This is a genomic window from Haladaptatus sp. W1 (genome assembly GCF_001723155.1).
Lineage (GTDB): Archaea > Halobacteriota > Halobacteria > Halobacteriales > Haladaptataceae > Haladaptatus > Haladaptatus paucihalophilus.
Genome location: NZ_MEIH01000293.1, coordinates 1 through 56116, shown reverse-complemented (window position 1 = coordinate 56116; position 56116 = coordinate 1). Strand labels below are relative to the sequence as shown.

General features: G+C 64.1%; 54 protein-coding genes and 1 pseudogene (1 of these 55 cut by a window edge). 25 read left to right on the top strand and 30 right to left on the bottom strand.

Annotation, left to right across the window (positions count from 1 at the left end):
* On the bottom strand, positions 1-183 hold the start of the coding sequence (locus BG842_RS14360; protein WP_069451263.1) for a hypothetical protein. It extends 1152 nt beyond the left edge of the window; only the first 183 of its 1335 coding nucleotides appear in the window; its start codon is at positions 181-183; its stop codon lies beyond the left edge, outside the window.
* A gap of 135 nt (positions 184-318) precedes the next feature.
* On the opposite strand from BG842_RS14360, the gene BG842_RS14355 reads away from it, so the two are divergent.
* The gene (locus tag BG842_RS14355) at positions 319-732 is read left to right on the top strand and encodes an EamA family transporter (RefSeq protein WP_007978089.1); all 414 of its coding nucleotides are present in this window, start codon (positions 319-321) and stop codon (positions 730-732) included.
* Positions 733-860: 128 nt separating this feature from the next.
* Here BG842_RS14355 and BG842_RS14350 read toward each other — a convergent pair whose 3' ends face one another.
* A complete protein-coding gene (locus tag BG842_RS14350) occupies positions 861-2642 on the bottom strand; it encodes an alkaline phosphatase PhoX (RefSeq protein WP_069451262.1) in 1782 nt (593 codons plus the stop codon).
* 320 nt (positions 2643-2962) lie between these two features.
* On the opposite strand from BG842_RS14350, the gene BG842_RS14345 reads away from it, so the two are divergent.
* The 5 genes from BG842_RS14345 to gdhB all read left to right on the top strand — a co-directional run bounded on the left by BG842_RS14345 (position 2963) and on the right by gdhB (position 9884).
* Positions 2963-3913, top strand: coding sequence for a DedA family protein (locus BG842_RS14345; protein WP_069451261.1), 951 nt, complete (start codon positions 2963-2965; stop codon positions 3911-3913).
* A 169-nt stretch (positions 3914-4082) separates the two neighbouring features.
* Entirely contained in the window at positions 4083-5309 is a 1227-nt protein-coding gene (locus BG842_RS14340) for an FAD-dependent monooxygenase (protein WP_069451260.1), read from the top strand.
* Positions 5310-5424: 115 nt separating this feature from the next.
* On the top strand, positions 5425-8298 hold the full coding sequence (locus BG842_RS14335) for a bacterio-opsin activator domain-containing protein (protein WP_069451259.1): 2874 nt from the start codon (positions 5425-5427) through the stop codon (positions 8296-8298).
* A gap of 139 nt (positions 8299-8437) precedes the next feature.
* Positions 8438-8581 carry a rubrerythrin-like domain-containing protein gene (locus BG842_RS28915; RefSeq protein WP_139136129.1) on the top strand — a complete coding sequence of 48 codons (144 nt, stop codon included), beginning with the start codon at positions 8438-8440 and terminating at the stop codon, positions 8579-8581.
* 7 nt (positions 8582-8588) lie between these two features.
* The gene (gene gdhB / locus BG842_RS14330) at positions 8589-9884 is read left to right on the top strand and encodes a glutamate dehydrogenase GdhB (protein WP_069451258.1); all 1296 of its coding nucleotides are present in this window, start codon (positions 8589-8591) and stop codon (positions 9882-9884) included.
* A 70-nt stretch (positions 9885-9954) separates the two neighbouring features.
* Here the strand turns inward: gdhB and BG842_RS14325 are convergent, their stop codons facing one another.
* On the bottom strand, positions 9955-10962 hold the full coding sequence (locus BG842_RS14325) for an LLM class flavin-dependent oxidoreductase (RefSeq protein ID WP_069451293.1): 1008 nt from the start codon (positions 10960-10962) through the stop codon (positions 9955-9957).
* A 116-nt stretch (positions 10963-11078) separates the two neighbouring features.
* On the opposite strand from BG842_RS14325, the gene BG842_RS32555 reads away from it, so the two are divergent.
* Positions 11079-11207, top strand: a complete 129-nt coding sequence (locus BG842_RS32555) for a hypothetical protein (RefSeq protein ID WP_007978074.1) — start codon at positions 11079-11081, stop codon at positions 11205-11207.
* Between the two features lie 27 nt (positions 11208-11234).
* Here BG842_RS32555 and BG842_RS14320 read toward each other — a convergent pair whose 3' ends face one another.
* Positions 11235-14216: an FAD-binding and (Fe-S)-binding domain-containing protein gene (locus tag BG842_RS14320; protein ID WP_069451257.1), complete on the bottom strand. Its 2982-nt coding sequence runs from the start codon at positions 14214-14216 to the stop codon at positions 11235-11237.
* Positions 14217-14584: 368 nt separating this feature from the next.
* Between BG842_RS14320 and BG842_RS14315 the strand changes: the two genes are divergently transcribed.
* The gene (locus tag BG842_RS14315; protein ID WP_007978070.1) at positions 14585-14884 is read left to right on the top strand and encodes a PadR family transcriptional regulator; all 300 of its coding nucleotides are present in this window, start codon (positions 14585-14587) and stop codon (positions 14882-14884) included.
* Here BG842_RS14315 and BG842_RS14310 read toward each other — a convergent pair.
* From BG842_RS14310 to BG842_RS14295, 4 genes are read right to left on the bottom strand one after another with little or no spacing between them, the layout of a single operon-like run.
* Positions 14881-15528 (bottom strand): hypothetical protein, encoded by a 648-nt coding sequence (locus tag BG842_RS14310; RefSeq protein WP_254663177.1) that lies wholly within the window; start codon positions 15526-15528, stop codon positions 14881-14883. The genes BG842_RS14315 and BG842_RS14310 overlap by 4 nt on opposite strands.
* A 54-nt stretch (positions 15529-15582) precedes the next feature.
* The gene (locus BG842_RS14305; protein WP_069451255.1) at positions 15583-15969 is read right to left on the bottom strand and encodes a hypothetical protein; all 387 of its coding nucleotides are present in this window, start codon (positions 15967-15969) and stop codon (positions 15583-15585) included.
* 39 nt (positions 15970-16008) lie between these two features.
* Positions 16009-16704, bottom strand: a complete 696-nt coding sequence (locus BG842_RS14300) for a hypothetical protein (RefSeq protein WP_069451254.1) — start codon at positions 16702-16704, stop codon at positions 16009-16011.
* On the bottom strand, positions 16701-17579 hold the full coding sequence (locus BG842_RS14295) for an NAD(P)H-binding protein (RefSeq protein WP_069451253.1): 879 nt from the start codon (positions 17577-17579) through the stop codon (positions 16701-16703). The genes BG842_RS14300 and BG842_RS14295 overlap by 4 nt, the downstream gene beginning before the upstream one ends.
* Before the next feature lie 81 nt (positions 17580-17660).
* Here BG842_RS14295 and BG842_RS14290 point away from each other — a divergent pair, with 81 nt between their 5' ends.
* The 4 genes from BG842_RS14290 (at position 17661) to thrC (ending at position 20642) form a co-directional block, all read left to right on the top strand.
* Complete coding sequence (locus BG842_RS14290; RefSeq protein ID WP_069451252.1) at positions 17661-18140, top strand: DUF456 domain-containing protein; 480 nt, start codon at positions 17661-17663, stop codon at positions 18138-18140.
* A gap of 165 nt (positions 18141-18305) precedes the next feature.
* Entirely contained in the window at positions 18306-18587 is a 282-nt protein-coding gene (locus BG842_RS14285; RefSeq protein ID WP_069451251.1) for a hypothetical protein, read from the top strand.
* A 52-nt stretch (positions 18588-18639) separates the two neighbouring features.
* Entirely contained in the window at positions 18640-19401 is a 762-nt protein-coding gene (locus BG842_RS14280) for an HpcH/HpaI aldolase/citrate lyase family protein (RefSeq protein WP_069451250.1), read from the top strand.
* Complete coding sequence (gene thrC, locus BG842_RS14275; RefSeq protein ID WP_069451249.1) at positions 19398-20642, top strand: threonine synthase; 1245 nt, start codon at positions 19398-19400, stop codon at positions 20640-20642. Before BG842_RS14280 ends, thrC begins: the two co-directional genes overlap by 4 nt.
* A gap of 447 nt (positions 20643-21089) precedes the next feature.
* On the opposite strand, the gene BG842_RS14270 is transcribed toward thrC, so the two are convergent.
* The 5 genes from BG842_RS14270 to BG842_RS14250 form a co-directional block, all read right to left on the bottom strand.
* Positions 21090-21395 (bottom strand): CDGSH iron-sulfur domain-containing protein, encoded by a 306-nt coding sequence (locus BG842_RS14270; protein ID WP_069451248.1) that lies wholly within the window; start codon positions 21393-21395, stop codon positions 21090-21092.
* A 43-nt stretch (positions 21396-21438) separates the two neighbouring features.
* Positions 21439-23253 carry a DEAD/DEAH box helicase gene (locus tag BG842_RS14265; protein ID WP_069451247.1) on the bottom strand — a complete coding sequence of 605 codons (1815 nt, stop codon included), beginning with the start codon at positions 23251-23253 and terminating at the stop codon, positions 21439-21441.
* Between the two features lie 33 nt (positions 23254-23286).
* Entirely contained in the window at positions 23287-24621 is a 1335-nt protein-coding gene (locus BG842_RS14260; protein ID WP_069451292.1) for a tRNA-dihydrouridine synthase, read from the bottom strand.
* Between the two features lie 136 nt (positions 24622-24757).
* The gene (locus BG842_RS14255; RefSeq protein WP_007982101.1) at positions 24758-25177 is read right to left on the bottom strand and encodes a DoxX family protein; all 420 of its coding nucleotides are present in this window, start codon (positions 25175-25177) and stop codon (positions 24758-24760) included.
* A 104-nt stretch (positions 25178-25281) separates the two neighbouring features.
* Entirely contained in the window at positions 25282-25839 is a 558-nt protein-coding gene (locus BG842_RS14250) for a thioredoxin family protein (protein ID WP_069451246.1), read from the bottom strand.
* A 188-nt stretch (positions 25840-26027) separates the two neighbouring features.
* Here BG842_RS14250 and BG842_RS14245 point away from each other — a divergent pair, with 188 nt between their 5' ends.
* The gene (locus BG842_RS14245) at positions 26028-27641 is read left to right on the top strand and encodes a right-handed parallel beta-helix repeat-containing protein (RefSeq protein ID WP_069451245.1); all 1614 of its coding nucleotides are present in this window, start codon (positions 26028-26030) and stop codon (positions 27639-27641) included.
* Here the strand turns inward: BG842_RS14245 and BG842_RS14240 are convergent.
* Both BG842_RS14240 and BG842_RS14235 read right to left on the bottom strand, forming a co-directional pair.
* Complete coding sequence (locus BG842_RS14240) at positions 27596-30841, bottom strand: glucodextranase DOMON-like domain-containing protein (RefSeq protein WP_254663176.1); 3246 nt, start codon at positions 30839-30841, stop codon at positions 27596-27598. The two genes, BG842_RS14245 and BG842_RS14240, sit on opposite strands and share 46 nt — an antisense overlap.
* Positions 30842-30909: 68 nt before the next feature.
* Positions 30910-31902 (bottom strand): glutathione S-transferase family protein, encoded by a 993-nt coding sequence (locus BG842_RS14235; RefSeq protein ID WP_069451243.1) that lies wholly within the window; start codon positions 31900-31902, stop codon positions 30910-30912.
* A 163-nt stretch (positions 31903-32065) separates the two neighbouring features.
* Between BG842_RS14235 and BG842_RS32550 the strand changes: the two genes are divergently transcribed.
* On the top strand, positions 32066-32188 hold the full coding sequence (locus BG842_RS32550) for a hypothetical protein (protein ID WP_256388533.1): 123 nt from the start codon (positions 32066-32068) through the stop codon (positions 32186-32188).
* Positions 32189-32285: 97 nt separating this feature from the next.
* Complete coding sequence (locus BG842_RS14230) at positions 32286-33419, top strand: citrate synthase (protein WP_069451242.1); 1134 nt, start codon at positions 32286-32288, stop codon at positions 33417-33419.
* Positions 33420-33469: 50 nt separating this feature from the next.
* Here the strand turns inward: BG842_RS14230 and BG842_RS14225 are convergent, their stop codons facing one another.
* Positions 33470-34330, bottom strand: coding sequence for a Rieske 2Fe-2S domain-containing protein (locus tag BG842_RS14225; protein ID WP_069451241.1), 861 nt, complete (start codon positions 34328-34330; stop codon positions 33470-33472).
* Positions 34331-34659: 329 nt separating this feature from the next.
* Between BG842_RS14225 and BG842_RS14220 the strand changes: the two genes are divergently transcribed.
* The 3 genes from BG842_RS14220 to BG842_RS14210 all read left to right on the top strand — a co-directional run bounded on the left by BG842_RS14220 (position 34660) and on the right by BG842_RS14210 (position 37334).
* Positions 34660-36135 (top strand): ATPase domain-containing protein, encoded by a 1476-nt coding sequence (locus tag BG842_RS14220; RefSeq protein ID WP_069451240.1) that lies wholly within the window; start codon positions 34660-34662, stop codon positions 36133-36135.
* Positions 36132-36500 (top strand): response regulator, encoded by a 369-nt coding sequence (locus BG842_RS14215; RefSeq protein ID WP_069451239.1) that lies wholly within the window; start codon positions 36132-36134, stop codon positions 36498-36500. Before BG842_RS14220 ends, BG842_RS14215 begins: the two co-directional genes overlap by 4 nt.
* Positions 36501-36587: 87 nt before the next feature.
* Positions 36588-37334 carry a ribonuclease H-like domain-containing protein gene (locus BG842_RS14210; protein ID WP_069451238.1) on the top strand — a complete coding sequence of 249 codons (747 nt, stop codon included), beginning with the start codon at positions 36588-36590 and terminating at the stop codon, positions 37332-37334.
* Positions 37335-37930: 596 nt separating this feature from the next.
* Here BG842_RS14210 and BG842_RS14205 read toward each other — a convergent pair.
* Positions 37931-38866: an MBL fold metallo-hydrolase gene (locus BG842_RS14205; RefSeq protein ID WP_069451237.1), complete on the bottom strand. Its 936-nt coding sequence runs from the start codon at positions 38864-38866 to the stop codon at positions 37931-37933.
* 104 nt (positions 38867-38970) lie between these two features.
* Positions 38971-39570, bottom strand: a complete 600-nt coding sequence (locus BG842_RS14200) for a hypothetical protein (protein ID WP_069451236.1) — start codon at positions 39568-39570, stop codon at positions 38971-38973.
* 300 nt (positions 39571-39870) lie between these two features.
* On the opposite strand from BG842_RS14200, the gene BG842_RS14195 reads away from it, so the two are divergent.
* The 3 genes from BG842_RS14195 (at position 39871) to BG842_RS14185 (ending at position 40734) form a co-directional block, all read left to right on the top strand.
* Positions 39871-40242 carry a hypothetical protein gene (locus BG842_RS14195; protein WP_069451235.1) on the top strand — a complete coding sequence of 124 codons (372 nt, stop codon included), beginning with the start codon at positions 39871-39873 and terminating at the stop codon, positions 40240-40242.
* Positions 40243-40279: 37 nt separating this feature from the next.
* On the top strand, positions 40280-40468 hold the full coding sequence (locus BG842_RS14190) for a hypothetical protein (protein ID WP_069451234.1): 189 nt from the start codon (positions 40280-40282) through the stop codon (positions 40466-40468).
* A 77-nt stretch (positions 40469-40545) separates the two neighbouring features.
* The gene (locus BG842_RS14185; RefSeq protein WP_007982122.1) at positions 40546-40734 is read left to right on the top strand and encodes a hypothetical protein; all 189 of its coding nucleotides are present in this window, start codon (positions 40546-40548) and stop codon (positions 40732-40734) included.
* Here the strand turns inward: BG842_RS14185 and BG842_RS14180 are convergent.
* The 4 genes and pseudogenes from BG842_RS14180 to BG842_RS14165 form a co-directional block, all read right to left on the bottom strand.
* Positions 40700-41344 carry a uracil-DNA glycosylase family protein gene (locus tag BG842_RS14180; RefSeq protein ID WP_069451291.1) on the bottom strand — a complete coding sequence of 215 codons (645 nt, stop codon included), beginning with the start codon at positions 41342-41344 and terminating at the stop codon, positions 40700-40702. The two genes, BG842_RS14185 and BG842_RS14180, sit on opposite strands and share 35 nt — an antisense overlap.
* A 380-nt stretch (positions 41345-41724) precedes the next feature.
* Positions 41725-42000, bottom strand: a complete 276-nt coding sequence (locus BG842_RS14175) for a hypothetical protein (protein WP_069451233.1) — start codon at positions 41998-42000, stop codon at positions 41725-41727.
* A gap of 33 nt (positions 42001-42033) precedes the next feature.
* A pseudogene (tuf, locus tag BG842_RS14170) lies at positions 42034-43298 on the bottom strand (translation elongation factor EF-1 subunit alpha).
* 62 nt (positions 43299-43360) lie between these two features.
* Entirely contained in the window at positions 43361-44473 is a 1113-nt protein-coding gene (locus BG842_RS14165) for a YihY/virulence factor BrkB family protein (RefSeq protein WP_254663175.1), read from the bottom strand.
* 102 nt (positions 44474-44575) lie between these two features.
* Between BG842_RS14165 and BG842_RS14160 the strand changes: the two genes are divergently transcribed.
* Both BG842_RS14160 and BG842_RS14155 read left to right on the top strand, forming a co-directional pair.
* Positions 44576-45643: a zinc-dependent alcohol dehydrogenase family protein gene (locus BG842_RS14160; RefSeq protein ID WP_069451232.1), complete on the top strand. Its 1068-nt coding sequence runs from the start codon at positions 44576-44578 to the stop codon at positions 45641-45643.
* A 48-nt stretch (positions 45644-45691) separates the two neighbouring features.
* Positions 45692-45934: a hypothetical protein gene (locus tag BG842_RS14155; RefSeq protein ID WP_069451231.1), complete on the top strand. Its 243-nt coding sequence runs from the start codon at positions 45692-45694 to the stop codon at positions 45932-45934.
* 44 nt (positions 45935-45978) lie between these two features.
* Here BG842_RS14155 and BG842_RS14150 read toward each other — a convergent pair whose 3' ends face one another.
* Positions 45979-46254, bottom strand: a complete 276-nt coding sequence (locus tag BG842_RS14150) for a transcriptional regulator (protein ID WP_026177947.1) — start codon at positions 46252-46254, stop codon at positions 45979-45981.
* Between the two features lie 164 nt (positions 46255-46418).
* Between BG842_RS14150 and BG842_RS14145 the strand changes: the two genes are divergently transcribed.
* Both BG842_RS14145 and BG842_RS14140 read left to right on the top strand, forming a co-directional pair.
* Positions 46419-46616: a hypothetical protein gene (locus tag BG842_RS14145; protein ID WP_018129055.1), complete on the top strand. Its 198-nt coding sequence runs from the start codon at positions 46419-46421 to the stop codon at positions 46614-46616.
* 87 nt (positions 46617-46703) lie between these two features.
* Positions 46704-47147, top strand: a complete 444-nt coding sequence (locus BG842_RS14140; RefSeq protein ID WP_069451230.1) for a hypothetical protein — start codon at positions 46704-46706, stop codon at positions 47145-47147.
* A 10-nt stretch (positions 47148-47157) separates the two neighbouring features.
* On the opposite strand, the gene BG842_RS14135 is transcribed toward BG842_RS14140, so the two are convergent.
* From BG842_RS14135 to BG842_RS14105, 7 genes are all read right to left on the bottom strand, one after another.
* Positions 47158-48291 (bottom strand): glutamate-cysteine ligase family protein, encoded by a 1134-nt coding sequence (locus BG842_RS14135; protein WP_175424161.1) that lies wholly within the window; start codon positions 48289-48291, stop codon positions 47158-47160.
* A gap of 58 nt (positions 48292-48349) precedes the next feature.
* Positions 48350-50182 (bottom strand): SLC13 family permease, encoded by a 1833-nt coding sequence (locus tag BG842_RS14130; RefSeq protein WP_069451229.1) that lies wholly within the window; start codon positions 50180-50182, stop codon positions 48350-48352.
* A 435-nt stretch (positions 50183-50617) separates the two neighbouring features.
* A complete protein-coding gene (locus BG842_RS14125) occupies positions 50618-51628 on the bottom strand; it encodes a cation diffusion facilitator family transporter (protein WP_069451228.1) in 1011 nt (336 codons plus the stop codon).
* Between the two features lie 118 nt (positions 51629-51746).
* Entirely contained in the window at positions 51747-54170 is a 2424-nt protein-coding gene (locus BG842_RS14120) for an Eco57I restriction-modification methylase domain-containing protein (RefSeq protein WP_254663174.1), read from the bottom strand.
* Positions 54171-54219: 49 nt separating this feature from the next.
* Positions 54220-54492 (bottom strand): hypothetical protein, encoded by a 273-nt coding sequence (locus BG842_RS14115; RefSeq protein ID WP_007977093.1) that lies wholly within the window; start codon positions 54490-54492, stop codon positions 54220-54222.
* Positions 54489-54860, bottom strand: coding sequence for a transcriptional regulator (locus BG842_RS14110; RefSeq protein ID WP_069451226.1), 372 nt, complete (start codon positions 54858-54860; stop codon positions 54489-54491). The genes BG842_RS14115 and BG842_RS14110 overlap by 4 nt, the downstream gene beginning before the upstream one ends.
* Before the next feature lie 120 nt (positions 54861-54980).
* Positions 54981-56116, bottom strand: a 1136-nt coding sequence (locus tag BG842_RS14105; protein WP_139136128.1) for a heavy metal translocating P-type ATPase, incomplete at its 5' end; no start/stop codon positions are given.

The following is a 56116-nucleotide window of genomic DNA, read 5'->3' as shown; positions in this document are numbered from 1 at the left end:
GATGTAGCCGCCATCGTCCGTTCGGGCGATGTCCGCGAAGATGTCGTCGCCTGACCCGCCGTACGTTCTGTTCCACCGCTCGTTCGGTTTCGAATCCCCTTGCGGCTCGGCCGTCCCTATCGCCATCGCCCCGACCGCGGAGGCGACGACCAGGGTAAACACGAGAATCGTCGGGCGTCTCATATCCGGTTCGTCGGGAGTACGCCAGTTTGTTATGCTTCTCCTGCGTTCGAATCAAGGGCCGTCTGTTCGTCGGTTGTCGTCCCCTGTTCCGCTGGAATCCGAACACCTTCGTCGGTGGACCGTTTCCGGGACGGCATGGTTCGAACCGCGATATATTTCGCACTCGTCGGTATGTTCGCGTGGGGCGTCTGGGCGCTGTTTGCCGATTACGCCACCCGAACGCTCGCGCCCGAAGTGGCGATGGCCATCTCCTACACCGTCGGCGTCGGCGTCGCAATCGCGTACATCGCCACTCAAGCCGGTCCCGTGTCGTTCTCCGAGTCGGGCGTCGCCTTCGCCGTCGCTGGCGGTCTGTTCTCCGGCATCGGTTCCATCAGCTACTACGTCGCGCTGCAACGCGGCAATACCGCCGTTGCGACGACCGTGACCGCCCTCTACTTCGTCGTCGCCGCGGTTCTCGGCGCGGTGTTCCTCGGCGAATCGGTCGATATTCGGGACGTGGCTGGTGTCGGGTTGGCCGTCGGCGCGGTCGTCCTCTTGGCGACCTGAGCGTGCTCAACGGCAAAAATATATCCCAATTCGCTATATCCATCCATCAGTCTCGTGGTTCGTCGGCCACGCTTCGGACGTTCGTCGCCGTTCCGAGAAAAAGTCGCGTTTGCGGCGGCTCGCTCGGCTCAGCCGTCGTCTTTCTCGTCGTCCTCGTCGCCCCGCCAGCCGTCTTTGCCCTCGTTTTCGTCCGTGTCTTCGTTCTTGTCGTCGCGTCCGTTCCAGTCGTGCTTTCCGGGGGAGAACAGCCAGAGGACGTTGTTCTCGTGGTCGCCGTCCTCGCCGACGAGCACGCGGCCGTCCTCAAGCGTAAAGATGTTGTCGGGATTTGCGAGCGTGTTCACGAGCATACCGTTCGCGTCCGTGCCGTCCGCGCCGGGGGCGACGACGTTCGCCTCCGGACCGCCGACCAGCGACGGTTCGATGCGGCGGATGTCGTAGTTCCCGGTCAGCCGCGCGGTGTAGACGGCTCCGTACCCGTCACCTTGGAGCATCATGTCGCCGTCCACGTCGCTCATCGTGTCGCGGATGTTCGAACAGGCGATGTTGATGAAGTCGCCCGGCGTGGCGTCGCTCGGAGCGCTGACGCCTTCGAGCTTCTGCCACTCGTTCGTCGCGCCGACCGCGGCGGCGGCCTTTCGGGTTTCGAGGAACGCTACCCGGTCGTCCTCGGCATTGCCGTTCGCCCACTCTCGAATCTCGTGGTCGGTGATGTAGTTCGCCTCGTACCCGTCCGCGGCTGGGTCTTGGCCATCGTACTCGCTGATCCACGACTCGATTTCGTCCTCCGTCGCGTGCGCCAGTTCGACCCACTCCACGTCGAACCCGGCTTCGGTCACGTCGTCCGTCGCGTCCTGCTCCAGTTTCGCGGCGAAGAGCGTCCCGGCGGTCAAGTCGCCCGCCTCGTCGGCGACGAACTTGTAGAAGACGCCGCCTCCGTAGTCGTCGGTGAGGTAGACGGTGCGCTCGTCGGCCATCACTTCGCCGACCTCGTGGGACGCGCGGCCCAGCGCGAACCGTTTCGTCGGCGTCGCGTCACCGGCCGGATCCTCTACTTCCACGATGTAGCCGTAGCGGTAGGCGTTGCCGAAGTAGCCGAGGTACTCCTCGAACGTCTTCTCGGCGTTGCCGTACGTTTTCTCGTCGGTTTCGAACCACGCCTTCGCGTCCGGTTCGTACTCCTCGCTGGACAGCGGCGTGTTCCACGGGCTGAGCGACCCGTTGCAGTTGTTCCACGTTCCTTCCATCTGGCGTACGTCGAGGTTTTCGATGCTGTCCGAATCGACGCTCCACTCCGCGGCATCGTCCTCGCGGCTGATGAACAGCCGCGAAATCATGCCGGGTTGGGCTTCCCAGTTCGTGAAGAGGTAGCCCTCGTCCTCGCCAGTCGGCACGAACGCGTTCATGTCGGATTCGGCTTCGTCCGAGATGGGGTTCCCGTCGGCGTCGTTCGGCACGCCGAGCAGGTCGCCGTTTCCGAGCTTTTGTGCGCCCGTCGCCAGCACTTGGTGCTCGCCGACGGCCGTCCGAGTCGTGCGTTTTTCGGCGTCGGTCGTCGGAACCGAGAGGTTCGGGACGTCCATCGGAACTTCCGCCCCGTCGATTCCGACGACGGCACCGACGACGCTCGCGTCGTACGGTGCCGGGTTGTCCTCGTTCGGGTGCTGGACGTTCAGGAACAGCTCTCTGCCGGGTGCGACGCGGAGACCAGTGACTTCCGCTCCGAGCGGGACGGTGGCGAACCGCGTCAGGGATGGCTCGTTCGGGTTGCTATGGTCGCCATCCGTTTTCGTCTCCTCGGTGGTCTCGTTACTATCGTCGTTTTTCTCGGCGACCGCGATGCCGGTCGTCGAGAGTGCCGTCAGACCGAGGAGGCCGAGCGTTTTCCGCCGGGAGTATGTTTCTGGCATACGGTCGCTTGATTCGACAAACCGATAATCAACGTGTATATGTTGATACTAATGGGGTACATAGCGGCTGTGTACCGAATATAGAATATATTCGCTCGAAACTATCCGAGAACTGTCTCACCCGACGCATGTCCGACTGCATTCGATTTCGGCGTCTATTTACGTCTTTTCCGTTCAGGTTGTTCTCCAGATAATTCGTCTTCGATGTGCGTTCTCTTCCCGTCGTTTGTCGTGGGACTGACACCGAGCTCGATGCCGGAACGCCGCCCCGACGGGGCCACCACTAAGTTGATAATCGCGCTCGTTCGATATGCGCTCGAATGTTCGACTGGGTGACGCATGCCGTCCTGTCGTTCGTCTCCGACTACGGCTATTTCGCCGTGTTCGTGTACATGGCGCTCGAAACGGCGTTCATCCTTCACTTCGCGCCCAGCGAACTCGTCGTCCCGTTCGCGGCCAGCCAACTCGTTCACGACCCGCTCTCGTTCGGCATCTTCGTCCTCGACGCGACGGTCGGTGCCACCGTCGGGAGCGTCCTCGCGTACTTCGTTCTCGGAAAGAACAGCGAATACGTTCTGGGTCGGTACGGACACCTCGTTCACGTCACCGAGGACGACATCCATCGGGGCCGCCGGTGGTTCCAGCGCTGGGGCGAGAGTTCGGTTCTCTGGGGACGGATGGTGCCGCTGATGCGCGCCGTCATCTCGATTCCCGCCGGAATCGCGGAGATGGACCTCCGGAAGTTCGTCACGTATTCCGCGAGCGGCGCGTTCGCCTTCAATCTCCTGCTCACGTTTCTGGTCTACAGCGGCGCGGGCGAAACCTCGCCGCTCGGCATATTGCTCGGCGCGCTGTCTGCCGAGGTCACGGAGACGCTCACCTACGCACAGCTACATCCTCGAGTCGTCGTCGTTCTCGGCGGTCTCGCTGGCGTCGCGCTCGGTTCGCTCTGGCTTTCCCGGAATTACATCCGTCAGAACCCGGCCGTCTCCCAGCGCATCATCCTCCGCGTTCTGTGGGCCGGTGGTACCCTCGTCGGGTCGCTGTTCCTGCTCGGCGCGGTGGTGACGCCGCTCCAGTCGTTCCGCACCGCCACGAACATCTGGGACGACCCGCTCTTTTTCACTCGATTCGGGTTGTCGCCGCAGCTCGCACTCTTGCTTACCGGCGTGGCGTTCTGCGCCGGCGCACTCGCCGTGTTCGAACTCGGAAAACGAGTTCCCGTCGCCGAACTCGCCCGACGTTTTAGGGCCGAGCGGCTCTCGTGGTGACGTCTCACCGCACGGCGTCGCCGACGATATAATCGAATTCGGATTATACCGTCTCGAAAACTTTTCGACCTCTTCGCCGCAACCGTCGTTTATTGACACGAAATCGTAGCCACCCGCCGCTTCGTCCGGCCCGTGCTTTCGCCCATCCGACCGCGGAGGTATCCCACCGATGACCGCACGGTCGGCCGACGTAATCGTCGTCGGTGCCGGACCCGCGGGGTGCGTCGTCAGCTACCTGCTCGCCAGAAGCGGTGTAGAGACGGTTCTCATCGAACGCCAGCGCACGCTGGACCGCGAGTTCCGCGGCTACGGTTTTCGCCCGCCGATTCCGCGACTCTTCGACGAGATGGACCTCCTCGCGGACGTCGAAGACCTCCCCCACGAAACCATCTCTCGCGGGACGGTCGTCGCCTACGGCAAGTCGTACCCGGTGTTCGATTTCGACGACCGGCGCGTCCTCCTGCTCAAGCAACCGCCGTTGCTCCGACTCCTCATCGAGCGCGCTCGCGAGTTCGAGACATTCACGTTCCACGCCGGGACCTCGTTCGACGGATTCCGCCGCGAGGACGGCGCTGTCGCGGGCATCACGGCCACGTCCCGCCCGGACGGCGAGACGCACGACTTCCGTAGCCGACTCGTCATCGGGGCCGACGGCCGGTTTTCGACGACTCGACGGGCCGCCGGAATAGACGCGGGGATGGACGAGTCCGGGACGGAAGTCGTCTGGTTCAGGCTCCCCCGCGCGGCGGCGGATTTCACGACGCACATTCGCATCGAGGATGACGGGGTGTTGGTGTACTCCCCGCTCTCCGAACGCGAATCCCAGTACGGACTGCTCGTGCCCGAGGGTCGCTATCCCGCGATACGCGACCGCGGCATCGCCCGCTTTCGGGAGACTGTCGCGGGAATCGAACCCGCCATCGCGGACAGTGTGGAATCGCACTTGACGTCCTTCGACCGGTGTTCGTTGCTGTCGGTCTGTTCCGGACTCGCGGAGCGGTGGACCGACGACGGTCTGCTCCTCATCGGCGACGCTGCACACGTCGCATCGCCCATCGGTGCCGAGGGGAACAACCTCGCCATTCAGGACGCCGTGGAGGCACACCGCCTACTGACGCCCGTGCTGGCTCGCGGCGACGGTCCGATTTCGAACGCCACCCTCCGGCGGGTCGAGGGGAACCGCCGCCCCGCCGTCGAGCGGACGATACGAGGACAGCGGTCGCGCGGACGCGGCCTGTCCTCGCTCCTCTCGTCGCGCGACCGTCTCCCGGACCCGCTCGAACCGCACCTGTTGCGGGGCGGTGCGGCCCTGATGAGCCTGTTGGCGCGGCTTCCGAACCGATCGGGGATGGACGACCCGGAACCGTCGGTTGACCGGTCACTGTTCGCGGACTGATCAGGTACCGGCGTGACACCTCGACCTCTCCCGCGCCGGTTCGTGCGCCGACCTCTGTCGTCCCCCGATTCGGAGACCGACGCGATTTAACCGCTGCTCGCCTCACCTCCCGACGATGGAACCGACACCACGTTCCGCCGACCCGCCCGCGGGACCGATTTCGGTGCTCGTGGTCGGCGACCCGAACTGGCGAACGCCGCTCGTCGCTGACCTCTCTGCGGCCGACGAAACCCTCGTCACGACCGCCGCTCGGGGCCACGACGGATACGAGTGGCTGACGGCACAGCCCGGCGAAGTCGATTGTATCGTCTGTTCGCTCGACTTGGCGGACATGTCCGGCGTTCGTTTTCTGGAGGTCGTTCGCGCCGCCTACCCCGACCTTCCGGTGGTCCTCCTCGCCTCCGACGGCGACGAGGCGACGGCCAGCAGGGCCGTCGCCGCCGACGTCACGGAGTACGTCCCCGTAGACGACCGGCCGTCGCTCACCGACGACCTCCTCCGGCGCGTTCGGCGGGCGGCCGTCCGATACCGGACGGCCCGCGCTCGCCGCCGCCGGGCGCGGCAGTTCGACGCGCTGTTCGACGACCCGCGGACGTTCATGTGGGTCCTCGACCCGAGCGGGGCGATTCGACGGACGAACCGCACCGCCCTCGACTTCCTCGACGCTCCGGCGACGTCGGTCGTCGATGCGTCGTTCGCCGACTCGCCGTGGTGGGAGCGGTCGGAGACGACGTCGGACGAGATACGGGACGCCCTCCGAACCGCTAGGAACGGCTCCGTGACGCGGTTCGAGACGGCGTTCAGCGCCCCCGACGGCCGCGTCGAACTCGACGTTTCGTTCCGCCCGGTAACCGACCGGGACGGAGCCATCGTCAGCGTCGTCGTCGAGGCGCTCGACGTGAGCGAACGCGCCCACCTCGAACGGGAACTCCGCGAGTCGGAGGAACTTCACCGCGTCACCCTCAACAACATGACCGATACCGTCCTCGTCACGGACGATTCGGGCGAGTTCACCTACATCTGCCCGAACGTCCACTACATCTTCGGCTACTCGGTCGAGGAGATTCGGGACCTCGGACGCATCGACGCGCTCCTCGGCGACGACCTGTTCGACCGGGAAACGCTCGATTCCCAGGGGCTCCTCACGAACATCGAGTGCACCGCGACCGACAGGGCGGGGCGGGAACACACGCTCCTCGTCAACGTAAAGCGGGTTTCCATTCAAGGCGGAACGACGCTCTACAGTTGCCGCGACATCACCAAACGGAAGGACCGCGAGCGGGCGCTGACCGCGCTACACCGCACGAGCCGCGACCTCCTCTACGCGGAGACGACGCCGGAGATCTCTTCGCTCGTCATCGACGACGTGACCGACATCTTCGACGTGGACGAGTGTGCCGTGTACCTCTTCGACACCGACGCGAACGAACTGTGGCCCGCCGCGGCCACGGACGCCATCGAGTCGCTCTCGGGGCCGCTCCCGACGGTTCGGCTCGACGAGTCGAGCGCGCTCGGTCGGGCGTTCGTGGACCGGACGACGCTCACGTTCGACGACGTGACCGAATCCGACGCGTTCCCCGTGACGGCCGTCGAACGGCGGAGCGGGCTGTTCATCCCGCTCTCGGACCACGGCGTCTTCGTCGCGGCCGACGAACGCGGCACGCTGGACGAGGTGACGAGGGAGATAATCGACCTCCTCGCGGCGACCGTCGAGGCGGCGCTCGACCGCATCGAGCGCGAGGACGAACTCCGCGAACGCGACCGCGAACTCCAGCGGCGCAATCGCCAGCTCTCCCGGTTGAACCGGACGAACGAGATAATCCGCGAAATCGACCGCGCCCTCGTTCGGGCCGATTCGCGCGAGGAAATCGAAGCCGAGGTCTGTGAACTGCTGACCGCGAGCGACCGGTTCGAGTTCGCGTGGGTCGGCGATACTGACCCCGGGTCGGGTGACCTCGAACCCCGGTCGTGGGCGGGCGACGACCGAGGCTATCTCGACGCCGCCGATTTCACCGCCCGGGGCGACCCCGCGGGTCGAACGGCGGCCGCCGATTCCGTCACCGTCGTCCCGAACGTGGCGGACGATTTGCAGGATTCGTCGTGGCGTCGGGAGGCCATCTCCCGCGGGTTCCAGTCGATACTTTCCGTTCCGCTGACCCACGGCGACGTCGCCTACGGGACGCTCTCCGTGTACGCCGGTCGTCCGAACGCGTTCGACGACCGGGCGCGGACGGTGCTGTCCGAACTCGGCGAGACCATCGCCTCGGCCATCCAATCCGTCGAGCGAAAACGCGCGCTCGTGAGCGATACCGTCGTTGAACTCGACTACCGCATCACCGACGAAAACTGCGTCCTTCACGCGCTCTCGCGGCGGACGGACTGCGCCCTCGAACTGCGGGGTGGCGTCCGCGAACTCGATTCCGGTGCCCGAATTCTCGTCGCCGTGTCGGGCGGGTCGCCGAGCGAAGTCGCCGCCGCCGCAAACGCCATCGTCTCGGTCGAGTCCGTTCGCGTCGTTTCGAGCGACGACGAGGGCGGATTGGTCCAGTTGACGCTCACCGCGCCGTTCATCGCCACCAGATTGGCCGAGTCCGGGGCGACGCTCGAACGCCTCCGCTCCGACGGCGGCGACACGACGGCGACGGTTTTCGTCCCCTCCCCGGTCGCGGTTCGTACCATCGACGACGTGCTCTCGAACGCGTACCCCTCGTCCGAACTCGTCGCACGGCGGGAGCGAGAGCGGCCGACGGACGCCGGGAGCAGGTTCCGCGACGGGTTCCTATCCGACATCACCCATCGACAACTCGAAGTCGTCCAGACGGCCTACTACAGCGGCTACTTCGAATCCCCCCGTGCGAACGACGGCGCGGCCGTCGCCGCCATGCTGGACATCTCCTCCGCCGCGTTCTACGAACACATGCGGAAAGTGCAGCGGAAACTCCTCGCCGCGGTCTTCGACCGAATCCCGTCCGTCCCGGATGGGGGTTGACTATCTAGGCACCCTCTTCCCCAATTGCTTCTCTATCCAACATCCAATTACTTGCACGCGTCGCAAAAATTGCGGTACGTGGCGGCGACCGGTCGGTGCCAACCGAGCAGCGCGTCGTCGCCGATTGGAGGAATTTCCGATGCGAGATATAACCCCTGACCCGACGACGGAATCGCAGTACGAGTGTCCGCGGTGTGGTACCATCGTGACCGCGACCCACCACCCCGGAGCGTGTGACGAGTGCGACGTTCACCTCCGCAATCGAGGGATGCCCCTCGAATAACCCATCGATGGCATCCAACGTAAATTCGCGCCCGGAACCGGCGGACGAACCGGGCGACGGACCCGTGGAATCGGCGCTCGACACCGCACGGCGACAGTTGAACCGAGCGGCGGCCGGGACCGACATCGACCCGAACATCGTCGAGCGCTTGCGCCATCCGACCCACGTCCACCGCGTCACCGTCCCGTTGAAGCGGGACGACGGGTCAGTCGAGGTGTTCACCGGTTACCGCGCGCAACACGACAGCGTTCGGGGGCCGTACAAGGGCGGCCTCCGGTATCACCCCGGCGTGACCGAGGAGGAGTGTATCGGCCTCTCGATGTGGATGACGTGGAAGTGCGCCGTCATGGACATCCCGTTCGGCGGCGCGAAGGGCGGCCTCGTCGTCAATCCGAAACGACTCTCGGATTCCGAGCGCGAACGCCTGACGCGGCGGTTCGCACAGGAACTCCGCGATACGGTCGGGCCGAACAGCGACATTCCGGCCCCCGATATGGGAACCGACTCCCAGACGATGGCGTGGTTCATGGACGCCTACTCGATGCAGGAGGGCGAGACCCAACCCGGCGTCGTCACGGGGAAACCGCCGGTCGTCGGCGGTTCGTTCGGCCGCGAGGAAGCGCCGGGCCGTTCGGTCGCGCTCGTCACCCGCGAGGCGTGTGACTACTACGACTTCGGACTCGACGGAACGACCGTCGCGGTACAGGGGTTCGGGAGCGTCGGCGCGAACGCCGCCCGCCTCCTCGATGAATGGGGGGCGACCGTCGTCGCCGTCTCCGACGTGAACGGCGCGGCGTACGACCCCGACGGCATCGAGACGGCGGCGGTTCCGTCCCACGAGGAGGAACCCGAAGCCGTCACCCGGTACGCCGACGACTGCATCAGCAACGAGGACCTGCTCACGCTCGACGTGGACGTGCTCGTTCCCGCCGCCGTCGGCAACGCCCTCACCGGTGCGAACGCGGACGACGTACGGGCCTCGCTCGTGGTCGAGGGTGCAAACGGTCCCACGACCGCCTCCGCTGACGCCATCCTCGCGGAGCGGGACGTCCCGGTAATCCCGGACATCCTCGCCAACGCGGGCGGCGTGACCGTCTCGTACTTCGAGTGGCTACAGGACATCAACCGTCGGCAGTGGTCGCTGGAGCGCGTGAACGACGAACTCGAAGCCGAGATGCTCGACGCGTGGAACGACGTGCGCGAGGAAGTCGAAGAACGCGACGTGACGTGGCGCGACGCCGCGTACGTCGTCGCCCTTTCGCGTATCGGCGAAGCCCATCGGGTTCGGGGTCTCTGGCCCTGACGGCCGACTCCTCCCGACCGAACGGAGAACAACGGAAACGACGGGGGTAGGCGGCCGGTTTTTCCCTCTCTTATTCCCGGACCAGCGGTGCAACCTCGTCCCCGAGTCGTTCCACGCACTCGACCATCGCGTCGGTGCCGATGCCGGGGTGGTAGGTGCGGAAGATGAAGTGAACGTCGTCGCCCAGCGCGCCGCGGTACTCGTTCAACTCCTCGGCCACCTGCTCGGGCGTGCCGAAGATGGCCTGTTCTTTCAGCTCCGCTTTCCGCTCGGCGTCCAGTTCGTCTACCGATTCGCCGGAGAAGATTTCGGCGTAACGGCGCTGGATGTAGAAGTAGCCGGGTTTCATCGCTTCCCACGCCTCTTCTTTGGAATCGGCGACGAAGCCGTGCTGGAGGACGTACACTTCGAAATCGCCCTCGATTCCTTCCTTCTCCCGAACGCGCTCGATGTCCTCCTTGCGCTTGCGGACGCCCTCGACGGAGAGGGCGGAGGGGGCACACCACGCGTCGGCGACGCGGGCCGCGCGTCGCACGGCGGGTTTGACCGACCCGCCGAACATGATCGGAATCTCCGATTCGGGTTTCGGCGTCACGCTCACGTCGGGAGACACGTCGTGGAACTCGGCGTCGTAGTCGAGCGGACCGTCGGACCACGAGGCGCGGAGGAGGTCGGTCAGGTCGGTCATGCGCTCTACGCGCTCCTCGCGGGGGACACCGAACGATTCGAACTCGCGCGGGTTCGACCCGATGGCGAGTCCCATCGTCAGTCGGCCGTCGGCGAGCAGGTCCACCGTCGCGGCGTCCTCGGCGAGCCGAACCCCGTCGTAGAGCGGGGCGAGCGCGATACAGGTACCGAGTTCGACGGTTTCGGTGCGGGCGGCCAGCGCCGCGAGCGAGGGCATGGTGGCCGAGAGGTAGCCGTCCTCGGCGAAGTGGTGTTCCGACACCCACATGCTGTCGAGGCCGGAGTCGTCGATAACCTCGCCGAGTTCGAGCATCTCGTCGTATATCTCGGTCATCGAGCGGTCATCGTCCGGTCGTCGCTGGCAGGTGAACAGCCCCGTCCCGAGTTTCATGCCGGAAAAATCGAACGCCGACACCTTAACGGTTTATAAGCACGGATTCGAACACTTCCGAATGCTCGACGTTCCTCACCACGAAACTTTTTCCCACTAGTTTGGATATCGAAACTATGGATGGTCCACTCACCAGTTCCGGCCCGAAGAAGCCGGATCGCTCGATACTGAACGCGTTCAAGCCGGTGATGGTGTTGCTCGCGTTGCTCGTCCTGTTCTTCGCCGCGATGTACTTCCTCGGCTGAAATCGATAGTGGGAGCGGAGAACCGCGTCAGTACGACGCGTTCCCTCGCGGGAGAGCCTCCGCGACCTTTTCGATGGGGTGCGGTGGGCGCGAGTCGTTGCCTTCGAGTTGCGTGCGACAGGACGCGCCGGGCGCGACGACGGTTTCCGCGTCGCTCTCTTCCACCTGCTCGAACAGGATTCGACCGATGGCTTGCGAAAGGTCGTACTGTTCTTCTCGATAGCCGAAACTCCCCGCCATGCCACAGCACCCACTCTCCAGCGGGTCCACCGCGTACCCCGCCCGGCGGAGCACGCCCACCGCGTGGTGGTCGCGCCCGAGCGCCTTCTGGTTGCAGTGGCCGTGGTAGGCGAGCGATTCCGTCACCTCGCGGAACTCGATGTCGTCGTCCAACCGCTCGCGGTCGATGAACTCGCAGACGCCGAAGGTGTTCGCGGCGACTTTCTCGACGGCGGACCCCGACACGAGGTCCCGGTATTCGTCCTGCACCATCACCGCGTCCGAGGGTTCCACGAAGACGACCGACCACCCCTCAGAAACGGCGGGTTCGAGCGCCGAGACGTTTTTCTCTGCATTCTCTTTCGCCGTATCGAGAAAGCCCTCGGAGTAGGCCGCCCGACCGCTCGGCGCGAGGTTCGAGGGGACTTGCACGTGGACGCCCGCCGCTTCGAGGACGCGAACCGCGGCCTTGCCGGGTGCCGGATAGCTGTAGTTGGTGAAGGTGTCGGGAACGAGGACGACGTGCTCCGTGGCGATGTCCTTCGGAACGCGGGGGCCGCGTGCCTCGAACCACTCTTCCAACGACTCCCTGCTGAAGGTCGGGAGGTCTCGTTCAGGCGCGATGCCGAGGAGTTTATCGGCGATGACGTCCGACCCCGGCAACCGCGTCGCCCAGTTCGACACCGGAGCGAGCGCGCTTCCGAGCGCCGAAATCGTGTCCACGTTGGCGAAAAATCGGTCTCGACGGCTCGGCCCGCGCTCCTCGTGGTGGGCGTGTTTCACCTCCGCCTTCAGCTTCGCCAAATCGACGCCCGTCGGACAGTCGCGGGCGCAGCCCTTACAGCCCAGACAGAGGTCGAGCACCTCCTCCTGAAACCGGTCGGTGTACAGTTCTTCGGTCGGAATCTCGCCGCTGATGGCGGCGCGGAGCATGTTCGCTCTCCCCCGCGTGGTGGCCATCTCGTCCTTCATGCCGCGGTACGAGGGACACATGGTCTCGCTCCCGGTCTGGCGGCAGGTGCCACAGCCGTTACACAGTTCCACGAGGTGCGAGAAGCCGCCCTCGTCGGAGAAGTCCTGCACCGTCGTCGGTTCGAGCGAGGAGTACTCGGGACCGTATCGGAGGTGCTCGCGCATGTCCGCGCCGTCCTCGTCGCGGAACACGACGGTTCCGGGGTTCAATCGCCACCCCGGGTCGAACGCCGTCTTCAGGTCCTGAAACGCCGCCCACAGTTGCGGGCCGTACATCTTCGGATTGAACTCGGTCCGAGCTAATCCGTCGCCGTGCTCGCCCGAGAAGGACCCGTGGTGGTCGAGGACGAGCGAGGTCACGTCGTCGGCGATGGAGTGCATCGTCTCGATGCCCTCGGCGTCCTTCAGGTTCAAAATTGGACGGATGTGGAGCGTCCCGCTTCCGGCGTGGGCGAAGTAGGCCGCCGAAGTGTCGTGTTTTTCGAGCACGTCCATGAACTCGCGCACGTACTCGGCGAGTTCCTCCGGCGGCACGGAGGCGTCCTCGATGAAGGGGTAGGGCTTCGGGTCGCCCTCCATGCTCATCAACAGCGGAATCGCCGCCTTCCGGAGCTTCCAGAGGTCGGCTTGCTCGTCTTCGGTGTAGGCTTCGAGGACGTCGAACGCCTCGCCCGCGTGGACGAAGTGGGCGTTCGTCTCCGCGATGGCGTCCTCGAAGTCGTCGCAAATCTCACCGTCGAACTCCAACATGAGGGCCGCGGCCGCCCGTTCCGGAATCGGTTCGGCGTAGGCGGCGAACTCCGACGAGTTGCGGGCGAGGCGGAACACCTCGTCGTCCATCAACTCGACCGCGCTCACGTCGTATTCGAGCGCCTCGGGCACCGCTTCCATCGCCGACACGAGGTCGTCGAAGCAGTAGAGCGCGAGTGCGGTTTCGTCGGGACGCGACACCAAATCCAGCGTCGCGCGGACGACGACGCCCAATGTTCCCTCCGCGCCGACGAACAGTTTCGAGAGGTTGATGTAGCGCGTCCCGTCCCGCTCGAAGACGACCTTGTGGAGGTTGTAGCCGCTGACGGAGCGCTTGAGCGTCGGATAGCGCGCTTCGATTTCGTCCTCGTTGTCCGCAACGAGTTCCCGGACGGTGCGGTACAGTTCGGCTTCGCGGTCGTCCTTCCCGACGATTTCGTCCCATTCCTCGCCGTCGAGTTCGACGTCGCGGGTGTGAATCAGCGACCCGTCCGCGAGCACGACGTCGAGTTCGGCGGTATAGGCGTCCGTGATGCCGTAGCGGACCGAGTGCGCGCCGGTGGAGTTGTTGCCGATGCCGCCGCCGACGGTCGCTCGGTTGGAGGAGGCCGGGTCGGGGGCGAACTTCAGGTCCCACTGCGCGAGGTGGTCGTCCAAATCGTCCTGCACGACGCCGGGTTCGACGACCGCCCGTCGGCCGTCGGGGTCCACGTCGAGTATCGAATCCATGTGCCGCGAGAAGTCGAGCACGACACAGCCAGGACCGACGGTTTGCCCGGCGAGCGAGGACCCGGCACCGCGCGGGAGGACGGGCATGTCGTGGTCGGCGGCGATCCGGACCGCGGCCCGGACGTCCTCGACGTCGGTCGGAAAGACGACGCCCGCCGGTTGCGCCTGATAGATGCTGCCGTCGGTCGCGTACAGCACGCGCGTGTATCGGTCGAATCTGACTTCTCCGTTGACCGCGGCGCGCAACTCGTCCGCGAGGGAGGGGTGGGCGTCCGGCGGTTCGTGTCCGAGAGCGGCACGGTACGTCTCGAAGTCGGGATGGTCGTCCCGTATTGCCATGCGTGAGACAACCAGACACGTGGGCATAAATCCGGGGTTGAATCCATCGCATCGCTGCGTGTCTAAAACCGAAACCGCCGGGACGGACGTATCGAGAAAACCGGACGGCGCGTCCCGTAACGTCCGATTTCGACCGACCGTTTCGCTTCGAGCGGTCCTTTTTTCGACGTGTCGCTCCTCGGGACGTGACGACCGGAGGAGTATCTATAGAGTTTGGGGAGAGGCCATTTACATAGATTTCCCAACAGATTTCGACACGAGAGTAGTCGATACGCCCTTTCAAAAAATCGCAAGCAAGCGTCGGGGTATGCTCGGTACGGCCATCACTCTTTTGTCTGTTGCATGATTCTGTAGGGATAGGGAGAACCATGCACGACCTGACTGGTTTCCAGCGGGACTTGCTGTACGTCATCGCTGGTCTGGACGAACCCCACGGCCTCGCCATCAAAGAAGAACTCGAAGCGTACTACGAGAAGGAGATTCATCACGGGCGACTGTATCCGAATCTCGACTCTCTCGTGGACAAAGGGTTGGTGGAGAAGGGACAGCGAGACCGTCGAACGAACTACTACACGCTCACCCGGAGGGGTGCGCGTGAAATCGAAGCGCGCCGTGAGTGGGAAGAAGACTACGTCGGGGCGGATCTCAGTCAGACACAGACCGCTTAAGGGGAGAGGGCGGTGCCGAGAACCGCGGCGTTCAGCGCTCTGATGTGAGCGAAGACAGAACTCGATTCGTTTATTTTGTAGCCGCTACCGGAGTCCGTGAGCACGCCGAGTTCCTCCAGCGGGTCAACGTGCATCCACACCGATTTTCGGGACAACCCCACGCGTTCGTGGAGGTCGTCCTGCGTGAACTCTTCCGTCTCGTCCACGGTGAGGAGCGCGTCCAATAGCAAGCGAACCGCTTCGGGCTGCGTGAGGTCGCGGAAGCCGTCGGACGCGCCCCGTTCGTCCGCTGCGCTTCGTAACTGTCCGACGGCGTTCGCGACGACGCTTTCCGAGTTCGGTCGATACGTCTCGTCGTCCTCGCGGAACACGCGAAGCGCAACGAGGTCCTCCAAACTTCGCTCGACGTCTTCGAGGTCCCGGTCGAGTTCGTGCGCGAGGTCCTCCACCTGCCACTCGCCGCCGGTCGCCGCGGCGAGCCGAACCAGCTCACGGGTCGACGGGTCACGGGTCAAAAAGAGCCAGCCGGACGGGTAGGACGCCCGTGCCGCTCGAATTCCTTCTTCGTCCGCGAGCGCCAACATCTCGTCTCGATTGTGGGTCGTACGGAGGGTCCAATCGCGGGAGTCTACATGGAGCGCCATTAGATTACGTTCACCCGCCGATGGTATATAATGGTTGTACTCCGTTTCGATTTGTCAGTTTGGGTTCGACTCGCACGAGACGCTCCACGAGCAGTCCGAACACGCCGTTAGTCGATGATAGAGCGTCTGTAACCCCGACGATCGCGTGTCAGGGAGAATGTGTAGCTCGACTGACCCGTATCGAACGACGACGCGAAACGTGGTGTCGTGTTCGCGGTCGCGCACGAGATACATCGGAACGGGGAGGTCGAACCAGTCGCCGTAGGTGTACGACTCCCCGTCGAGCACGCGCTCGACGAGGTTCACGAGGTCGCTCTCGGAGGGGTCCGAACTCGGCGAGAGGCGAAACAGCGTCTCTCCCTCGTAGCGGACGCCGCCCTGCCGCGGATACGTCCGTCGCGGCCGGTGCGGAATCGAGAACGACGGGTCACTGTCGGACATGGCTTGGGAACCTGTACCAACGGATTATGCCGTCATCCGTTAAATAGTTGAGCCACGGGTGCGGATAAAAATCGCGCTCCCCGAGACGCAGAGCACCGCGACGACGTGGCCGACCAGCGCGAACACCAGCAGGTCGTAGCCCCGGACGAACGGCACGAGGACGAGTTGCAACAGGGCGAAGCAGATGACGAAGGCGTCCACGCGGCGGAGATACCGCCGCGTCGCTCCCTCCGTCGGATGCCGGAACGCGACCCAGAAGCCGATGACGCTCGCCCACCACGCGGTGCCGATGCGATAGCACACGTCCCACAGGACGAGCAGCGTGAGGAACACCGCTGGTATCGGCGGGGCGGTTCCCAACAGCGATTCGAGGAGCGGCGCGCCTGTCCGCGGGGTGTACACCAGCAGGTACGTTATCAACGCGACGTACGCGATGACGCCGAGCACCACCTCGATGCTCGACCCGAACAGCAGCTTTCGGTACGCCGTCGGCATCGACAGATCCCGCACTCGGCGGCCGATGAGGAGCATCAGCGCGCTTCCAGCGGTGGCGACGACGATGGCCGCGGTTCCCGCCGGGACGGCGTGCCAGAGGTCGTATCGCCACGCGAGGAGCAACATGACCCCTTCGAAGAGGACGAACTGTATCGTGAGCGCGAGCCAATCGGGAAACGTGACGCCCGGAATCGCGTCCACGATGCTCTCGTACGTCCATCGATAGACGGGGCGATTCATGCGATGGCGCGCCGAACGGCGTCGTCGAACGACGTCAACTCGATGGGGACGAGCGAGCGGATTCGGTCGTCCTCCACGACGGTTCGCGTCTTCAAGCCGAGGATGAGCGGATGGGCGACTTCCTTCGGCACGTCCGTCACGAGGTCGACCCAGTAGGCCGAGAGCTTCGGGGTGAGGACCGGAACGGGAATCATGGTGGACTGCTTGCCGAGCAGGTCGCCCGTCCGAATCACCATCTCGCCGTAGGTGAGGACGTCCGGGCCACCGATTTCGAACGTCTTTCCGGCCGTCTCGGGCGCGTCGAGGACGCCGACGAGGTAGGCCACCACGTCGTCGATGGCGATGGGTTGGCAGTCGGTCCCGACCCACCGCGGCGTTATCATCAGCGGAAGGCGCTCCGACAGCTGTCGAACCATGCGAAAGCTGGCGCTGTCGCCTCCAACGACGATGGCCGCCCGGAGGACGGTCAGGTCGTAGGGACCGGTGCCGAGGATGTACTCCACCTCGCGGCGCGATTTGAGGTGGTCGGAGAGGGTGACTCGCTCCCCCCCGAGTCCGGAGAGGTAGACGACACGGGAGAGGTTCCCCTCGCGCGCCGCGGAGACGAAGTTCCGCGCGGTGACCCGGTCGTGGGCCATGAAGTCCTCGCTCTCGCCCATCGAGTGGACGAGGTAGTACGCGATGTCCACGCCCTCGAAGATACCTTGTAGGCTCTCCCGGTCGTTCAGGTCGCCTTCGACGACCGAGACGCCCTCCGGTGGGTCGTACGTCGATGCGTCCCGCGTCATCGCCACGACCTCCTCACCGCGCTCGACGAGTGCGGGGACGAGGTGGCGGCCGACGAACCCGGTTGCGCCGGCGACGAGTACCGTCATCGTTCGTATCTCCGGTCGCTAGCGTTCAAAAGCTATCGGGCAACCTGAAGGGTTATGGCTCGTAACCGCCTTCCCTTCCACATGGATTGGCCCTTCCTCCTCGCCCTCGCGCTCCTGCTGGGCGGCGTCCTCGGCAGCGTCGTCCCGCTCCTGCCGGGCGTCCCGCTCTCGCTCGCGGGCATCTATGCCTACTGGTGGGGGACGGGGTTCGGGGACCCCGGTCTTCCCTTCGTGGCCATCGCAACGGTCCTCGGGGTCGCCGCGGTCGTCGCCGAGTACGCCGGGAGCGCGATTTCCGCCCGAGCGAGCGGTGGTTCGGTCTGGTCGGCCGCCGTCGCGGGCGTCGTCGGCGTCGTCGCACTGTTCACGACGGGACCGCTGGGGATGCTCGTCGCCGTCGCCCTTGCCACGTTCGCCGTCGAACTGGCCCGAACCCGCGATGCCGGAAGAGGGGCCAAGACGGCCACCTTCGCCATCGTCGGACTGCTGGCGTCAGCGGTGTTCCAACTCGTCGTGACGGGAACGCTGCTCGTCGGATTCCTCGCCGTCACGCTGTTCTGACGGACGGCGGTTCTTCACACTGTCAAATAAATTTCCGATCCCGCGTGGCCGGATTCGATTTCGAACCCGACGCGGTTCGTGCCGTCCGATTGATGGATTGCGATATGGAGTAATTTTAAATCAGTAGGCTGATTTGTAGTTCACGAAAATCGAAGGCGACACTCCATGCAGGCTATCGAAATCACGTATATCGTACTCAGCGTCGTTCTCGCCGCGACCGGTCTCACCATGGTCGGGTTAGCGATGCGCGCATACCAACAGACGTCCCGTCGGTCGATGCTCGTCCTCTCGGTCGGGTTCTCCATTCTCGTCGCGGCGGCCATCGCCACCACGTTCAGCGCGTTTCTCACCGATTTCAACAACAGTCGGTTGCTCCTCACGGTGAACTACGGCGTCTCGACGGTCGGGTACCTCTTCGTCATCTACAGCGTGACCGGGGGGGATTGAGCGAATTTCCCCGACCCGGTGCTATTTTTCCCTCCCACCCGTCCTGCACCCCATGAGCGAACTGCCAACCGCCATCCGTGCGGGCGACGCCGCGGTCGGGTCGTGGATTTCCATCGGCCACCCGGCGGTCGCCGAGATGTGCGCCGAACTGGGCTTCGATTTCGTGGTCATCGACGCCGAACACACGGCCATGTCGTTCGAAACGGTCGAAACCCTCGCCCGCGCCGTGGACGCCGCGAGCGGGACCACCGAACCGCTCGTTCGCGTGGCGGACGACGACCCCGCGCGGCTCAAGCGCGTCCTCGATACCGGCGTCTCCGGCGTCATCGTTCCGATGGTCGAGACGGGGGCACAGGCCCGCGGAATCGCCGACGCGACGCGCTATCCGCCGGACGGAATCCGCGGCGTCGCCGGGTCGCGGGCGTCGCGGTACGGCCGCGACCTGGCCGACTACTTCGAGCGAGCGAACGACGAACGGCTCGTCGTGGCACAAATCGAGACCGAGAGCGGCGTCGAACACGCTGCCGACATCGCGGCGGTGGACGGCATCGACGCGCTCTTCGTCGGCCCGGCGGACCTCTCCGCGTCGCTCGGACGGTTCGGCGACACGGAGTCGCTGGACACCGAAATTTCCGCTGTTTTGGACGCGGCTCACGACGCCGACGTTCCGGTCGGGAGCATCGCACTCGACCCCGAGGACGTCGAACGCTGGGTGAACGCCGGATTCGACTTTCAGGTCGTCGGCATCGACGCCGACTACCTGCTCGACGGCGCGAGTCGCGCCAAACGAACCTACGAGGACGCGATTCGATGACGGGGACAAAAACGCCGCCGACGCGGGTCTGCTATCGGTGCGGCCGGGAAGCCGCGACGGGTGCGCGCTGTTCGTGCGGCGAACCGCTCTGGTTGAAAATCGACGGGAGGAATGGGGTTGACGCGACGGACCGAGCGGACCGAACGGACGCGACGGGATTTTCGTGGCCGGAAACGTCCCGCTCGTCCATCTGGCGCTACCGCGACCTGCTCCCTGTCTCCCGCCCGCCGGGTATCGGGTCTGCCGTCGGCGGAACGCCGCTGCTTCGAACGCCGCGACTCGACGACTACGCCGGGTGCGAACTCCGGGTCAAGGACGAGAGCGCGAACCCGACGGGCAGCTTCAAGGACCGCGGAAGCGCGGTCGGCGTCGCCCGAGCGCTCGACGCGGGCGACGACTGGGTGGGAACCGTTTCGCACGGCAACATGGCGATGAGCATGGCCGCGACGGCCGCCAGCGCGGGGCTGAACTGCCTCGTGCTCGTCCCCGACGACATCCCGACGGAGCGGCTGACCCACATCGCTCAGTACGACCCGACGCTGGTGCGCGTCGAGGGCGACTACGGTCGGCTGTACGACGTGAGCCTCGACCTACCGGGCGTCCGGTTCGTCAACTCCGACGCGCCGCTCCGGGTCGCGGGCCAGAAGACGACGGCGCTGGAAATCTGCGAGGCGTTCGCCGACGAGGGACGGACGCCCGACGCCATCGTCGCCCCCGTGAGTAGCGGCGGCCACGCCAGCGCCATCTGGAAGGCGGTGTGCGAACTCCGCGACGCGAACCTGCTCAATGTCGAGTCGCTCCCCCGACTCTACTTCGTCCAAGCCGCCGCGTGCGACCCGATAGCAGAAGCGTTCCGGAACGGGGCGGACCGCGTGACGCCCGTCGATGGCGGCGAAACGGTGGCGTACTCCATCGCCAATGCTTCCCCGCCGAGCGGAAACCGGGTCCTCGCCGCGGTTCGTGACACCGGCGGGGCCGTGCTCTCGGTGGCGGACGACGCCATCCTCGACGCGAAACGACAACTCGCGCGCCGCGCCGGTCTCTGCGTCGAACCGGCTTCGGCGACGACGCTGGCGGGAATCCGTCACCTTTCGACCGCGGGCAAAATCGACCCCGAAGAATCAGTCGTCGCCATCGCAACCGGCACCGGGTTCCGGGAACGCTCCGCGCTCGCCGAGACCCCCGAATCGGTGCCGATAGGAGACCTCCCGGAGCGTGTCGCGTCCTTGGTGTCCGGGTAGCACTTCGCCAGGATGGTTTCCGTTTCGACGGTCGCCCCGTTGACCATCACTTCGACGCTCGTGAACACGATGCCGTTCCCGTACGGTTCGACCGTCTTCCCGCGCATCGGGCCGACGAGCGCCTTGCCTCGCTTTCCCGTGACGGTATCCTCGTAGAAGATAACGAGGTCGTACTGCACCCACTTGGGTTCGACCGTGACTGTCACGTTCCGGCACGTGTACTCGACGTCGGCGGTCACGCCGACCGCTTGGACCGCGGGGGGCTCCGTCGCTCCCGCTTCGCTTCCTCCCGAAGCGACTCCGATTCCCCCGACAATCGCGGCGGCGACGACGACCGCAACGACCGACCCCGCCAGTATTCCCTTCATCTTCTTCCCCTTGTCTCCCCGAGACGCATACCTTCGGGACGCAGGCGATTCGGTTAGGCGTTGTTGCCGACGCGGCGCGTCAGTCGCCGTTGTCGTCCCCGTAGTCGCGGTTACCGTCCCCGCTGTCGTCGGTGCCGTCTCCATGGTCGCCGCTCCCGTCCCCTTCCCGGTAGACGATTTTCTCGATTACCCGTCGCTCGCCGTCTTCGTACCGGTACACCGTTCCCTCCTCCTCGTCCCGCGTCGTTCGGTGTGTGCCGTCACAGAACGGATACTCCGCGGACAGGCCGCACCGGCAGACGGCGATATCGCCTTTCTCCTCGTCGATGTCGTCCTCGTCGAGTTTGAGTGGACTCCTCGCGTCGTGTCGCACTTCGCGGGCCATACCCCGACGTTGTGGTCGCTGTTACTTCACTCCCGTCGTTGAGTCAGTCGTCTTCCTCTCGCTCGTCCAGCACCGTCTCTTGAATTCGAATCCCCTTCGAAGCGAGATGGCGCAACTGCTGGCGGGCGAACTCCTCCTCGCGGGTGCCGCGCGTCGCCAGCACGTACATCCGAGCGCGTCCGGCGGGGCGCATGGTCCGCCCGGCGCGCTGTGCGCCCTGCCGCCGCGACCCGCCCAACCCGGACGCGACGATGGCGATTTCGGCGTCCGGGAGGTCGATTCCCTCGTCGCCGACGCGCGAAATGACCAAGGTATCCTCCCGGCCGTCGCGGAACGCCTGCAGGTGGCGCTCGCGCTCTGCGTGGCGCATCTGGCCGCTCAGGAACGGCACGTCGAGGACCTCCGCGATTCGATCGCCCTGTTCGAGGTACTCCACGAACACCAGCGCCTTCGAGGTGGGGTGTTCGGCGAGCAGGAACCGAATCTCGTCCAGTTTCGCGGGGTTCGTCGCGGCGATTCGCCGCTTCCCGCGCCCGTCGGCGTTAGCGTACTCGCCGTGATAGGTCTCCTCGTCCCAGCCGACGTACCGGATTTCGACCTCGGGTTCCGCGACGAATCCGGCCTCGAACAGCGCGTCCCAGTCGGTGCCGATGGGCGGGCCGATGAGCGTGAAGATGTCTTTTTCCTTGTCATCTTCCCGGACGGGCGTCGCTGACAATCCCAGTCGGTGCTTCGACTGGAGGTCCGCGCTCCGGCGGAACACCCGCGACGGGATGTGTTGACATTCGTCGTACACGATGAGCCCCCACCGTCGCTGGTCGAACAGCTGGCGGTGGCGGTCCATTCCGGCGGTTTGGTAGGTCGCAATCGTCACCGGGCGGACGTTCTTCTCGCCGCCGTGGTACTCGCCGACCTGCTCCGGCGTGAGGCTGGTGCTGGCCAGCAGTTCGTCGCGCCACTGCCCGGCGAGTTCCCGTCCCGGAACCAGAATCAGGCTCTCGCCGGAGACGGCTTCGAGGACGCCCATCGCGGCCACCGTCTTCCCGCTCCCCGGCGGGCCGACGAGGACGCCGGATTTGAGGTCGACGAACTCCTCGACCCACTCGCGCTGGTAGTCGCGCAAATCGAGGGCGCAGGTGATATCGAGGTCGTCCCCGGTTTCCAAGTCGCGTTCGTCCTGCACGGGGTAGCCCGCCTCGTAGAGGATTCGCTTGACTTCGGCCACCTTATCCTCCGCGACCCAGCTTTCGTCGTCGCCGATGGGCGCGCGGAGGTGGTCCTCGCTCAACTTCTGCCGGGCGACGTTCCCCATCAGGTCGTCGCTCGCGGCTTCGAGGACGACGTAGCCGTCCTCGTGGGTGTAGAGGCGGAACTGCCGCGCGCGCTTCCACTGGGCCTCGATGAATCCCTCCAAATCCGGCGACGGCTCCGGGAGCACCTGCCGGACGGTCCGCATCAGGTTCTCCAGAGAATCGTACGGCGCGGACCAGATGTCCTCTTCCCGAACACGATAGCTGTAGCTCCCCGCCCGCGTCGTGTCGGTGAGGTGGGCGAACTGCGAGAGTTGCGCCCGCGTGAACTGCGCCGGTTGGTCGGCGACGATTTCGCGGCGCTTCGGGAACACCACGATTCGCTCGCGGTCGGCGAGTCGCTCCCACTCGGTCGGGAACCAGACCACGGGGTCGTTCTCCACGTCGAGCCGCGCTACGTCGCGCTCCTCGGCGAGTCGCTCCAGCACGCGGTTGGCGTCCTCGTGCGAACAGTCGAGTGCGCGGGCGACCTCATCGGCGGTGAGCACCGGACGCCCCACGTCCTCGATGGCGTCGTAGAAGTCAGAAATCTCGTACTCGTCGGTCACTGTTCCTCGATTGGACCCCCGACCGAATACCCGTTACGACTCCTCGCGGTCGGGGTCGCCGGAGCCGTCGTAGGCACCCGATTCCCGGAGTTCTCCGCGCTTTTCGAGCACGCTGGGCGTTCGACAGACGCCGCGCGCCCCCGTCGCTTGCGGGACGGTGCAGTTGTTGCAGTTTTCGCACGCGACGGCGGCGTTCGGGCTTTCGAGCAGTCGCGCCGGGAGCCGCGGTTCGGCGTAAAACGGCCGACCCATCCCCACGCCGTCGCACGCGCCCTCGGAGAGCAGTCGGTCGATTTGCGCGCGGGTCCGAATCCCGCCTTCGGCCAGCACGGGCACCGACACGCGCGACGAGACGCGACGGGTGAACGGACGGTTCCACGCCGGGTCGAAGTCGTATTTCAGCGACTGGAGCCAGTTGAGAAGAGCGACGAGCGCGGCGCGCGGCTTGCTCCCGAACGCCTCCCCGTACCCGTCGCGGAACCGCTCGTCGCGCCACGCGCGGGCCGGGAACGCGCCGCGGATGATACTCGCGTCCCAAAACACCGACGCCTGCACCGGAACGAGGGCGTCGAATCCCACGTCGGCCAACCGTTCACAGATGCGGATTCCGTCGGCGAGCGAGAGATGCCGCCGGACGATCGCCGGGGCGGTCGTTTCGGCGGGAACCTTGGTCACGACAGGCACGTCGGGGCCGACGCGCTCCCGAATCTCGTCGTACACGACTTCGAGGAACCTCGTCCGGGCCGTGAGCGACCCGCCAAACTCGTCGTCGCGGCGGTTGTAGAACGGCGAGAGGAACTGCTGGACGATACCCATGTTCGCCCCGGCGATGTGAATTCCGTCGTAGCCCGCTTCGACCGCGTATTCCGACGAGCGACCGAAATCGGCCGCGAGGTCGTACACCTCCGCCGTCGAGAGGATGTGCGGGTCGTAGTCGAGGAAGCCCACTCTATCCAGCAATCGGAGGACGGCGGGAGGCCGCGAGACGGCCAACTGTCGCAACTCGGGATTTTCGGCGCGGTAGCCCGCGTGCCACGTCTCCATGCTTCGCAAGCCGCCGTGTTCGAGTTGGACGAAAATCCGACTCTCGTGGTCGTGTACCGCGTCCGTGAGTCGTGAGAGGCGCGAGACGAACGCGGGGTCGTGAACCCTGGTCATTCCCGGCGCGGCACACCCTCCCTCGCCACGCACGATGGTAGCACCCTGACATATCAGCCCGACGCCCGACTCGGCGGCCGGTTCGAGTTCCCGAAGCAGGGTATCCACCGCGTCTTCGCCGTTGCCTGCGCATTCGAGTAACGGGGCGCGATAGAGTCGGTTCGGAAGTTCGACGCCCCCGATTTCGAGCGGGTCTTCGAGGCGGGCCACGATGTGGTCCGATTCGTCGGATTCGCCCGTAAAGCTTTGCGGCACTCGGGTCCGCGGTCGGTGTACTCGTTCGAAAAAAGCACCGTCGCGGCCGTCCGTCGCTCGCCGGTCAGTTCGTCGCGTGTCGCTCGGTTCGTTATTCGTCGGTCGATTTTTTCGCCTTCTCGGATTCCGCGACGCCGAGGAAGGCGAGTGCCGCACCGAGCATGGCCGCGTTTTTGAGGAAGTGGTTCTCTTCGTTCTGTCGTTCCTGTCCCTCCTGATTCCAGAAGTCGTGGGTGAACGGGGTGACGCCGACTAAGAAACTGATGGCGGCGCTGGCGGCGAGCGCCGGAAGTTTCCACAGGGTGATTCCGACGCCACCGACGAGGAGGAGCCAGTGGGATGCCACGACGGACGTTTCGGGCATCGGGACGCCCTTGGCTTCCGCGTAACCCGCCTGCGCTTCGACGTTCCGGAGCCCGGAAATCCCCATGTACGTGAGAAGACCGCCGTAAATCACTCTGGCCAACCTGAACCCCGTCGATTTCGTTACCGTATCGCTTCCTTCTGCCATGGATACCGCCACGACGAATTATAACTTATAGCTGGTTCCCAAAATATTCGGTTACACTCACGTCGGGGAGTGACACGAGTGTTACCGCCTGCTTCTAATTTTCGTCATTTCCACTTGATGGAACAACCACGAGACGGCATGAATTCCAAGTCCACATCCTCGCCCGACAGCACGCTGTCGATAGCGTCGCGGATGTAGAACTCGGTCGCCTCCGCGTCGGGGTTCAGCGCGTCGTCCAGTCGGCCGTGGTAGGCCAGCGTGAACGTGTCTCCCTCGTTGCGGAGCAAGAACGGGTCCGGTGTGCAGACCGCGCCGTAGGCCTCCGCGACCTCTTGTGACTCGTCGCGGAGGTAGGCGTCGTACCCTATCGTCCCGTCTTCCACTCGCGCTTGCATCGCCTCGAAGGAGTCGTCGGGGTACTCGTCGGCGTCGTTGGGGTTGATACCGACGACGGCCGCGTCGTCGTACTCGTTCGCGAGGTCGTTGAGCAGGTCGAACTTCGCTTGCGCGTAGGGACAGTGGTTGCAGGTGAACACCAGCAACACGGCGTCGTAGTCCGCGAAGTCGCCCAGCGTGTGATATTCTCCGTCCGTGCCGCGGAGTTCGAAGTTCGGAACGGGGTCGTCGCGTCCGATCTTCTCCTCTGACTCTTTCATCACCATATCTCATCATTTCCGCCGACCCCCAAAACACGTTCGCCCGACACGGTTCGGGTTTCCCGGGTCGGTATTCGACGATACCCGCTGCGACTGACGTACTTTCGACGATACCCGCCGCTCCCCGTCCGTTTTCGCCGTTACGACGTCGCTTCCGGCGAATAACAAAGCACCGGCCGCTCGTGCCGGGGGACATGCGACCGTCACGCCCCGCGCGTTCGTCACGACTCGTTCGGTTGTTCGTTTTGCTGCTCGCCGTTTCGCTGGTCTGTGCGTCCGTTCCGGCGTTCGGTGACGCCCCCGATGAGTCGGGTACGTCCATCGACTCCTGTACGACGATTTCGACGCCCGGCCGCTACGTCCTCGCGTCCGACGTCCGAACCGAGACGGCGGAATCCTGCATCGACATCCGCGCCGACGACGTAACGCTCGACGGTCGCGGCCACGTCATCGACGGTCGCAAAACCGACCGACGGAGCGCCGGAAACAGCGGAAATACTGGTCTGTCCGTCCGTGACGCGCGGAACGTCACCGTTCGGAACCTGACGGCGACCGACTGGGAAGTCGGCGTCGGGTTCGCGGGGACGACCGACGGAACGCTTCGGGACGTTCGCGTCGTCGATAACGACCTGTCCGGCGTGCGACTCGCCGACGCGACCGGAACCGACCTGACGAACGTCACGGCGACGACCAACGTGAATCCTCAACGTCGTCCGTTCCCGGGGCCATCGGAGTCCGCGGGAATCTTCGTCGCCGACAGCACCGACACGCGCGTCCTCGATGCGGACCTATCGCGCAACGTCGCCGGATTCGCGTCCGTCCGTTCGACCGGTTCCGTCGTCGTCGATAGCATCGGGCAGTCGAACGAAGTCGGATTCCTCCTCGGCGGGACGAACGGGATCGTCCGCGGAGGCGTGGCCGCCGGGAACAACGTCGCGTTCTTCGCCGACAACGCGAGCGCCAGCACGTTCGCCCGCTCGTTCGCCATCTCGAATCGCGTCGGGTTCGGGGTGGAAAACAGCACGAACGCGACCGTCGCCGACGTGAACGCCAGTTCGGGTCTGCTCGGCGTGAGCGTCGTCGAATCTCGACGAACCACGCTGGACAACGCCACGACGACCGACGAACTCGTCGGCGTCAACTTCCTGGATTCGACCGACGCGGCGGTGACCGACAGCACCGTCACCGGAAGCGGGTTCGTCGGCGTCGGACTGGTCGGGACTTCTCGGGCCCGGATTTCGAACACGACGGTCGCACGCTCGGCGGGCAACGCCTCCATCCCCGGCGCGACGAGTTCGGGCTTCTATCTCAACGACTCCGCCGCTCGTCTCCGCGACGTGACGGCGACGAAAAACGAGAACTGGACCGTGTTCGCCGAACGCGGTTCGTCCCTCGACGCTCAGAACGTCTCGCTCGACGGCACGCGACTGTCCTTCTCGGGGCGGAACGTCGCCCTCGACTCGACCGACCGGCCGGAAGCCCCGCCGAATCGCGCGCCCGTCGGTCGGTCGTTCGTGGTCAGCGGAACGTCGTCCGACTCGACGCTCGATCTTCGAGTGGGGTACGACCCCCGCGCCGTCGCGGCCGCTGGCGTGAACGAGACGACGCTTCGACTGTGGCGATACGACGGCAACTGGTCGAGAGTCGCGGACAGTCGCGTGGTTCGCAACGATTCCGCCGTCACCGCCTCCCTCTCCCGCACGGACCGCTCGGTTGTCACCGCGCTCGGGGAGCGAAACGCGACCGAATCGGTGTCTGGTCGTTACAGCGACAGGTACGGAATCGTCGCCAGTTCGTCGGCGGAGTAGGCGAGCGCGTTCGACTGATTCACTCCCTCGGGCGTCACGAGGTCGATGACGTTCGGGTTCATCGAATCGTCGCGGCCGCCGCCGAAGGTGTAGCCGCCCGCCGTCGCGTTGACGGGGCGAATCCGTCCCGGACTGTAACCGTCCTGTCCGAGGAGGAGCGGCACGAGTTGCATGTCGGTCAAATCGCCGCCGAGGGTGGACTTCGGCAGTTCGAGCTTGACCGCATCGACCGACTCGTAGCCCGTTATCGTCACGTCGCGCGTGAGATCGCTCCCGTCTCCCGCTTCGACGCGCGCCGGAACGAACCCTTCCGCGACGACGCGGTACTGGTACGGCGCTTCGAAGGTCGCGTTGACGCCCTCGCGGGCGTCCGTCGTCCCGCCCGAGGCGTCGGGGTCGCGGAGGTACACCTGAATCGTCTGCAAAGATAGCTCGTTGCCGCCCCACGGGTTCGTCAACTCGCCCGCGAGCCGGAGCAGGAACTGGTAGGCGTCGTCGGTTTCGTAGACGCCGAACGAGTCGATGTCGAACGCGCCGTCCACGAACTCGCCCGAGGTCGGGTAGGTGTAGGAACCCGGCCCCGCGTCGTCGCCCGCCGGGTCGTCCCACGTCGCAACCTCGTCGCCGACGTCGACGTACGCCACCGTCTTCCGGCGCACAGTCGTTCCCGTCTCCGCGAGGGAATCGCCGTCGGTCGCGGCCGCGACCGTGATGCCGCTCTCGCCGTCGCCGACCTCGACGGCGACGCTGAACGCGCCGCCGTCGCGCACGATGGTCTGGCTCGGCGTCTTCACGACGACCGTCGCGCCGTCCGTTTCGCCCGAGACCGTGACGGTCCGTCGCGTGACCGGCGACGACGGGAACTCGACCGAGAGGGCCGGTCCGTCGGGGACTTCGCCGTCCGCGTAGCGCCCCTCGACGAACGCGGGCGTCTCGACCGGCTTTCCGGCCTCGATGCCGTAGGCCAGTCGGACGAACTGCGCCATGCTCCACGACAGCGGGGTCGCGGAGCCGGTCCCTTCGCCGAACTCCCACCCGTAGGCGGTCGAATCGGGTCGGTCCCACACCTGCTCGGGAATCATCCGCCCGGAGTTGGCGAACCCGGCCATCGTCGTGAGCATCGATGCGGGGTCGTACTCGCAGTCGCATCCCGTGAGGAGTTCGTACTCGCCGCGCTCACCGGTGAAGATGGGCCAGAGGCGACCCTGCCCCTCGTTGTCGAGCGACCACGGGCCGCCCTCGCGGTAGTCGTCGCTCGCGTTTTCACCCTGCTCGCCGTAGCCGTCGTCGTTGTAGCGGTAGAACGCCGGACCGTGCGGCGTCTCGACCTCGATGGTGTCGTCCACGACGGCGAGCGAGTTCCGAATCGTCGGGTCGTCCCACGGCTTGACGCCGAGGCGGACGAGTTCGAGGAAGCCCGCGTCGATAACGTTCCGCTCGTCCAGCGTCGGCCCGCCGTTGTTGATGCTCCGCGGCGCGCCGTCGTCCGGGTCCTTGTCGTCGTTGATGCGGAAGTAGTACGGCGTCCGCGTGTGCTCATCGGTGCCTGTCGTCGTCGCCATCCACGCTTCCGTCTTCGCCTGCCAGCGGTCGGCCAGCGCGAGATAGACGAGCGCGTCGGCGTCCTCGCCCTCCTCGTCGGCGATGGCCGCGGCGCAGGCGAGTCCGGCGATTTCGGCGGCCGTCGTGCTCGGCGAGTAACCCGACTCCTCCTCCCAGCGTTCCTGTCCGGTGGCGGGTCCGTGACCGACGACGTAATCCGCCGAGAGGCGGACGTTCTCGTAGTCGTAGCCCACGTCGTCGAACCCGATGTCGTGGCGTTCGCGCAGTTGATACGCCATGATTTGGGGGAACGAGATGTTGTCCATCTGCTCGCCGCCCCAGCGCGTCCGGCCGTCGAGGAACGTGTTCTGCGGCAGGAAGCCCGCGTCGTCCTGCTGATACTCGTACAGGTACTCGACGGCGGCGACGGCGCTCTCCACGTCGCCCATGGCCGAGAGCGCGGTGAACGCCTGATAGAGGTCGCGCGACCAGACGAAGTTGTACCCGTAGTCGGACGGTTCGTTCGCAACTACGGCCTCGCCCCACGGGACGCTCGGACTGGCGACGCCCGCACCGCGGAACCGCTTCGACTCGGCGGCTTTCAGCGCCATCGCGCTGGCGTCGAACTGCCGTCGAAGCTCTTCGTTCCCTCGAACGCTTTTCGGAACGGTGACTCCCTTCAGGTACTCTCGCCACGACTTCGCGTAACGTGCGCGGACCTTCCCGAACGGCGAGGAGAGTGCCGCTTTCGCCTCCTCGTACGCGCTCGTTTCGTCCGCGTTCTCGGCGAAGCCGAACGCGATTGTCCCGTTCACGCCGTCCGTCTTCCGCCCGAGCCGTCCGACGAGCGCGACGTTTCCGGCCGCCTCGTCGTAGCTCGTCTCGGCCGTTCCATCCGTGAGCAGCGGCGAGAGGCTGTCGCCCCCCACGACGTCCACCGTCGTCCAGTCGAAGCCGCCGTCCGCGGCGAGCGCCCCGGCGACGTTGTAGGGGTTCCCGTCCGCGTCGAGGATGACCGCGTTCCCGTCGTTGTCAGTCGTGTCGTGGCCCGACAGGTAGGACTCGCCGCCATTCTCCTTGGCGTGTGCAACGTCGCCCATCCCGCTGTTCGAGAACGCCGTGTCGGCGAGGGCGTACACGTCGTACTTCGCTCCGCCCCCGTCGAACTTCACGTCGGCGAGGAACGCGTCGTGGTCGGGATGCGCCGCGTACTCCACGACGAGTTTCCAATCCCGGCCGTCGGTCGCGGTTATGGTCTGTCGGAAGGAGAGCGAACCGTCGTCCGCCATCTCGGTCGTCCGCTCGACGCCCTCCTCCTCGTCGTCCAAGCGGGAGACGTTGAACGAGCGGGCGACGTAGCCGTCCGCCGGGTCTGCCACGACGAAATCGAGCGTTCGGAGGTTGATGTAGTCGATTCGCGGGAATCGAGCCTCGGTCAGTGCGCCCTCGGTGAGGGTGAACCAGACCCGCGAAGGGTCGTCGGAACCGTGGTCGGCGACAGTGCCGACGCCGTACTTCTCGCCTGTCGTCCAGTGGGCGTCGCTGCCGCCGGTCGGTCGCTCGCCCGCCGCGACGGGGGCCGTCATCGCTCCGGCCACACCTGCTCCCAAGAGTGCCAGCGCGCTCCGCCTCGTGATGTCGAATGTATTCTCGCGCACCTCTGGAAGTAAGATGATTAGTTACTTCATACTTTTCCAACGATGGTTATCTATGTATTCTGAGCGTTTTATCGCCGAATCTCGTCCGGCGGGCCGCCCGCTAACCGCTCGCGGTCGTGGTCCGCATCGAAGTCGAGATCCGGGCCGACGGGGACGATTCCGGTCGGGTTGATGTCCGCGTGGCTTCGGTAGTAGTGTTCCTTGATGTGGTCCATTCGAACCGTCTCGGCAACGTCGGGTAGCTGTGCCAACTCCTTCAGGTAGTTCCAGAGGTTCGGGTAGTCCGTGATTCGGTGGACGTTGCACTTGAAGTGCGTCGCGTACACCGCGTCGAAGCGCACGAGCGTCGTGAACAGGCAGAGGTCGGCCTCGGTCAGTTCCGGCCCGCAGAGGTAGCGCCGGTCGGCGAGTACCTCCTCCCAGCGGTCGAGCGCGTCGAACAGGTCGGACACGGCCGCTTCGTAGGCGGTCTGGGTCTCCGCGAACCCCGCACGGTACACGCCGTTGTTGATGGGGTCGTAGATCGCCTCGATGGTCTCGTCCACTTCCTCGCGGTACGTCTCGGGGTAGAGGGTCACGTCGCGGTCCGCGATGTCGTCGAACGCGGTGTCGAACATCCGCATTATCTCCGCCGACTCGTTGTTGACGACGGTTTCGCGCTCCTCGTCCCAGAGGACGGGCACCGTCACGCGTCCGGTAAACTCGGGGTCGGCCTTCACGTACACCTCTCGGAGGTACTCCGCCCCGTTCGCGTTGTCCGCGGTGCAGCCGGGCCGGTCGGGCGAGAACTCCCAGCCGTCGTTCTGCCGGTGTGGGTCCACGACCGACACCGAGATGTGGTCTTCGAGTCCCTTCAGCGACCGCACGAGGAGCGTCCGGTGTGCCCACGGGCAGGCGTAGGAGATGTACAGGTGATAGCGACCCGACTCCGCCGGAAACTCGCTCTCCGGGTCGTCCTCGACCCACTCGCGGAACGACGTCGTTTGTCGCTCGAACTCACCCTCCTCGTTCGTGCTCTCGTACGCGTCGGTCCGCCACTCGCCGTCCACGAGCATGTTCATGCCAGTGGATTGGGTTCTCCCAGCCTTAGGACTGAGGCTCCCCCACGTTCCTTCCGGGTTCGGTCGGGATTTCGTCGAAGGGATGGGTCGGAGAGTAATCCTCCCGACCCATTCGAAGGGTATCTTCCTGTCCAATTAGAAATCTCTCTGCATTTCTGTCTAGATGTCTTTCTGTATATCTATCCAGAAATCCCTCCTCTTCGCGTTCGTCGCCGTCGAGTCGGTCCTCGTCTTCCGCTCTATTTCCGACCCGTTCGAATCGAACGCGTCCGTCGCACCCGACTGAGCGATTTCCGGACGCCCCACGATTCCTCACGAATTTATATCTGTAATAGGAAATATAGGGTGTATATATTCTCCGGCGTTCGTAGTTCATTCGAAGCATGACCGACCAGACCATCAACGAGGGATTGGAGAACGTCATCGTCGCGGAAACCCGACGCAGCTACATCGACGGCGACGCCGGTGAACTGGTCATCGCCGGGTATCCGCTCGCGGAACTCGCCGAGCACGCGACGTTCGAGGAGACTGTCTTCCTCCTGTGGAACGACCGCCTGCCGACCGCCGAGGAGTTGGCGTCCTTCCGCACCGACCTCGCCGCCTACCGCGACCTCTCGGATGCGACGCTTGACTTGCTCCGGGCGGCCGCGGCGGACGACGCCGACCCGATGGACGCGCTTCGGATGGGCGTCGCGGCCGCGACGCTCGACCACGAAACGGACGGCCCCGAGGACGAAGCCCGCCTCCTCGTCGCGCAACTGCCGACCATCGTGGCGGCCTACTGGCGACTCCGAAGCGGGAACGAACCGGTCGCCCCCGACGGCGACCTCTCGCACGCCGCGAACTACCTCTACATGCTCACCGGGGAGAAACCGACCGACGCCGAGACGCGCGGTCTCGAAACCTATCTCAACTCCGTCGTGGACCACGGCCTCAACGCCTCGACGTTCAGCGGACGAGCCATCGTCTCGACGGAAACGGACCTCGTGTCGGCAGTTACGGGCGCGGTCGGCGCGCTCAAGGGGCCGCTCCACGGGGGCGCGCCCGGCCCGGTTCTCGACATGCTCCTCGACATCCACGACTCGGGCGACGCGGCGGGCTACGTCGAGGAGAAACTCGACGAAGGAGAGCGAATAATGGGCTTCGGCCACCGAGTCTACAACGTCCGCGACCCGCGGGCCGCCGTGCTCTCGTCGGCCGCCGAATCCTTCTACGAGTCGGGCGGCGAGCGCGCGTTCTTCGAGACGGCGAAGACGGTCGAGACGACCACGACCGACCTGCTCGCGGAACGCAGGCCCGACCTCAGTCTGGCGACGAACGTCGAATTCTACACGGCCGTCCTCCTCCACGGTATCGGGATTCCGTCGGAACTGTTCACGACGACGTTCGCCATCGCCCGCGTCGGCGGATGGACCGCACACTGTCTGGAACAGCTCGACGACAACCGCATCATCCGGCCGCGTTCCGCCTACGTCGGCGGGGAAAATCGGGAGTGGCAGCCGGTCGAGGAGCGGTAGTCGGAAAGTGACAATCGGGAATTACTCTACTCTGGAACTGCTCGTTACCCCTACTCACCCGACGAATCCGTCGGCCGCGGCAGGGCAACGAACGAGAGCCGTTCGATGGCGTACGGGTCGTAGACGGACTGATGACACGGACAGTAAATGTCGTTTTGCGCGTTGAACTTCGCGCTCCCCGGGTCGGCCTTGAACAGCGGCACACAGCAGAAGTGCGTACACTTGTCGAGGATGGCGATGAACCCCTCCTGCGTGCTCGCCTGTAACCACTGGTTGTTCTTCGCTTTCTCCTCTATCGCCGCGCTCCTGATTATCTGGACGGGAATCGTCCCGCTCGCTTCCACGTCCTGTGACCGCCACGTCGCGGAGGCGGGTTTTCCGAGCCCGGATTTTCCGATGTCGTTCCCCCACGTCCTGTAGTCGTCGAAGTCGTCGATATTGACCTTATCCCCCGCGGAAACCGATTCTGATTGCCACGTGTACTGCGAGGACGTGTAGCGGAAGTAGTTGTCCTGTTCCGCGTCCGGTTGGATGCCGGGATACGTCTGGACGCCACAGTATTGGAACCACTGGGAGGAGTACGTGATTCCCCCCATCTGTTGTTCGGCGATGGTGACGGTGTTGCCGTTTCGTTCGACCTGCTTCACCTCGGGCCACACGCCTCTCAGGTCTCCGTTGCTATCGAGTTCGACCGGAATTTGGGGCATCCCCCGCGGTGCGGGTCCGGCGATGTTCTCGACGCCGTAGTATTCGACGGTCCCGCCACCCGCTCCGGAGGGCGACGTCGCGGTTTTCATCATCGCCGCCGTTCCCGTTCCGATACCGGCCAACGCCGCACTGCCGACGACTCCTTTCACGAACCGTCGGCGCGAGGACTCTTCCGGATATTTGTCGGTGTCTGCGTCGGGCATCGTATTTTCACCTGCGTGTCGCTCACCCCGTCAGGGCCGGTGGACGAGCGGCTCACGCGATGGCGTCGCTAGGTCCCTCTCTTCCTTTGTTATTTGTTGCCAATCGAACGGCTGCCGGTGCTTACCCCCTGACGGTTCCGGGTAAGTGTTCGTTTTCTGCTACATCGTCATAATCTCGAAACCATCCTTTGCCATACACGTTCTCAGACTGCTCACGTCACGGTCCGTTTCACCTATTTCCGCCCGAATCGGGTCGCCGCTCCCTTGCGATTCGTTCCGTTCACGCCCAATAGAGATATATGTGCGTTCCCGCGATCATGTACTAGGGTATGACTCTCAGTCCACCGAAGCGGATATCGACCGGTGTGCCCGGACTGGACGAGATAGTGCACGGCGGACTCATTCCGGGACGGAGCTATCTCGTTCGAGGCGATCCGGGAACGGGGAAGACGATTCTCGGCATGAAGTATCTCACCGCGAGTCTCGACGCGGGCGAGACGGTGTTGTTTGTCAATTTGGAGGAATCGGAATCTGACATTCGACAGAACGCGGCGACGCTGGGTATCGACCTCGACGACGTGCACTTCCTCGATTTGAGTCCCGATTCGGACGTGTTCGTCGACGACCAGTCCTACGATATCTTCTCTCCGAGCGAAGTCGAACAGGAACCGCTCACGCAGGCGATAACCGAGCGCGTCGAAACCATACAGCCGGATCGGGTGTTCATCGACCCCCTCACGAAACTCCGACACCTGACCTCGGGTGAGTACCAGTTCCGAAAGCAGGTCATCGCGTTCATGCGCTACCTGAAAGAGCAGGGCGCGACCGTTCTCGTCACGTCGGAAAACACGGAGAACTCGCCGGACGACGACCTCCAGTACATGACGGACGGTACTATCGAACTCGAACGGTCGGAACGCGGTCGCACCATCAACGTGCCGAAGTTCCGCGGCTCGTCGATTCGAGAGGGGAGACATTCGATGCGAATCGAGGCGGGCGGTCTCGCCGTCTATCCCGAACTCACGACGAGCAAGTCCGACGGCGAGTACGTCGCCGAACCCATCCCGTCGGGCGTCTCCGAAATCGACGAACTGCTGCACGGCGGTATCGAGCGCGGCACGGTGTCCGTCATCAGCGGTCCGACCGGCGTCGGGAAGACGACGGCCGGAACGCAGTTCATGAAGGAGGCCGCGAATCGCGGCGAGCGGTCGATAATCTACATGTTCGAGGAATCGACCGAGACGTTCATGCAACGGAACAAATCCGTCGGCATCCCGGTCGAAGAGATGATGGCGGAAGGGACACTTTCGGTCGAAGAGGTCGAACCCCTCGACCACTCGGCGATGGAGTTCGCCAGAAAGGTGCGCCACGAAGTGGAGGACAACGACATCAGCATCGTGATGATAGACGGTCTACAGGGGTACAAGCTGTCGGTCCAAAGCGAGGACAACGAGACGCTGGTCCGAAAGCTCCACACCCTCTCGCGCTACCTGAAGAGCATGGGCGTCACCGTCATCCTCGTGGACGAAATCGGCACCGTGACCGGTGAATTCCGCGCGACCGAGGCCGGTATCAGTTATCTCGCCGACACCCTCGTCTTCCTTCGCCACCTCGAAATCTCCGGCGAGATGCGCAAGGCCATCGGCGTGCTGAAGAAACGAACCAGCGATTTCGAGCGCACCCTCCGCGAGTTCCGCATCACCGAACACGGCGTCGAAGTCGGGAAACCGCTCACCGGTCTTCGCGGCGTCCTCTCGGGCGCTCCCGAGTGGGTCGAATCCGCGCCGGACCTCGACGATGAATGACCGCTTCGTCATCCGTGCTCGTCCTGAGTAAGAACGAGCGCAACCTCTCGCTCCTCGCCGACCTCGTTTCCGAGGAGGGTTGTGAGGCGACCACCGTCACGTCCGTCGCGGAGTTCGACACCGTGCTCCGAGACGAGGCGTCGATAGCCGTTGCCGTCCTCGATACGGAGGGGTACACCGCAGACCTCTGGAAACGGTGTGACGACCTCCACGAGCGTGGGGTTCCGATGGTCGTTCTCACACCCGAGACGCCGCCGCGCCTCCGGCGCGAAGCCATCAGCCGCGGGGTTCGCTCCATCCTCGAAAAGCCGGTCGATACCGCCGATTTGCGCGCGACGATTCGCGGCATGCTCAGCGCCGAGTAAGCTTCGGTCATGTTTTCATTCACAGAACTGACAATTTTCGTCCGCGAGAGACAACGCATTTAACGCTCTCGTGGTATCCTTCGGTCGATGCGAATCGAGAACAGTTTCATTCCCGTCCGCGGGGTGGGCGAGAAGACGGAACGGAAACTGTGGCGAAACGGCGTCACACACTGGGACGAGTTCGACCCGTCGCACGTTGGGGACGCCACCGGCGACCGAATCGAGTCGTTCATCGCCACCGCGAGCGAGCACTTGGACGACGGAAACTCCGCCTTTTTCGCGTCCGCCTTCCCCAGCGGCGAGGGGTGGCGGTTGTACGAGAACTTCCGCTCTTCCACCTGCTTTTTCGACATCGAGACGACCGGGCTGAGCCACCACTCCAGCGTCGTCACCACGGTCAGCCTCCACCGCGACGGCGAGACGAAGACGCTCGTCCGCGGCGACGATTTGACCGCGGACGCCCTTCGGCGCGAACTCGGCGAGTCGGACCTGATTGTCTCGTTCAACGGCAAGCGCTTCGACCAGCCGTTCCTCGAACACGAGTTCGACCTGTCGCTCGACACGCCCCACGTTGATTTGATGTACGTCTGCAAGCGCCTCGGTCTCACCGGCGGCCTCAGCGCGGTGGAGTCCGACCTCGACATCAGTCGCGGCGGCATGGACATCGGCGGCGAGGACGCGGTTCGACTCTGGCACCAGTACGAAGCGGGTGACGAGGACGCCCTCGACATCCTCGTCCGGTACAACCAGTACGACACGCAAAACCTGGAGACGATTCTCGATTACGCCTGCGAGACGCTCCACGACGACGTGTTCGCGCGACACCTCCCCTGACGCGATTCCGACACGAGTTCCGCTCCGTCTCGACACGCTTTTGACTTTTTTAGCTCCGTGTAATCGGTTTCTAGTTTCGCTCGCTCGTATTTCCAGTGTGGCGCGCGCTGGCGAGGCGGTCCGGCCGAACGCTGGCCGGACTGCCTCGGTGAAGTTGCGCGAGGGATGAGGCTTGCGAGACGCGTCGCGTCTCGCTGACCTGCGGCCGCGGCCCGCAGGTATCGGAGGCCGGAGTTCCCCGAGTGAGTGAAGTCCTCGTGAGTGAAACGAGCGAGGGCAGGGAAGACGCGGTTTGTCTTCCCGTGCGAGCGAGGGGGAGCACGAAAGAGCTCTGCTCTTTCGGAGGCCGAGAAACGCAATCGGTTGGGGAGGGTGTGGCTGTTGCGATGCTGTGCGGTTGCTGTATCTAGGTGGGACTCCTCTTCGGTGGTTGAATTCCTTGTAAAAACAAAATCATCTCGTAGCGATTGCAATCACACCGAAACCACCGGCTGTTCGTAGCGACTGCACCAAACATCCGTTTCCCGGTCTCGAATGCGAACTCTTGATTACGGACTCGTCGCTATCCGGTCCTCGAAGAGCGCGTCCAAATCGGGTTACTCGACCAGTTCGTACTCGTCGCCGACGCGCTCGACGTATCCCGCTTCCGCGAGATGTCTGAGGTGGGCGTAGGATTCGCCGGGGCCGTGGAGGAGGTGGATGCCGTCGAGGTCGCCGAACAGGTGGGAACCCACGGTCCACGGGTCGGTCGGGCCGTGTCGTTCCAGCATGTCGGTGACGTCACCGGCGCGGTCGCGGTGGTGGTCCCGAATCTTGCGGGCGCGCTCCGTCGGTTCGAGCGGGTCGCCGTGGCCGGGCCAGGCGCGGTCGTAGGACTCCCCGACGACGTGCGACAGCGTATCGAGGTACGCCGCAAGCGGGTTTTCGAGGCGGACGTCCGCGCCGCCGACGTTGGGTGTGTAGTTTTCGAGGAGGGAGTCGCCACAGAAGAGTTCGCGGCCGGAGTCGCCGTCGAAGGCGGACCCCGCGAGACCGGCGGTGTGGCCGGGGAGGTGGACGGCTTCGAGTTCGACGTCGCCGCAGTCGAAGCGGTCGCCCGCGGAAAACGGTTCGACGGTCGGTTCGGGACCGTCGAGGCGACCGATTTTCCGCGCGTGCTGGAACACCAGGTCCTGGATGTGCTCGGGGAGGCCCCACTCGTCGAGGAGGCGCTGTTGGCGGGTTTCGATGGCGTCCCACGCCGACTCGTCTTGGGCGACGAGCGCCGCGTCGTCCTCGTGGACGAAGACGGTGGCGTCGCTTCGCGCTTGGACGGTTCCCGCGAGTCCGGCGTGGTCGGTGTGCCAATGGGTGACGAGCACGCGGTCCACGTCGCCGACCGAACAGCCGTAGTCGGCCAATCCCGACTCTAGTGAATCGAGCGTTTCGGACTTTCGCACGCTCGTGTCGATGAGTGTCGTGGGAGCATCGGTATCGGTACCGAGGAGGTAAACGCTGTTTTCTCCCTCGAACTCCGAGTTTTCGAGTCGAATTCGGTTCTCACCTGTTTTCGAGCATCACCACTCATTATATTTTTTATATTTCTTTCGATAACGAGTGTCGTCCGTCGGCGTGTCGAACGTCGGAGCGGTACTCGTTACTCGTCGTCCGTGAGGAGCTGGGCGAGTGACAGCGCCGTAAACGACGCGACGATGAGGACGTCCCAAATGAGGTTGGGGACGAAGGAAACGGGTGGGACGCCGAGCCACGCCGCCGCCACGACGGCGATTCCGACCACGGTGGCAACTCGGTAGTAGCGCAACCACGGGATTTCGTCGTCGCTCGATTCGCTCTCTTTCGTTTCGACTTCGTAGGCGGATTCGTTCGCCGTGTCGAGATACGGATCGAACTGGTCGGCCAGCGGTCCGCGTTCGACGATGCCGCGGCTCTTGTTGTAGCGGATGATTCCCTCGCTTTCGAGCTTCGGCAGGTGAGATTGATACAGCGCGATGTAGACGCGCTGGCGTTCGTCCGAGGTAAGCGCCTGCACGGTCGTGTCGTTTTCCCACGCGGCGACCTGTTCTGCCAAATCGCGCATCTCGACCGTGCCGCCGGTCTCCTTCAGGAACCGAAGCGCGTCCCGACGTCGCTGTGTCTGGAGAATATGAAATATCTTGTCGCGGGAGAGCGGTTCGACGGACTCCTCCGTGGCGTGTTCGAACCCGTCTCCCGCGGTCGAGTCGGAACTGACGCTCATCGTTTCGTCCCTTGGTATGCGTCGCTTTCCACTCGATTTCGAGTGCCCGGTTGGGGATTCTCGTCGTTACTTCGCACCGAGACTGTCGGTCGTCTCGGTAATCGGTCGTTTCGTTGCTCGCGTGCCATGTAGTTCAATATCTCTTGTTGATTTTAAAAAGGTATTGGGTCTACGACGATGATAAAGGTCTCATTTATCTTCTGGCCGCTCGTTGGTAGTTTCCGGTTCCCAACGGTTCCGTTTCGTCGTCGAAGCCGTGGTCGGGGTTTTAATATCTCGAAATGGAAGCTTTCCACGACGATGGAGAACTTCGACGGCCGGGAGTACAGGCGAGTCGTGCACCGACTCGCGGGCAAGGTTCGGGAACGGGTCGGTTCCAGGATGAGCATGCGCTCCGCCCTGTACCGGTCGGTCGGCGAGTGTATCGGCAATCTCTGGAATCGTGACGTGTCGCTTCGCGTCTGTGAACTCTCCGAACAGGACTCCGAAATCGAGATGGTGACCGAAATCGTCGCCGAGGACGAGACCGAGACGCACGCCGATTACGAGGTGTTCGTCCGCGCGATGGCGTTCTCGGTCCTCGAACAGGACGTGCGCGAAGCGGTCGAAAACACGGTTTCCGTCGAACGGGAGACTGACTCCGGAGCAAACAGACGCGAACTCGGCGGCTAGACCATACGTTTACGCGCCTTCGGGCCGTGGTGACTCTATGCCCAGTCCCACCCGCTCCGACGAGGAGTTCACGTCCTGTGCTAACTGCGGCAAACTCGTCAACCTCTCGGAGTACCACCCGACGGTGGTCGTTCGACACAGCGTCACCGCCAACCAAACGGAGAACGTGACCCTCCACTTCTGTAGCGAGGACTGTCTGGACGAGTGGACCGGCCCGTTCCCGTGACCCGATTTTCGCGGTAATCTCTCCTTACCGGTCGAACGCTCACCGCGTTTTACCCGCCCGCTCGACGTTCTCGCCGCATGGAGTTCGAACGCCCGGAATCGCGCTGGAAACGCGCCGCCATCATCGGCGGCATCGCGCTCGGCTTTCTCGCCGCTTCGTTCATCGTGCTTCCCGTCGCGCTGCTCGCGGTCGAGTTCGTCGCGGGAATCGTGGTCGGACTCGTTCGCGTCGTCACCGAACCTCGTACGGATCGGCGTCCGGCATGAAGCGCCCCAAATCGACCGTCTGCTGGTAGTCCGAGGACAGGATTCCGTTCAGTCGCTCCCGAAGGCGGTCGCCGTCATTCGGTCCCCACTCGCGCGGGTCACGAACCGGGACGACGAGGAAGCCCCGTCCTTTGATCTCCTCGGCGTGGAGCGCCGCCATATCTGGGCCGTCCCGTCCGTCGCCGATTCCGTGTTTTTCGGCTTGCGCCGTGAACTCCCAGAAGACGTGTTCGGTCGCTGTTCGGCCGACCGGAAGCAGGATGTGTGCGGCGATAGCCCTGAGTTCGGCGTCGAAAAACCGCTCCATGTCGTCGTACTCTCGCGGCGTGGGTTGCCGACCGTCGGGCAGCCTGCACATGTGGAGGTAGCTCATGAACAGGTTCGCGATGGTCGGCCGGTTGCTGTACACGTCGCCGATGAGGCCGACCTCGTTCAACACCGGCTGTAGCGTCTCCCCGACGGGGCCGCCGGTAAACGGCACGTTCGACTCGATGCCGCCGTGCGCTCCCGGATGGTCGCCGATGAGGTGGAAGTCCGCGTTCGCGTCGCCGTAGCCGAACACTGCACAGTCCCCGTCGTGTGTGACGTTACACTGGCAGGGTGGTTGCATTCCGAACGGATTGCTCGTCCGTTCATCCTCGTGAAGCCATTGCACACCCTCCGTAGCAGTCCCGTATGAAAAAGCGCGTCGGTCCGCGAAACCGCACCGCTGTCGGGTTCAACGGACGTTCGAATGGAGTCGTATTTCCGAAAACCGGTAGACCTGAATTGGAAGATGCATCGGGAGATGCACCGAACCAGAGACACAGAGCTGTAGATTTTGACAGGCGCAAAGCCGTGATTTTTCGCGGGTCGTTCTTCGAATCCTATTCGTTCCCTCCTGTTTGGTATGACATAACACATAGTACAACGGCGAGATTACTATTTAGTTCTTGTGGTGATATTGGGCGATAAGCTCTGCCAATGATTTCCCAATTTGCTAAAAACAATTCAAATGGGATTTTCCAACCGAAATAATTTGAATATCTTGTTTCCTATGCCTCCGTTCTCACCGTCGCCGTTTTCCCTCCTTCTCCGCTGTTCTCTCTTCTCTCCTTCTCCGCTGTTCTCTCTTCTCTCCTTCTCCGCTGTTCTCTCTTCTCTCTTTCTCCGCTGCTCTCTTCCCCCTCCCTTTTTGTTTTCTACCCGATACTGTGCGGTCCGGAGCAGCGCATCCGCGCCGCTCCAGTCTGTTTCACCATTCTCCGTACACTCACTGGACTTCATCCCGCGAAAAACAGCAATTCGGTCCGATGCCCGCTACTTCTCGTTCACTTCCAGCACCCGCCCCGCCGCGATGGTCTGGCCCATGTCACGCACCGCGAAACTGCCGAGTTCGGGAATCTCCGACGACGGTTCGATGGACAGCGGTTTCTGCGGTCTGACGGTGACGACGGCGGCGTCGCCGCTCTGGATGTAGTCGGGATTCTCCTCGACGACTTCGCCGCTGGCCGGGTCTATCTTCTGGTCGATGGACTCGATGGTGCAGGCGTCCTGTGCGGTGTGCGCGTGGAAAACCGGCGTGTAGCCCGCGGTGATGACCGACGGGTGTTGCATCACGACGATTTGGGCCGTGAAGGTGTCCGCCACCTTCGGTGGGTCGTCCGCCGGACCCGCGACGTCCCCGCGCCGGATGTCGTTTTTGCCGACTCCGCGGACGTTGAATCCGACGTTATCCCCCGGTCCCGCTTCCGGGACCTCCTCGTGGTGCATCTCGATGGTTTTGACCTCACCGGTCACGTCGCTCGGTTGGAAGGACACCGAGTCGCCGATGTTCAACATGCCCGTCTCGACGCGTCCGACCGGGACGGTTCCGATGCCCGAAATCGTGTACACGTCCTGAATCGGCAACCGAAGCGGCGCGTCGGTCGGCGGCTCCGGCATCGGCAGGTCGTTGAGCGCTTCGAGGACGGTTTCCCCGTCGTACCACGACATCTCGTCACTGTGGTCCACGATGTTGTCCCCGCGAGCGCCGAAATCGGGATGAACGAAGCGTCCTCGGTGTCGAATCGGACCTGATTCAACAGCCCCTTTACCTCGTCTACGACCTCGCGGTAGCGGTCCTCGCTGTAATTCGCGGCGTCCATCTTGTTTACCGCGACGATGAGTTCGTTGATGCCCAAGGTGCGCGCGAGGAAGACGTGTTCTTGCGTCTGTGGCTGAACGCCGTCGTCCGCCGCGACGACGAGGACGGCGTTGTCCGCCTGACTCGCGCCCGTAATCATGTTCTTCACGAAGTCGCGGTGGCCCGGCGTATCGACGATAGTGAAGTAGTACTCGTCGGTGTCGAACTCCTGATGGGCGATGTCGATGGTGACGCCGCGTTCGCGCTCCTCGGCGAGGTTGTCCATTACGTAGGCGAACTCGAAGCCGCCCTTCCCCTTCTCTTCGGCTTCCTGTTTGTGCTGTTCGATGACGTGTTCCGGGACGCTCCCCGTCTCGAAGAGGAGTCGTCCGACTAAGGTGGATTTTCCGTGGTCGACGTGACCGATGATCGCTAGGTTCTGATGTGGTTTGTCTGGCATACCCCTTTCCCCCGTATCGAGTACGTATCGTGACGAATGAGCAAAACAGTTGTGCCGGTTCCCTACTCCCCGCTGCGCCTCGTCTTCGTCATTTCCCGCCGTAGCTCCCGTTGAATCTCGTTCGTCGAAAGGCCGTCCTCACGCGCCTGTCTGGTAAGCCGGTGTAACACTTCGCGGAACTCCTGCTCGTTCTCGATTCCTCCGTTCGCCACTGCTTCTCCCTCGTTCACTACTGTTTCATCCCCCCTCATACCGTTCGCTCCCGATTTGTTCGTTCCCGCCTCGCTCGCAACCGCGCCGCTCTCCACTCTCTCGTCCCCCACCGTCCCCTTCCTCTCGGTCGGTTTCACTTCCGTCGAGTCGCGTTCGCGGTCGCTTTCGGCGGCGTCTCCCGTCCGTCCGGCGAGGACCGCGTTGACCGCCGCGCCGAACAGGATGACGATGCTACCGACGTAGAGCCAGACGATGACGAGGAGGATCTTTCCGACGGTTCCGTACAGGCTGGTGTTGTACGCCGAGACTTGCGCGTACATGTGAAACACCGAGTGGAGGACCTGCCATCCCACAGCCGCGATGGCGACGCCGGGGAGGATTTCTCCGATTTCGACGTCGATGTTCGGAAACACGTAGTACATCGGGAGGAACGCGATGCCGAGGACGAGTATCGACACCCCCTCGGCCAGATACTCGTCGAACGGCAACCGCTGTGGCGTCGAAATCGTCGCGCTGGTCACGCCGATGGTGACGACGACGAGGACGAGCGCCACGAGGACGACCACGCCGTCCTCCAGTTCGTCCCTGAACGAGGTCTTTCGCTCGACGTCGTAGATGTCCGCGAACGCCGCGTCGAGTGCCCGAAAGATTCGAAACGTGCCCCAGAGGAGCACCACGACGACGACGAGCGAGTCGCCCGGCGACGGTGCCCCCGAAATCGCGTTTTGCAGGAAGATGTTGGCGCTCGCCGGGAGGTAGGACCCGATGTCCTGTATCAACCGTCTCGCGAGGGTTTCGCTCCCGACCGCGGAGACGATGAGCGTCAACAACAGAAGCACGGGAAGCAGGGAGACGAAGGAGTGGTAGGCGATGCTCCCCGCCATGAATTTGATGTTCTCCTCGTGCACTTCCCGCACGATGTCCCGCCCTAAAGAGACGACGCGCCGGAGTCGAGGGTTCATATCCGATATACGGTGAGCGACCCTAAAAGTTCCAACCGTGATTCGCGTCCTCCCGTTTGCCCCCTCCCGCCGTTTTAAGCCGACGAGGGCCAACCCTCGGGTATGAAAGCCGCTGTGTTGCGCGAGTACGGCGAACCGCTTTCCATCGAGGAGGTGCCGGAACCGACCCCCGACCCGCACGGCGTCGTCATCGAAACCGAAGCCTGTGGCATCTGTCGAAGCGACTGGCACGCGTGGCAGGGCCACGGCGAATGGGCCGACGACCAAGTTCCAATCGGGCAAATCCTCGGCCACGAACCCGCCGGACGGGTCGTCGCGGTCGGCGAGCAGGTCCGGGACATCGGCGAGGGGGACCGAATCGCGGTCCCGTTCAATCTCGGCCGAGGCTACTGCGGGTACTGCCAGAACGGCCACGGCAACGTCTGTGAAAACGGCATCGCCCTCGGCTTCGAGGAGGCCGCGCCCGGCGCGTTCGCGGAACGGGTTCACGTTCCGTCCGCCGACTACAACGCGGTGCACCTCCCCGAATCCGTCTCGCCGGTCGAGATGGCCGGGTTGGGCTGTCGGTTCGTCACGGCGTACCACGCGCTCGCCCACCGCGCCGACCTAACGCCGGGGGATTGGGTCGCGGTTCACGGGTGTGGCGGCGTCGGCCTCTCGGCGGTTCACGTCGCCGACGCGCTCGGCGCGAACGTCCTCGCGGTGGACTTGGACGCCGACAAACTTGACCGCGCGCGAGACCTCGGCGCGGACGAGACGGTGCTCGCCGACGCCGAGACCGACGTTCCGACGACGATTCAGGCGCGACTCGGCGGGGCCGACGTCTCCATCGACGCGCTCGGCATCGCCGAAACGTGTCGGAATTCCATCGACTGCCTCCGCCCGCGCGGTCAACACGTCCAACTCGGGTTGACGACGGACGCGGAACGCGGCGAGGTCTCCCTCCCGACGGACGCGATGACGATGCGCGAAATCACGTTTTTGGGGTCGCGCGGGATGCCGCCGTCCCGCTACGACGAACTGCTTCGCATGCTGGAACGGGACACGCTCTCGCCCGGTAAACTCGTGACGAACACCGTTTCTCTGGCCGAGGTTCCCGACCGCCTCGCCGCCATGAACGACTTCGAAACGTCCGGCATCGAGGTCGTCGAGTTCTCCGCGTTGTCGTAGCTCGAAAACCCTCCGGAATAAATATAAATTTGACGACACATCTCCAGTATGTCTCCCACAACTGAATCCGCGGAGGGCCTTTCCCTTCGGTGCGTCCTCCTCATCGCCCTCCTCCTGCTGGCGACGCCGCTCGTCGCGTTCGTTCTCATCGCCGGAGCGCTGACGGCGGACGCCGGTCTCGGCGGGTGGTTGCTGTTGGTCGTCGCGCCGCTGTCGCTCCTCGGCACCGGCCTCTGGCTGTTGGCTGGCGGGTCGCTGCGCTGGCCGAAGCGTGTCGATACGTCCGCGTAGAAGGAATTCGCTCGGGCTCGGTTCCGTACCGCTTCGTTCCGGTCCTACACCGGCACTTCGTTCAAGCAGTTCACTTGCTCCCAGTCGCCTGTATCGTCCAGTCGGTAGAGCCGCTGTCGGGCGTCGGGGATGTACACTTCCTCGGTGACGGCACCGATTTCCGTCAGGTTCTCCAGTGCGCTCCTGACCGTCCGCGCCGAAAGTCGTGACCGCTTCACGATTTCCTTCTGCGTGTGGGCGCCGCTGTACTCCAACACTTTGAACACGAGCTTCGCGCTCGGCGGTAGCTCACATAGGCAGGTCAGGGTCTGCTTCTCCATACACGGTTCCATGGGTGCCAGCCACTAAACCGCTCGCTAACTGCACGGTAACCCGGTATCATGCATGTCACCCGACGGTAGGAAGTTCTCCCAACGATAGGGAATCTCACACATGTCACCGGAAAAGCGTAGGTTCTTTCATTGATGACTGCGAATATACGCGTATGCAGCCTGAACTTGCAAGCAGGACGCGGTCGGGGGACCTCGACCGACTGTTCTGCCAGGTGTGTGGGGAGCGTTTCGATGCCGACGCCGCGACGGACGACGGGTGGCACTACCAGTGTCCGAACGACGACTGTGACGGCGCAGGCATCCGTGAAGACCTGTATCCGGTTCGAGACGTCCTTCCGTCCCGTCGATAACCGATTCCGACCAACCGTCCCGTTTTCTTTCTCCCCACGTTCGATGGAAACCATTTACCTCTCCCGCTACACCACAACCAACATCGTATGCGGTTCGACAGCTTTCTGATTCAGGCACTCGCGACGCTCATGCTCTTGGCCGGGCTCGTCCTCACCGGCTACGCGCTCCTCCAGCCGCCGCAAAACACGACGACCTACACGCTCTCGCTGGAGCAGGTGGAGAAGAACGAACCCGGCGTGCGCTCGTCGTCGGTCAAATACGGGAGCCTATCGAGCGATGCGCGGGTCGCTTTCGGCCGTGCCAAGCTACAGGGTTCGTATCAACTATCGGACGACCCGCCGGGGTCACTCGAAGACCACTCGTTCGTCATCGAGGGCGAGCAGGTGTACGCGCTCTCCATCTCCGAACGCGAACACATCACGGAACGGATGGCGACCCTGTTCGGCGGCACGATGGCCGCCGTCATCGGGGCGTTCATCTTCATCTCGTGGCTCGACGTCCTCTCCGGATTCCGCCCGAACAAAAACTAAATCGGCGCTGTCACGCGGTTCCGTTCATCTCGTCGATGTCCTCCCACAGGGCATCCGCGAACTCGCGCCTGAGACGAAGGGCCTCCTCGTGTGGCAGCGTCCATCTCGCTTCTATCTGCTCCGAAATCGGATAGTAACGCGTCACGTCGAACCCCATCGTCGTCAGGTACTCCTGAACGCGAAGCGACCCGACCCCCTCGCTAATGGCCGCGGTGCTGAGTCCGCGCAGTTCCGGGAACGGTGGGACGCCTATCTTCTTCGACCGAATCCCGGTTTCCCCCACGACGACGTCCTTGTACGTCGTCTGTTCCATGAGTTCCGCCACTTCTCCCACGAGACGAACGATTTCGGTCGGCAGCGCGGTGTCCGGCGCACGCCATTCGACCGTGGGCGAACGATGGCGGAGTCGAACCGGCGTCAGTACTGCGTCCTCCCGCTGGAAGTGGTCGGTGAACGTCCCGATGTCGATGCCGCGCTCTCGTGCGATGATTTGGAGGACGTTGTACTGCTCGTCGATTCTCGCTTCCCACTGCTCCTCGCTCTCGACGTAATCCCACAAGTCGCGGTAGCGAGCGAACGTCGAATGCGATTCGTACCGATACACCGCCGCGCGCGACGAACAGGCCAACTTGCTCCCGTTGTAATACGGCGAGGAGCAGACCAACGCGAGTGCGGGGTCGAGCGCCGTCAGCAGGTTCAACTGTCGCACCGTGTCCGTCTTGTCGAAGTGAACGTGTGTCCCCGCGCAGTTCATCGCGTACTCCATGTCGTCGCCGTACATTCGTTCCAACAGTCGTCCACGCTCGCTCGTGATGTCGAGCGATTCGCGGGCCAACGGCGTCCCGAGCGGAACGAGTGCCAATCCCTGTTCGTCCGCTTTGTCGCGCACGGCTTCGAGAACCGACCCGAACTCGCGCCGTAGTTCCGCAATACTCGATACGGGCGGCGTTTGAACTTCTATCAGTGGCGCGACGAACTCCGGGACGACGTAGTCGCTCACTGCCACGAGGTCGTCCGTTTCGGTTGCCAATTCTCCCGATTCGTCGATAACCCAATACTCCGATTCCAATCCTATTTTCATCCATCTCCCCCCGGTCGATGACGGAAGACCGTCGAAACAGCAGTCCGAACCTCCGAACGTCATCGAACGATGGTTATAGTACGCCGCTTACATTCTAATAAGTTACGAGAATTATTTCATGTCAGAGCCCCCAGAACGCCACGATTCCTGCCACAGTCACAACCGACAGGAGTAGTTGGAGCGGCGCGCCGATACGGAAGTAATCCGTGAACTTGTATCCGCCCGGTCCGTAAACGAACAGATTGGTCTGGTAGCCAACCGGTCCGAGAAACGATGTCGAAGCGGCGAACGTCACTGCGAGGACGAACGCGAACGGGTTGGCGTCGATTCGGGTCGCCGCCTCGACGGCCACGGGAATCATCAGGACGACGCTGGCGTTGTTGCTGATGACTTCCGTGATGAGGCCCGTGGCGATGTAGAATATCCAGAGGACGGCCACGACCGGGAGGTAGTTCGCGCTGGCCGCGACGAGGCCGCCGAGCAGTTCCGCGCCGCCGGAGTTTTCGAGGGCGACGCCGAGCGGAATGACGCCCGCCAGCAGGAAGATGACGTTCCACTCGACCGATTCGTACAACTCGCCGGGTTTCAGGACGCCGGTGGCGACCATCGCCACCACGCCGCCGAGCGCCGTGACGAGGATGGGGAAAGTCCCGAGCGCGGCGAGCGAGACGACCCCGACGATGATGGCGAGCGCCGCCGGAATCTTCTCGGTTCGGTAGTCCGGGTCGCTCACTTGGTGGGCCACGATGAAATCCCGATTCGCCGCCAGTCGGTCGATGCTGTCGGCCGACGCCTGCACGAGGAGCGTGTCGCCGACCCGAATCGTCACCCGGTCGAGACGCTCGTGGATGACTTCGCCGCGGCTCCGGAAGGCGAGGACCGCGGCGTCGAAGCGCTCTCGAAACGTCGAACTCGAAAGCGTCTCGCCGACGAGCGAGGACCCGGAGGGTATGACGACTTCGACGAGCGTCTGTTCCTCGCCGGGGTCGATTTCCGCCTCCGTCGGCGTCCCCGCGAGCGTCAGATGTTCGAGCGTCGTCAGCGTACTTAGCGTCTGCTTGTCGATTCGGAGCGTGAGCACGTCACCGGCGCGTATCGTCCGCTGACCGATGTGTTCGATGAACGTCTCGTCGTCCCGAACTAACTGGATGATTTCGGCGTCGAAGACGGCCTCGTCGATGGCGTCCTCGACCGTTTGGCCGACGAACGGCGACCCCTCGGCCACTTCGACTTCCGTGAGGTAGTTTTCCATCTCGTACTCCTCGATGTAGTCTTCCTCCGGCGGGACGCGTTCGGGTAGGAGTCGGTGGCCGACGAACAACAGGTAGAGTCCGCCGACCACGAGGACGATGAATCCGAGTCCAGTAAACTCGAACATCGAGAAGGGATGGAGTCTGGCGTTCCCGGTCGTCTCGGCGAGTCGCCCCGTCACGTTGCTGGCGAGGATGTTGGTCGAGGTGCCGATGAGCGTGAGCATCCCGCCGAGCATCGAGGCGTAGGAGAGCGGGATGAGCAGTTTCGACGGCGAGGTCTTCCCCTCGTGTGCGAGGTCGGTGATGACGGGCACCAGAATCGCCACGACGGGCGTGTTGTTCACGAACCCGGACGCGGGTCCGGCGACGCCGATGGTGGCGAACAGCTGCTTTTTGAGGTCGCTTCCCGCGAAGTCGGCCAGCCGACTACCGAGCAACTGGACGACCCCCGTTTGGCTGACGCCCGCGCTGAGGATGAGCATCGCCAGCACGGTGATGGTCGCCTCGTTTGCGAATCCGGAAATCCCCTCAGTCGTGCTGATTCCCGTCCACGGTTCGAGCACCATCAGCGTGACCATTATCAGAATCGCGGTCACGTCCACGGGAAGCAACTCCGTCGCGAAGAACACCAGCGCGATGAGGACGATGGCGAACACCACGAGCATGTCCGTCGTCACAGTCGCCAACCCGGTCTGCATCATATCCCCGTGTACGGATTTTCGCCTCAAAAAGATTGGTGATAACTTATGAAAATTCAATAAAGATTATTTAAAAGGAATTTAAGACACCTTCGTGTGAATTATTTCACGGCGCTACTTTCGATATTCGGGTTCGCCACCGCCGCCTTCGTCGGTCTCGCCGCGCTCGTGGTTTTCACCACCGCGACCCTACCGGCGTGACTTCGTGACTACTTGAGCGTTCTATTTTTCACTGAATACTATCAGAGAATACTATTTCATACTATATTCTACTATTTCATACTTATTTCTACCATCTTACACTGTATTCTCCTCCTCCACTCTCGTCCGAGCGGTTCGAAAATCGGTTTCTATGTCCACCGCACCGCACACGTCCTTATCGAACCGCACCGCACCTCTCCATCGAACCGCTTTCTCTGCTTCGCCGCTTATTTCCCTTCAATCGGCGACGTGGCCGCCGTTCGCCGGATAGCAGTCGAAGTCGGCGGTTTCACAGTCGCCGCTCTCGGACTCGACTTGGATGGTCGCGTGACCGATGTCGTGGCGTTCGTTGAGGGCGTGGCGGGCGGCGTCGAGAACTGCGTCGCGGTCCGCGTCGTCCGCGACGACGACGTGGGCGCTACAGGCCAAACTGCGGTTGGTGAGCGCCCAGACGTGCACGTCGTGGACGTCGATTGCTCCGTCGAGGTCGGAAAGCGTCCCGGTGATGTCGTCCACGTCCACGCTGGACGGCGTGCCCTGCAGGAGGATGTTGACGCTCTCGATGAGGAGGTCTTTCGCGGAGTACAGGACGAGCGCGGCGATGACGAGGCTGAATATCGGGTCGAGGACGTAGAGGTCGGAGACGTACAACCCGACGCCCAGCGCGATGGCGGCGAGGCTTCCGGCGGCGTCGGTCAGCAGGTGGAGGTAGACGCCCTCGACGTTGAGGCTGTCCCGGCCGCCGTGGAGGACGTACGCCCCGGCGAGGTTCGCGCCGAGTCCTACGACACCGATGACGATTGTGGGAAGCGCCTTCACGTCCTGCGGGTTCTGGAACCGCATGACGGCCTCGTAGGCGACGTAGACGACGATGATGACGAGGAAGACGCCGTTCGCCAGCGCGGCGAGAATCTCGGCGCGTTGATAGCCGTAGGTGCGCTTCGAGTCCGCATCGAGCGTGGCAATCCACGCCGCGAAGAGCGCGAGGACGATGCTCGCCGAGTCCGTGAGCATGTGCCCGGCGTCTGCGAGGAGCGTGAGCGAGTTGGCGTACAGCGCCCCGACGATTTCCACCACGAAGAACGCGGTATTGATGACGAGCGCGATTTTCAACGCTCGCCGGTTCCCCGACCCCCCGTGGCCGCCGTGACCGTGACCGTCGTGGTCGTGGCCGTGACCGCCGTGGCCGTTGCTGTCGTGATGGTGGCCATCGTGGTCATGGTCGTGACCGTGCGAGTGGTCGCTCATGTGGGAACGAAACCGCTTCTCGGGTATTAATTCCCCTGTCAGTGTTCCGGGGTAGAATAGCAGTCTCTAGCAACTGAATGGGTCTGTGTTCACAACGCCCGTCCGTTGCCCCGGGACCTCACTTCACGAGTCGCTCGACCAGTTCGATTTCGTCCGCCGAGAGTCCGTAGGCTCGATAGACGAGTCGGTCGATTGCCGCATCCGTCCGCTCGATTTTCGCGTCCACTTGTGCCGCGGACCGACACCGCTCCGCGAACGCCGTCGCTGTTTCGAGCGACGGGAGCCGAATCGATTCGAGTCGGTCGAGCGGCGAGATGGTTTTCCGTGCCTCCTCGGTGAACCCGTCGCTTTCGACGTGACGCGGAACGTACCACGGGAGCACGTCGCGCCACTCCTCCCGCCCGTCGGCCTCGAACACGAGCGCTCGAATTGGTTCCGTCTCCGCGAACCCCCACGTATCGGTGGCCCGCTCTTCCGCGGGGCGATAGCGCGCCGTCGCCGAGAACACGAGTTCGTCCACTCCTCTCTCGACGCTGACGTCCCCGACGCGAAGCCCGTCCCGCGTCGTCGTCGTCTCGGCCAGCGGCGAGTCGGTGCCGACCCGCCGAACGAGGTCACCGAGTCGCGGGCCGTCGTCCTTCTCACCCTTATCCTCTTCTGGACCTTCATCTCCTTCTGGACCCTCATCCTCCTCATCCTCATCGCCTCCGGGAAGGCGGATTTCGATGTCCGCCCGCGCCTCTCGAAGCCGCTCTAACCGTTCCGTCAGCGCGACCAGTTCGTCGCGCTCTCCCTCGCCGTCGGGAATCGGCAGCCGATTTGCGAACATCGGCTTGAATCGGAGATAGCCGCCGCTGACGTGCGTGCCGCCGTACACCTGCTGAAACCAGCAGGCCGAAACCGTGGCGTTGATGACCGCGAGGAGGTACCGTAGCGGCAGGTCGGAACGAGGGCGGGACCGGACGCTGAAGAGGGTGTTCAGCGCGTACGTTCCGGCGTCGTCGTACGTCGCCACGGGACGGTCGCTGATGTCCCGGAGGAGCAGTTTCTCGCCGTCGAAGACCGTCCGGTCGCGTAGGGCACCGTACTCGCCGTCGCCGATGAGCGACGGGTCGAACCGAACCCAGTCGCCGTCCCACTCCAATCGGTAGCGCGAAACGTCCCCCCCGCCGACGACTCGTTCGCAGTCCGGTCCCAGTTCGTCCACGACGAGCTTTTCCCGCACGTTGCCGGTGTGGATACCCTCCGTCATATCGACGTGCGCTCCGAGTTCGTCGAACTCCCGGACGAGTCGTTCCGCCAGCGACCCGAACGAGGGGTCGATACCCACCGGAATCACCCGGTCGCCGAGCGCGTCCACGAACGACCGGGAGAGCGTCGTTTCCGCTGTTTCCTCCGTCCCGTTGCTCGACTCCCCCCGCCGAATCGATATCTCCTCGGTCGGGCCGCCGCCGGAGTCGAACGTGAGAACCAGCGGGTAGACGCTCGCGTCGGCGAACACCGTGCCGTTCGACACGTCGAGCAGTTCCACCAATCGGTGCTCGTCGAGCAGTCGGTCGCGGAGGGGTCGCCCGTATCGCGCCGTCGTCCACTTGTTCGGGACGATACAGGACACCCGCCCTCCGAGTTCCGCCATGCGCTCGACGAACGGCACGTAGAGGTCGAACGACCCGGTCACCGTGTCGTACCGCTCCCGAAGATCGTCTTTTCGCTCCGCCGGGAGATGGCGGCTTCGTACGTAGGGTGGATTGCCGACCACGGCGTCGAATCCGTCCCCGTCGAATCCCGCCGCGTCCATCCACTCCGGGTTCGACGCGAGCGCGTCGCCGACGACGAGGGTATCGTCCGGCCAGACGCCGGTTTCGAACCACACGGCCGACCGTGCGAGTTCGACGGCCAGCGGGTCCACGTCCACCCCGAAGACGCGGTTCTCCGCGACGAACTGACGGGCTCGTTCGCTCTGCTCGTCGCGGGATTCGGCCAACCGGTCGATGGCGCAGGTCAGAAAGTTTCCGCTCCCCATCGCGGGGTCGATGACCCGGGCGTCCTCCCGTCCGTGGAGCGCCCGCGAAACCGCGTATTCGACCACCTCGCTCGGCGTGTAGTACGCTCCCGCGGACACCCGCCGCGTCGCGTCTCCCGTGAGACGAATTCCGCCGTCTTCCATCTCGGGTACGTAATCGAGCGACCGCTCGTACGCGCCACCGAGTCGCCGAAACGACAGCGAATCGTACGCCAGCGAGTCCAACAGCGCGTGCAATCGTTCGTTCGCGTCCTTCGACAGCGAGTCGAAGCGCACCCGCTCGTCCCGGAGTTCCGGCCCCTTCGCAAACGGCGGTCGGTCGCGGTCGCGTGCCGCCGCGAATTCGGTGACGAGGCGGTCGAACACGCCGACGAGGGCGGCGTCGAACGCCAGTTCCGGTCCCGCCGCTGTCGGTTCGATTGTCACGAGCAATTCGTCCGTGGCGAGTTCGAGGGCGCGCCGGACGGTCTCGTCCACCGATTCCGTAGCACCCGCGGCCGCTCCACGGTGCCGAGTCATTAGTTTCACAACGCCCGCCACCGGGATAAGTTTACTCCGCGTCGGACGGCTACTCCGCGTAGAGCGAGTAGGCGATGGCGGCGAAGCCGAGCGCGGTCAGCGTGCTTTCGATGACGAGGACGAAATCCCGGTTCACGCTGAACGCTTGGTCAGCGAGTCCGGCGAGCAGAGCGCCGAGGGTGACGACGCCGAACCCGATGGCGAGCGACCTGAGTGCCGGTGAGCCGGTTCGGCGGTACGCTTTGAACGCGAAGTACGTTATTACGCCGCCGAGGACGAGCGTGAGCGTCTTGAGCGTGATGACGATGACGGTGACGTTCATGTTTCCTTTCGCACCTCCGTCCAGAGCCGTTCGAGGCGTTCGTCGGTGGTCTCCGGTGGACGGTCTATCGACACGTCGAATTCCCTCTCGTCCGTCAGCGAGATGTTCACCGATTCCACCGTGATTCGGTATCGGGAGGTGTGATGACCGTCCTCCCGAATCTCGGTTCGTTCGTCGACGAGGGAGGCTTCGCTTAGCATGTCGAGCTTTCGGTAGAGCGTCGAGAGCGGGATGTCCGTCGCGTCGGCGAGTTCCCGCGCTGTCATCGGGTCGCGTAATTCCATGATTATTCGTCGGCATGCGGGGTCGTCGAGGGCGTCGAGGACGTCCTGTAATTCGGGCGCATCGTCTGCCAAATCCCGCACCATTCACCCGACCTTTCGTTGCTCGGCACATAATAGGTTCGACTACCCCCATCGTTCGCATCTGCTGAGAACCATCGAAAAAGCGGAGGACGGTACGGCGACACACACCACGACTTCCGCTGTTCAGCGGAGGAAGCCGAGCAGGCGGTACTCGTGGTCGGGAACGTACCGTCGGAATGCTAAGCTGTTCGTCAGGACGCTCACGCTGGAGAACGCCATCGCGCCCGCGGCGAGCGCGGGCTGGAGCAGACCGAGCGAGGCCAGCGGAATCATGGCGGTGTTGTAGCCGAGCGCCCAGAAGAGGTTCTGCTTTATCTTCGAGAGCGTTCCCGCCGAAATCCGAATCGCCTTCACCACGTCGCGCGGGTCGTCGCGCATCAGCGTCACATCCGCGGCCTCGATGGCGACGTCGGTGCCGCTGCCGATGGCGGTGCCGACGAACGCCGCCGCGAGCGCCGGGGCGTCGTTCACGCCGTCGCCGACCATCATCGCGTTCTCGCCGCCCGCTTGCACGTCCTCGACCACGGCCGCCTTCTCGTCGGGGAGCACCTCTGCGCGAACGTTTTCGGGGTCGATGCCGACCCGTTCCGCGACTGCGCGGGCGGTCCGCTCGTTGTCGCCCGTGAGCATGAGCACGGTCAGTCCGCGCTTTCGGAGGTCCGCGACGGCTTCCTTCGCGCTCGCCTTCACCTCGTCTGCGTTGGCGACGACGCCGAGGAGGCGGTCGTCGAGCGCGACGAGCATGGCCGTCTTCCCCTCGCGTTCGAGCCGTTCCATCGTCTCCTCCGCCGGGTCGGTGTCGATTCCGGCCTCCCGGAGGAGTTTCCGGTTGCCGACGAGCACCTCGCCGTGGCTCGTCTCCGCCCGGATTCCGTGGCCGGGAACGTTCTCGAAGGAACTCGGGTCCTCGATTTCGACGCCGCGCTCTTCCGCACCCGCCACGATGGCCTTCGCCAGCGGGTGTTCGCTTCCCCGCTCCGCGCTGGCCGCGACGGAGAGCACGAGTTCTTCCGTCGTCTCGGCGTCCGCTGTCGCTCCGAGTACGTCCGCCCCGCCGTCCGCCATCGCGGGGTCGGTTTCGTCGGCAATCGCCACCACGTCCGTCAACTGCATCTCGCCCTCGGTCAGCGTCCCGGTCTTGTCGAAGACGACCGTCTCCGCGTCCTTCACCCGTTCCAGCACGTCGCCGCCCTTGAACAGGACGCCGGTACGCGCTCCGATGGCCGTTCCGACCATCGTCGCCGTCGGGGTGGCGAGGC

What these genes read in the sequence shown, in the direction of transcription:
- BG842_RS14355 (WP_007978089.1), top strand. Translation starts at nt 319, where the DNA reads ATGGTTCGAACCGCGATATATTTCGCACTCGTCGGTATGTTCGCGTGG.
- BG842_RS14350 (WP_069451262.1), bottom strand. Translation starts at nt 2,642, where the DNA reads ATGCCAGAAACATACTCCCGGCGGAAAACGCTCGGCCTCCTCGGTCTG.
- BG842_RS14345 (WP_069451261.1), top strand. Translation starts at nt 2,963, where the DNA reads ATGTTCGACTGGGTGACGCATGCCGTCCTGTCGTTCGTCTCCGACTAC.
- BG842_RS14340 (WP_069451260.1), top strand. Translation starts at nt 4,083, where the DNA reads ATGACCGCACGGTCGGCCGACGTAATCGTCGTCGGTGCCGGACCCGCG.
- BG842_RS14335 (WP_069451259.1), top strand. Translation starts at nt 5,425, where the DNA reads ATGGAACCGACACCACGTTCCGCCGACCCGCCCGCGGGACCGATTTCG.
- BG842_RS28915 (WP_139136129.1), top strand. Translation starts at nt 8,438, where the DNA reads ATGCGAGATATAACCCCTGACCCGACGACGGAATCGCAGTACGAGTGT.
- gdhB (WP_069451258.1), top strand. Translation starts at nt 8,589, where the DNA reads ATGGCATCCAACGTAAATTCGCGCCCGGAACCGGCGGACGAACCGGGC.
- BG842_RS14325 (WP_069451293.1), bottom strand. Translation starts at nt 10,962, where the DNA reads ATGAAACTCGGGACGGGGCTGTTCACCTGCCAGCGACGACCGGACGAT.
- BG842_RS32555 (WP_007978074.1), top strand. Translation starts at nt 11,079, where the DNA reads ATGGATGGTCCACTCACCAGTTCCGGCCCGAAGAAGCCGGATCGCTCG.
- BG842_RS14320 (WP_069451257.1), bottom strand. Translation starts at nt 14,216, where the DNA reads ATGGCAATACGGGACGACCATCCCGACTTCGAGACGTACCGTGCCGCT.
- BG842_RS14315 (WP_007978070.1), top strand. Translation starts at nt 14,585, where the DNA reads ATGCACGACCTGACTGGTTTCCAGCGGGACTTGCTGTACGTCATCGCT.
- BG842_RS14310 (WP_254663177.1), bottom strand. Translation starts at nt 15,528, where the DNA reads ATGGCGCTCCATGTAGACTCCCGCGATTGGACCCTCCGTACGACCCAC.
- BG842_RS14305 (WP_069451255.1), bottom strand. Translation starts at nt 15,969, where the DNA reads ATGTCCGACAGTGACCCGTCGTTCTCGATTCCGCACCGGCCGCGACGG.
- BG842_RS14300 (WP_069451254.1), bottom strand. Translation starts at nt 16,704, where the DNA reads ATGAATCGCCCCGTCTATCGATGGACGTACGAGAGCATCGTGGACGCG.
- BG842_RS14295 (WP_069451253.1), bottom strand. Translation starts at nt 17,579, where the DNA reads ATGACGGTACTCGTCGCCGGCGCAACCGGGTTCGTCGGCCGCCACCTC.
- BG842_RS14290 (WP_069451252.1), top strand. Translation starts at nt 17,661, where the DNA reads ATGGATTGGCCCTTCCTCCTCGCCCTCGCGCTCCTGCTGGGCGGCGTC.
- BG842_RS14285 (WP_069451251.1), top strand. Translation starts at nt 18,306, where the DNA reads ATGCAGGCTATCGAAATCACGTATATCGTACTCAGCGTCGTTCTCGCC.
- BG842_RS14280 (WP_069451250.1), top strand. Translation starts at nt 18,640, where the DNA reads ATGAGCGAACTGCCAACCGCCATCCGTGCGGGCGACGCCGCGGTCGGG.
- thrC (WP_069451249.1), top strand. Translation starts at nt 19,398, where the DNA reads ATGACGGGGACAAAAACGCCGCCGACGCGGGTCTGCTATCGGTGCGGC.
- BG842_RS14270 (WP_069451248.1), bottom strand. Translation starts at nt 21,395, where the DNA reads ATGGCCCGCGAAGTGCGACACGACGCGAGGAGTCCACTCAAACTCGAC.
- BG842_RS14255 (WP_007982101.1), bottom strand. Translation starts at nt 25,177, where the DNA reads ATGGCAGAAGGAAGCGATACGGTAACGAAATCGACGGGGTTCAGGTTG.
- BG842_RS14250 (WP_069451246.1), bottom strand. Translation starts at nt 25,839, where the DNA reads ATGGTGATGAAAGAGTCAGAGGAGAAGATCGGACGCGACGACCCCGTT.
- BG842_RS14245 (WP_069451245.1), top strand. Translation starts at nt 26,028, where the DNA reads ATGCGACCGTCACGCCCCGCGCGTTCGTCACGACTCGTTCGGTTGTTC.
- BG842_RS14235 (WP_069451243.1), bottom strand. Translation starts at nt 31,902, where the DNA reads ATGAACATGCTCGTGGACGGCGAGTGGCGGACCGACGCGTACGAGAGC.
- BG842_RS32550 (WP_256388533.1), top strand. Translation starts at nt 32,066, where the DNA reads ATGTCTTTCTGTATATCTATCCAGAAATCCCTCCTCTTCGCGTTCGTC.
- BG842_RS14230 (WP_069451242.1), top strand. Translation starts at nt 32,286, where the DNA reads ATGACCGACCAGACCATCAACGAGGGATTGGAGAACGTCATCGTCGCG.
- BG842_RS14225 (WP_069451241.1), bottom strand. Translation starts at nt 34,330, where the DNA reads ATGCCCGACGCAGACACCGACAAATATCCGGAAGAGTCCTCGCGCCGA.
- BG842_RS14220 (WP_069451240.1), top strand. Translation starts at nt 34,660, where the DNA reads ATGACTCTCAGTCCACCGAAGCGGATATCGACCGGTGTGCCCGGACTG.
- BG842_RS14215 (WP_069451239.1), top strand. Translation starts at nt 36,132, where the DNA reads ATGACCGCTTCGTCATCCGTGCTCGTCCTGAGTAAGAACGAGCGCAAC.
- BG842_RS14210 (WP_069451238.1), top strand. Translation starts at nt 36,588, where the DNA reads ATGCGAATCGAGAACAGTTTCATTCCCGTCCGCGGGGTGGGCGAGAAG.
- BG842_RS14200 (WP_069451236.1), bottom strand. Translation starts at nt 39,570, where the DNA reads ATGAGCGTCAGTTCCGACTCGACCGCGGGAGACGGGTTCGAACACGCC.
- BG842_RS14195 (WP_069451235.1), top strand. Translation starts at nt 39,871, where the DNA reads ATGGAGAACTTCGACGGCCGGGAGTACAGGCGAGTCGTGCACCGACTC.
- BG842_RS14190 (WP_069451234.1), top strand. Translation starts at nt 40,280, where the DNA reads ATGCCCAGTCCCACCCGCTCCGACGAGGAGTTCACGTCCTGTGCTAAC.
- BG842_RS14185 (WP_007982122.1), top strand. Translation starts at nt 40,546, where the DNA reads ATGGAGTTCGAACGCCCGGAATCGCGCTGGAAACGCGCCGCCATCATC.
- BG842_RS14180 (WP_069451291.1), bottom strand. Translation starts at nt 41,344, where the DNA reads ATGCAACCACCCTGCCAGTGTAACGTCACACACGACGGGGACTGTGCA.
- BG842_RS14175 (WP_069451233.1), bottom strand. Translation starts at nt 42,000, where the DNA reads ATGAAGTCCAGTGAGTGTACGGAGAATGGTGAAACAGACTGGAGCGGC.
- BG842_RS14165 (WP_254663175.1), bottom strand. Translation starts at nt 44,473, where the DNA reads ATGAACCCTCGACTCCGGCGCGTCGTCTCTTTAGGGCGGGACATCGTG.
- BG842_RS14160 (WP_069451232.1), top strand. Translation starts at nt 44,576, where the DNA reads ATGAAAGCCGCTGTGTTGCGCGAGTACGGCGAACCGCTTTCCATCGAG.
- BG842_RS14155 (WP_069451231.1), top strand. Translation starts at nt 45,692, where the DNA reads ATGTCTCCCACAACTGAATCCGCGGAGGGCCTTTCCCTTCGGTGCGTC.
- BG842_RS14150 (WP_026177947.1), bottom strand. Translation starts at nt 46,254, where the DNA reads ATGGAGAAGCAGACCCTGACCTGCCTATGTGAGCTACCGCCGAGCGCG.
- BG842_RS14145 (WP_018129055.1), top strand. Translation starts at nt 46,419, where the DNA reads ATGCAGCCTGAACTTGCAAGCAGGACGCGGTCGGGGGACCTCGACCGA.
- BG842_RS14140 (WP_069451230.1), top strand. Translation starts at nt 46,704, where the DNA reads ATGCGGTTCGACAGCTTTCTGATTCAGGCACTCGCGACGCTCATGCTC.
- BG842_RS14135 (WP_175424161.1), bottom strand. Translation starts at nt 48,291, where the DNA reads ATGACGTTCGGAGGTTCGGACTGCTGTTTCGACGGTCTTCCGTCATCG.
- BG842_RS14130 (WP_069451229.1), bottom strand. Translation starts at nt 50,182, where the DNA reads ATGATGCAGACCGGGTTGGCGACTGTGACGACGGACATGCTCGTGGTG.
- BG842_RS14125 (WP_069451228.1), bottom strand. Translation starts at nt 51,628, where the DNA reads ATGAGCGACCACTCGCACGGTCACGACCATGACCACGATGGCCACCAT.
- BG842_RS14120 (WP_254663174.1), bottom strand. Translation starts at nt 54,170, where the DNA reads ATGACTCGGCACCGTGGAGCGGCCGCGGGTGCTACGGAATCGGTGGAC.
- BG842_RS14115 (WP_007977093.1), bottom strand. Translation starts at nt 54,492, where the DNA reads ATGAACGTCACCGTCATCGTCATCACGCTCAAGACGCTCACGCTCGTC.
- BG842_RS14110 (WP_069451226.1), bottom strand. Translation starts at nt 54,860, where the DNA reads ATGGTGCGGGATTTGGCAGACGATGCGCCCGAATTACAGGACGTCCTC.